Raw genomic sequence first — 55,769 nt, 5'->3', positions numbered from 1 at the left:
GACGAAGCGGTAGACGTGCTGGAAGCGCTCGTCGTCGCCGAGATAGACGACGTAGCGTCCGTCGAGCGAACGCGCGCCCGCCGCACCTTCATGCTTGAACCGGCCGAGCGCCGTGCGCTTCTTCGGCGTCGAGGCCGGATCGAACGGGTCGATCTCGACCACCCAGCCGAACCGGTTCGGCTCGTTCGGCGCCTGCGCGAGATCGAAGCGCGGATGGAAGCGGCTCCAGGCATATTGCGGGCTGCCCAGGCCGATCGCCTTCGCGTTGCCGGCCTCCGCATGTCCGGCAGGGAGAGCTCCGGAGAAGTAGTAGTTGATGTTCTCCTCGCCCGAGAGCCACGTGCCCCAGGGCGTGACACCGCCCGAGCAGTTATTGATCATGCCGAGCACGCGCCGGCCGCTCGGGTCGGCCTCGGTCATGAGGCGGGGATGACCCGCCGCCGGGCCGGTGAGGGCGATCGGCGTCTCCGCCGTGATGCGCCGCGTGTAGGGCGAGCCGATCACCGGGCGCCAGCCTTCCGTCTCGCGGACGATCTCGACCACCGAGCCGCCATGGGCGGCCATCTCGATCGCAACCTGTTCCGGGCTCAGGGCGGCGATCACGCCCTTGCGGTCGGCGGCCCCGAGGCCGGGAAACATCAGCTCGGCATTGGTGTATTCGTGATTGACCACGAGCAGGCCACGCCGGCCGTCTTTGTCGAGCGGGATGAAGCCGACGAAGTCGTTGTTGTAGCCGAACTGGCGCTCCTGAGCCCGCGCGCTCTGCTTTTGCGGATCGAAGGCCGGCGCCTCGGGAAACAGCGGGTCGCCCCAGCGCATCAAGGGTTTCGCCTCGTAGCCCTCGGCCACGTGCAGGTGCTCATCGATTCCGGCGGCGAGTTCGGGGAAGTCGAAGGCGGAGGCCTCGGCGGGAGCCGCGACGGTCTGCGGTGCGATTCCGGCGGCGAGTGCGGCGGCGAGCGAGCCACGCATCAGGTCGCGCCGGGAGAAGCGCTGCGCGATCACCGCATCGAGGGTCGGGGCGTCGGGCGTGTCGGACATCGGGCGCGTCTCATCCACCTTCGTGAGGCGGCGCGCCTACGCCCGTCCGATGTCGCTTCGATGACGGGACGGTTCGCTGCGCGGCCACGCGCTCAAGCGCTTTCCGACGAAGTGGACACCGGTTCGGCGAAAGAAAGCGTGTTGAAACAGAAACCTAGAGACGCCGGCCTGATGCAATGGGGTCGGATACGGCTCTAGGGCAGCGGCGCCGACAGGATCGCGACGAGATCCCAGGTCTCGCCCTTCAGCGAGCGAACGTTGGCGATCTTCCATGCGCCGGCCTCGCGTACGAGGTTGTAGCGCAGTTCCTGCGGCCCGCCGTTGCGGAAAGTCGCCCGCACCTCGGCCCGCTCGCCGTCGTTCGAGAGCGGGGCGAGCGCCAGCGACTTGGCGAAACCCGGCTCGGTGTCCTGGCCGTTAACGTGAAAGGCGAAACCGAGCCGCCCGACCTCGCCCTTGGCCTCGCGCTGGTCGCGCTCGTAGAGCGCGCGTAGGGATTTGGCGTAGAAGCGCACCGCGTTGATGTCGTCCGCCGCGTAGAAGACCCGCACGGTCTCCACCGGGTCGGTCGCGGATTGCGCGAAGGCGGGGCCGACGAGCAGCCCGAGGGTGAGGGCGAGGACGGCGCGGCGGCGCATCGTTCAGGCGGCTGCGGCGTGGCCGCCGGCCTCTGTCTTCAACCATGCGGCGCCGCAGGCCTTGGCCAGTTCGCGCACGCGCAGAATGTAGCTCTGACGCTCGGTGACCGAGATCACGCCGCGGGCGTCGAGCAGGTTGAAGACGTGGCTCGCCTTGATGCACTGGTCGTAGGCCGGCTGCACGATGCGGTGGCGCGCGCCCTCGCTCTCGGGGGCTCCGGCTTCGAGATAGAGGCGGCAGGTCTTCTCCGCATCGGCGAAGTGGCGGAACAGCATCGCCGTGTCCGCGGCCTCGAAGTTGTGCCGCGAATATTCCTGCTCGGCCTGGAGGAAGACGTCGCCGTAGGTGACCTTCTCGTCACCCTCGCCGCCGTTGAAATTGAGATCGTAGACGTTCTCGACGCCCTGCACGTACATCGCGAGGCGTTCCAGACCGTAGGTCAGCTCGCCGGCCACCGGGGCGCATTCGAATCCGGCGACCTGCTGGAAGTAGGTGAACTGGCTCACCTCCATCCCGTCGCACCAGCACTCCCAGCCCAGGCCCCAGGCGCCGAGCGTCGGGCTCTCCCAATCGTCCTCAACGAAGCGGATGTCGTGGAGCTTGAGATCGACGCCGATCGCCTCCAGCGAGGCGAGGTACAGCTCTTGGAGGTTCGGCGGGTTCGGCTTCAGGATCACCTGAAACTGGTAGTAGTGCTGCAGCCGGTTCGGGTTCTCGCCGTAGCGCCCGTCTTTCGGCCGCCGCGAGGGCTGCACATAGGCCGCTTTCCACGGCTTCGGGCCGAGGGCCCGCAGGGTCGTGGCCGGATGGAAGGTGCCGGCGCCGACCTCCATGTCGTAGGGCTGGAGGATCACGCAGCCCTTGGCCGCCCAGAAGCGCTGCAGGGTGAGGATCAGGCCCTGGAACGAGCGTGTGGGCGAAAGGTCGGCGTCACTCGGCATGGAAGGTCCGACAGGAGGGAAGGTGCCGGACCGTTTAAGAGCGGGGGGCGGGGTGTCAAGCAAACTCGCTGCCGGGGCCGCCCCCTGTCATCGGTCTAGGCCCGGGGCGCGGAGCGGGTGAAGTTCCGCTTGGCCGTCCGGTCCTTCGGCACCGCCTGGATTGCCGGCTTGTCCGCCAGCAACTGCTTCACGCGGTCGTTGAAGTCGGTCGCTGACACGGGGCGTGCGCCGCCCTTATCCGAAGAATAAGCCATATCGGTCTCCGCAAAAACGCCCAAAGCACGGGATTGCGCGGAGGGTCTCCTTCATATGGGGCGCCGGCGGGCATTTGCGAGGCCGAGGGCCGAACGGGGCCGGTGGCGAGGCCCCGGTGCGCCCCGGCACATCTTTTTACCGGACGCGGCCGCATCGCGGGAACGGCAAAGGTTTCTGCCAAGTTAAGACGGCAAATGAACAGCCACGCTCCGGCCCTCTCGGCGAGCGGTTAACACTTTCGGACAGATCATGCGCACGGGTTTGACTGTTTTCGCCGCCCTCGTCGCGGCCTCGCTCGCCACCACGTCGCTCATGATGGGCGCTTCGAACGCTTTCGCCACGCAGGATGGCAGCGGCATCGTCGAGAAGACGGTGGCGGTCACCCCCGTCGAGATCGCGCCGGTCGCCGCCATGCCCGCCGCCGAGACCTGCGCCCGCAAGGTCCGGGTGGTCTATTCCGGTTACAGTGCCCTGGCCGGCTGCGCGCGCTGAGCTGAAACCGCTCAGGGTCGGGCAAGGCACCGCACCCGTAATCCGGCCAGGATCCGCTCGAACACCTCCGGCCGGTCGAGGGCGCGGGTCAGCACCACCGCCCCCTGGATGCCGCCGACGACCTCTTCGGCAAGCTCGCCCGCCGACACCGAGGAATGACCCGCCCGACCCAAAGCCGCGGCGAGGGCTTCGACCCAGCGGGCGAAGTAATCCCGAAGACGGCCCGCGAAACGGTCGCGGGCATCGCTTAGGCTCAGGGCCCCGACGAGGCAGACCCGGCGGCCGGAGCGGAAATAGTCGGCGACCGTCGCAAACATCGCCGCCACGGCCGCCGCCGGGTCTTCCGCCTCCCGCAGGGGGCGGAAGACGTTGGCCTCGAACCAGCCGTCGATCTCGGCGAGCACGGCGCCTGCCATCTCCTCCTTCCCGCCGGGAAAGAAGTGGTAGAGGCTGCCCTTGCCGAGCCCCGTCGCCTTCGAGATCAGCGACAGGCTCGCGCCCTCGTAGCCGTGCTCGCGAAACACCTCCGCGAGCAGCGGCAACACGTCGGAGCGTTCGGCGACGGTACGGGCCACGCCCTACAGCCCCAGATCGCTCAAGGACGGGTGGTCGTCGGGACGGCGGCCGAGCGGCCAGTGATACTTCCGGTCGGCTTCGGCGATCGGCAGATCGTTGATGGAGGCGATCCGGTGGCGCATCAGGCCCGCCTCATCGAACTCCCAGTTCTCGTTACCGTAGGAACGGAACCACTGGCCGCTGTCGTCGCGCCACTCGTAGGCGAAGCGCACGGCGATCCGGTTGCCCTGGTGCGCCCAGACTTCCTTGATCAGCCGGTACTCCAACTCACGCGCCCACTTGCGGCGCAGGAAGGCCGCGATCTCCTCGCGTCCCCGGACGAACTCGGCGCGGTTCCGCCAGACGCTGTCCGGCGTGTAGGCAAGGGCGACGCGCTCCGGGTCGCGGCTGTTCCAGGCGTCCTCCGCCATGCGCGCCTTCTGCGCAGCGGTTTCGTCGGTGAAGGGCGGAAGCGGGGGGCGTGACATGGCGGGACCTCTCTGTACCTATCGGTCAACTGCAAACCGATCGGTACAGAAACTCGTTCAAGCCGGCAAGTGCGATTCTGCCGACAAATTTATGAAAGTCGTCCGTTCGGTGCACAACGTAGGCAAGCCGTTCAGGCTCGCGCAGGAACTTTCTAATTCTCTATACGCAAAACCCGATAAGCATACATCCAACACTAAGGTGAAAAGCAAGAAGTAAAACTAGCGATGTTGGCCCGTAGGCGACAGCAATCAATATCCTTAAGATCACGGATTTGATTGGCAGAATCAGACATCCGACCGTCCCAATGAATACTGGCGTATAAATTAAATCTAATCCGACGGCATCAATAAATCCGTAATTTATAAGAAAATATACGAAAAGTGAAACCCAGATCGGCGATAAAATGATCCCGATCACGTAGATTGATTTAAGAACGGTCCGCCTAGACCCAACGCTCATCCATTCGGCAATCCGGTCAACAGGTGATGCGGGCACTGATTTATTCCTACCCGACGTCCTTTCGGACACGTCGTCGCAATAATTCAATGCAATTCTCAATGCATACTGTCGATCTCTTCTGGAGACCTGGCTGAAACTATATGCACGAAGTGTAAGCAATTCCGAGATTGCTATAGTCCCAATCGCGCCCAGGCGGCCCGCTCCTCCACCGCCGCGATCAGCGCATCGGGGAGTCCGGCCGCAGTCTGGCCCGGACCGGCGCGGCGGAGCAGGCGGGCGAGCCAGGAGCCGCGATTCTCGGCCACGAGCCGCAGATCGACCTTCTCGCCGTAACGGGCGCGCAGGGTGCCGCGCAGGTCGCCGATTGCATCGACGAGGCCGAGCTCGAGCGCCTGCCGCCCGGTCCAGACCGCGCCGGTGAACAGGTCGCGGCTGGCATCGAGCGTCGGCCGGCGCTCGCGCACGAGGCCGGAGAACAGGGCCTGCACGTCGGCCTGGATCTCCTTCAGCCGGGCGATGTCCTGCGGGTTTTCCGGGCGGAACGGGTCGAGCATCGCCTTCGCCTCGCCCTGGGTGTGGACGCGGCGCTCGATGCCGATGCGCTCGATCAGCCGGTCGAAGCCGAAGCCGGCCGAGACCACGCCGATGGAGCCAACGAGCGAGGTGGGATCGGCGACGATCTCGTCGGCGGCGCAGGCGATCATGTAGCCGCCCGAGGCCGCGGCATCCTCGACGAAGGCGAAGACCTTGATCTTCTTTTCCTCCGCCAGCGCCCGGATGCGCTGGTAGATCAGGTGCGACTGCACCGGCGATCCGCCGGGGGAGTTGATCACGAGCGCCACCGCCGACAGGCTCGGCATGGTGAAGGCGCGCTCCAGGCTCGGCGCCACCGTGCCGATGGAAAGGCCCGCCCGGATCGGCGAGACGGCGCCGATCGCCCCGCTCAGGCGCACCACGGCGACCCGCGGCGGGGTCTCACGGAAGCGGCGGGGCAGGAGGCGGCGCATCCAGGTCGGGATGGTCAGCGGCATGGCGGCCTTTTTTTCAGAACGCGCGGGTGCGCGGCTTCCTAGATCGCATCTCGACGAAGCGGTCACCGATTCGTCGAAAGACTGCGCGTCTAAACATGGGGCGGGAGACGCCGACCTGATGCAATGGGGTCGGATACGGCTCCACGAGGCAGGTCCCCTCTCCGTTAACAGGACGCCGCCGGGCGATCCATTGCGGCGGGCGCCCGTTTCGACCGGGATCCGGCTTCACGGCGCCGGCCAGGGGTCGCCCCGATGCAGCGCCTCGGCTTCCCCGGTGAAGCGCCCGGCCTCGTCTTGGAGCACCAGCGGCGGCAGCAGGCGAAACGGCGCGCGGCTGCCCTTCACCGCCGCGACCAGCACGCGGATCGCCGGCCGATCGGCCCGCCCGTGAACCGGGCGGGCGGCGCAATCGCCGAAGCGCCCGCGCAGGGCGTCGAGGCAGGCGGGCAGGGCATCGGCCCGGTGGATCAGGCCGAGCCGGCCGCCGGGGCGCAGCAGGTCGGCGCAGGTTCTCAGCCACAGATCGAGCCCGCCGGCCGCGAATGTGTGTGCCGAAGCTTTCTGCGGAACGGGGGAGGGGCGATGTGCGCCCTCCTCGAAGAAGGGCGGGTTGGTCAGCACGATGTCGGCACTGTCCGGCTCCAGGCCCGCCGCCCGGCGCTGCGCGCCCGGTGCAAGGAGATCCGCTTCGATCACCGCGACACGCGCGTCGAGCCCGTTCGCCGCGGCATTCTCGCGGGCAAGGGCAACGAGGTCGGGGTCGCGCTCGACCAGCACCACACGGCCCACCTCGGTGAGCCGCGCCACGGCCAGCCCGACCGCGCCCGTGGCCGCGCCGAGGTCGTAAAGCGTGGCGCCCGGCTCGGGCGCCAGAAGGCGAGCGAGCAGCACCGCGTCGGTGCCGGCGCGGTGGGCGCCGCGGGGCGGCTGGCGCAGCCTCAGGCGACCGCCGAGGAAGGCATCCGGCTCGGCGCTCACGCGTGGCTCACTCAGGGCTCGTCGCGCAGTTCGGCGGACAGGCCGGCATCGATGAGGATGCGGCGGGCCTGCGGCGCATGGTCGTCGGGCACCAGCAGGCGCCGGCCGAACACACCGATCGACCCTTCCAGCGCGCTCATATGCTCGTCGGCGACGAAGAGCGGCACGCCCGCCTCTTCCAGGAGCGAGCGCGCGAAGCCGATCAGGACGATGTCGTTGCTGCGGATCAGTTCCTTCACGGCATCATCATCCTTCGCCGGCACCCCGTGGCGGGATCGCGCGGCCTCCCGGCTGGTAACATTGTCCACGCTGTTGCGCAGCCGTGCGGCACGACCGCGTGTTGCCCTGCCGCCGGCCCCGTGCGACAGGGGCAGCCGCGGGGCAGGGGTTCCGGCAGGGTGCCGGTCGAGAGTTTTTCCGGAGGCATCGCGCTTTGGGCGTCGTCGTTACCCTCGATGAAGGCCGCTCCGATCCGGAGGCCAGCCTCACCGATCTCGTGAGCCTCGTCGCGGCCGGGATGGAGCGGGTGAACGCGACCATCCTGTCGCGCACGGGCTCCGACGTGGCGATGATCCCCGAGGTCGCCAACCACCTGATCGCGTCGGGCGGCAAGCGCCTGCGCCCGATCCTGACGCTCGCCTGCGCCGATCTCTGTGATTACGGCAGCGGCGACGGCGCGGTGAAGCTCGCCGCCGCGGTCGAGTTCATGCACACCGCGACCCTCCTCCACGACGACGTGGTGGACGAGAGCGACATGCGCCGCGGGCGCGTCGCCGCCCGCATCAAGTGGGGCAACGAGGCGAGCGTGCTCGTCGGCGACTTCCTGCTCGGCCAAGCCTTCCGCATGATGGTCGAGGTCGGGAGCCTGCGCGCCCTCGACATCCTGTCCGCGGCGGCCACCGTGATCGCCGAGGGCGAGGTGATGCAGCTCACCGCCGCCAAGAACATCGAGACGAGCGAGGACGAGTATCTCGCCGTGATCCGCGGCAAGACCGCCGAGCTGTTCGCAGCGGCCTGTGAGGTCGGCCCGGTCCTAGCCGGACGGCCGGAATCCGAGCAGGCAGCCTGCCGCGCCTACGGCATGAATCTCGGCATCGCGTTCCAGCTCATCGACGACGTGCTCGATTACGGCGGCACCAGCGCGGCGCTCGGCAAGAATGTCGGCGACGATTTCCGCGAGGGCAAGATCACCCTGCCGATCGTGCTGGCGCTGCGCCGCGGCTCGGACGAGGAGCGCGCCTTCTGGCGCCGCACCCTCGAACGCGAGGATCGGGCGGAGGGCGATCTTCAGCAGGCCCTCGCCATCCTGAGCCGCCATCGCGCCCTGGACGACACGATCGAGCGGGCGCACCACTACGGCGATCAGGCCCGCGCGGCGCTTGAGCCGTTCCCGCAGGGGCCGATGAAGGCCGCCCTGCTGCAGGTGGTCGATTTCTGCATCGCCCGGGCGCACTGAGCGCCCGCAGCTGACGGGTCAGGCGAGCCGCGTCGGCTCGACCCACCAGCCCGGCTCGGCGGTGCGGATCGCTCCGGCCGCAATCTCCGCCGCCCCGTCGTCGGAAAAAATCGCGAACACGGTGGCCCCGGAGCCCGACATCCGCGCGAGCCGGCACCCGGCCTGAGCCCGCAGCAGCGCCAGCGCTTCGCCGATCACCGGGGCGACGGTGAGAGCAGGCGCCTCGAGATCGTTGCGAGCGGGTGTGATAACGCCGAGCACGGCGTCCGCATCGAGACCAGACCCGACGACCGGATGCTCGGCGCCGTCGAGCCGCTGACCGACCGCGAGACCGAGCGCCCTGAAGACCGGCGCGGTCGAGACCGGCACGCCGGGATTGACCAGCACCGCCGGCAGCGATGCGAGGCCGAGCACCGGCCCAATTTCCTCGCCCGCGCCGCGCATCATCCGCGCCTGCGGATCGAGGCAGACCGGCACGTCGGCGCCGGTCGCCCGCGCAGCGGCGATCACAGCAGGATGGTCGAGGTCGAGCCCGTTCAGCTCGGCCAGCAGCCGCAGGGCGGCGGCCGCATCCGAGGAGCCACCACCGATCCCCGCCGCGACGGGCAGTTGCTTGTGCAGGCGGAAGGCGCCGAGCCTCAGGCCGTCCACGCCTGCGGCGAGGTGGCGGGCGGCGCGCAGGACGAGGTTGTCGTCGAGCGGTCCGGCGGGCCCGGCGGTGGGTCCGGAGATGTCCAGCGTCAGATCAGGGCCCGGCACCAGTTCCAGCGTGTCCGCCACGTCGGCGAAGGCCACGAGGCTCTCCAGCGCATGGTAGCCGTCGCCGGGCCGGCGGCCGAGGATGTGCAGGGTCAGGTTGATCTTGGCCGGAGCGCGGGTGGTGAGGACGGACACGGGAGCTCTCGGCCGATGAGGCGGGGGACGGGCACTGCCATAGGGGGAGCCTTCCCGACGAGCAAGGCGGTTGGCACCGGCCCGCAGCGGCCGACGGGCCGACGATTGCGCGCGCGTCTTTCGGGGCGATGCTCTAGAAATCACACTGGATGCGCATGCGGATCTGACCCGCATCGTGGCGATTGGCCGTCACGAACGGCAGACCGTTCACCAGGATCGGGTAGGTCGCATCCGGAACGCGCCCGCTCTGGACTGCAGTACCGATATACGTACCCTCAATGCCGATATCGAGATCCCTGACCGGCGACCAGATCAGACTCACGCCGGCGATCACCTGATCCGTGTCGCGAAGCACGGGGCTGAGGCCAAAGGCAACGGGATTGGCGAAAGCATTGGGCGGGGCGGAATTGCCAACCAACCCATTCAGCATACTGAAGGTCTCGCGCGTTCCACGCTTGTAGTTGAGCGCACCGTAGCTGCCGTAGAAGGCCGAGCGCCATTCCGGCGTCCAGTAATGGAGAAAGGAGCTGACCACGGTGAAGCTCGTCGACAGTTCGAGCTTACCGGTGATCGGGTTGACCACGGCATCCGAGACGAATTGCTGGACGGAAGCCCCCTGAATCGGCGTCAGATTGCTGGCGTAGCTGCCCGTGAAAAACGTGAAGCCGGTGTAGTTCATGGCGCCCTCGGCATAGGCCGCCTGAAGGTAGATGCCATCGCCCGATGCGATCATCGGCAGGTTCAGCTTGACGCCGGCTTGCACCGCCCAGCCGTAATCCGTCTGCGCGCCGGACGTGACACCCCGCGCCGCCAGAAGTGCGGCCGCCGTGTCATTCGCGATGGTGGTGCCGGCCGGACCGAGCGCCGGGGTGGCAATGAAGCCGCCCACATTGATGTTCGCGACGGCGGAGGAGAGATGGGCGGAGCCCCAACTGTCATCGTAGTGCAGCGCTGCCACGAAGTCCGGCATGCGCGAGCGCTGCACGGCGTCGAGGAAGGCAGCGCCCGTGGCGTTGAAGCCGCCATCGGTCGCCAGGATTACAGGTGTCGGCGCCACCGTCGGCGCGACGAACTGCGAGGGCGCACCGAGCGGGGCGGCACCGGCGGCGACGGAGGCTGCGTAGACCGGTTGCTTCCGGAAGAACGGGTCTTCCATCGACAGGCTCAGGCTCAGGCCGCCGCCGATCCTCGACGTGTAGGCAAGTAGGTTGGTCGAGGAGAGATTGGATCCGGTCGTGAGGCCACTCATCTCATAATCGTGCGCGTAGAAGTCGAAGAAGGATGCGGCGCGGCCAGCGGTGATGCCGGCAAACTGGACGAAGGCCTTTTCGGCAATGAAGAAGTTCTGGACGCGGCCGAACGTATCCTGACCGAGCGCCGGGAAGGCATTGGCGATGCGCTGCTGCGTACCGGTGGACTGGAGGATGCCGGTGCGGCTCGCGGCGTCGATGCGGAGGAAAGCCCGTAAGACGCCGTAATCGGTTTGGCTGCGGGCATCGAGATTGAGACGGATCATCCCGCGCGCCTGGGATTGGTCACCCTGGCTCTGCGAGCGATTGCGGTTCGGAACGAAACCTGCCTCGTAGCGCGCCCGGCCGGAGAAGCGCACGCACGTATCCGTACCGGGAATGAAGAAGAAGCCGGCACCGTAGGCGTTGCAGGCGCGCAAGTCGTCGAACAGTCTGCTGTCCCCCCCGGGGAAATCCGCCGCGTGTCCGGCAGGGCCGGTGGCGAGACTGGCGCAGCAGGCCAGCAGGCCCGATTTCAACCGCGACATCGACACTCCTCTTCCGGCCACACGCGCCGGTTGGTTTGCGGATGCCGAAGCTACTACAAGTCCTGTGCCGCTCAGATCGGTGCCGTCTCGCAAGACTCGACCGGCCGCACAGTCCGCGCGGCGACATGTGTCAGGTGTAGGCCGCCGACCACGACCTCAATTCAGTCGAACGATGACGAGGAGTTAAAACGTATCGCCGGCCTGAACATAGATCGAGATAGGAAACAGAAAATCAAATAATAATAGTATAATTTTACCGGAGCGCTCAGCTTATATAATATTAAACTCCGCCATTAGGAATTTTACACTCGCAATAAGATCACTTCAATCGAAATTCCAGGCCACAGTTTTATCTCTATGCAAAATTAGATGAATTCATAAAGTAATTCATCCGACTTATAACAACAATGGCGGCCAGTTTAGCCGACAAATGTTCTCAGACGCGAATGAATTGCCGAGCGCCTGCTTAGAATACCCGAGTCGTCGAAATACGGCAGGATCAAACCTACACATCCGCCTCGGGCCACATGTTGCGGCGATGCAACAAATGATAAGTTACCGCTTCGGACATGGATTTCGGGCGGCGGAGGCGGGCGCAGAGGCACCCGCGGCCCGGTCGGCGATGCCGACATTTGCAGCAGAACCCGGCCACCGGTTCGGGCAGAGGCACGTCTCGGGGCACCCACCCGAGCGGTGAAGGCCGAGCCTCGAGAACAGACGATGCATCACGAAAGGCCCGCCCGACGTCCCGGACGACGCATGGACATCATGGGGGCGAAGAGCGTCAGCCGATCCGCTCTTGCGCCATCACGGACACGAACGCGCCGAACGAAGCGGCGCCCAGGATGAGCGGCGCCGAGCCTCGCAATCACCGTCAGCGGCCGCGCCACTCAGCCAATTCGAGCGCGACATCGTGCAGGGGAGGAGGGACGAGACGCCCCTCACTTCCCCGGCTTCTTGTCCGCGGCGCCCGGCGGCTCGCTCGGGGCGGGGGCGCCCTTCGGCAATTCCGGGTTCTCCGCGTTGTGCGGCGCCGCCACCGGGGCGGGCACGGTCTGCGCCGGGTCCTGCGCGGGCGGGTTCTCGGCGGTGGCGGTCGGCTTGTCCGGCTCGGGCAAGCCGTCCTTCAGCTTGGCGTTGATCTTGGCGAGTTCCTCGGGCTCGGGGTTCAGGTCCTTAGCGTGTTGCCACTGGAACTTGCCCTCGAGCCGCCGGCCGGTGCGCCAAAAGGCATCGCCGAGGTGGTCGTTGATGGTCGGGTCGCCCGGCTTCAGCTCGACCGCCTTCTCCAACTCGCGCACCGCGTCGTCCCAACGGCCAAGGCGGAAATAGGCCCAGCCGAGGCTGTCGATGATCATGCCGTCGCGGGGAGAGAGATCGACGGCCTGCTTCAGCATGGTGAAGCTGTCGTCAATGTTCATGTTCCGATCGACCCAGGAATAGGCGAGGTAGTTGAGAACCTGCGCCTTGGCGTTCGGCTGGGTCGGCGGAACGAGGTTCAGCGCCTTCTTGAGGTCAGCCTCGGCCTTCTGCCACTCGCCCGCCCGCTCGTAGGCGGTGCCGCGGAAATAGAACAGCGTCCAGTTGTTGGCCTCGCGGCCGGGCTCGATCAGGTTGATCGCGCGGGTATAGGTCTCGGTCGCCTCGGTAAACTTTTTGCGCGCGCGCTGCACGTTACCCAGGGCCGAGATGACATCGACGTTGTCAGGGTTCGCCTTGAGGACCGTGTCGAGGTGCTGGAGCGCCTCGTCACCCCGGCCCAACTGCTCGAGGTTGAGACCGATCTGGATGTCGGCGTTGAGCTTGAGCGGCGAGGAGGCCGGGATCTGCGCATAGGCCTCGTTCGAGCGCTCGACCTGCTTCATGCGGTCGAGGGCGTCGGCGAGCGTCAGCCGTCCCACGGCGTGGTCGGGGGCGAGGTAGAGCGCGAGCCGCAGATAGACCACCGCCGGAAGCTCGTCGCCCTGCGTCGAGCCAGCCGAGCCGAGACCGTACAGCACCTCTGCCGCGCCCTCCTGAGCGGAGGCGATCAAGGGGCTGAGCGGCTTGCCGGCCTTGAGCTTGTCGAGAGCGTCCACCACGAGGGGATGGCGCGGCATCACTTTCTCGAACTCGCTGTAGGCGTCGATGGCGAGATCGGTGCGGCCGATGCCGGCCTCGAAGCGGGCATAGCCGTCGACGATGCGCAGGGTGTTGTGGTCGGCGTCGTAGGCTGCCTTCAGCTTGCGCTCGGCCTCCGCCCGGTCACCGATGACCGAGGCGATCAGCCCGGCATGGTAGTCGCGGAAGACGTTGAAGTAGCGCTCGCCGCGCAGGCGGTTCAGCGTCTCGTAGGCGCGCTTGCCGTCACCCGCGCCGGCATAGGCCCAAGCGGTCAGCAGCGTCCCGGTGAGGTCGGCGGCCGCCCCCCGGCCGCTGCGGCCGAAGCTCTGGCGGGCAGGGCCGTACTGGCCGGCCTTGAGCTGGCGCACGCCGAGGGCGAGCTGGGCGAGGCCGTTCGAGCTTTCGCGGGTGGCGAGCCGCTCGGCGGCGCGGAAGGCATCGGTCATCGCGCCGTCGGCCAGCAGCGACACGAAGGCGCGCTCCAGAAGCTCGGCGTTGCGCGGATCGCCCTTCACCGCCTCGCGGTAGTAGCTCGCGGCGGCGGCCGTGTCCTTCGAGGCGCCGGCGATATAGGCGGAGAGGAAGTTGCCCTCGAGCGATTCCGCCGGCTCGTACTCGGAGAGCGGTGAGGATTCCCGCGGCTGCATGGCCGCCGCCGGCAGGGAGCCGAGACCGGTCGAAGCAAGCAGCAGGGTGAGCGCGGTGGCGCTCCGGCGGGCGGCGTATCCGAACATAGGCACCAGTCACGGCTCCTTCGCGGGCCCGACGGACGGAGCTTCCTCCGGCCGGTTCCGGTTTGGCGGGGGACACTGTACTCTTCCCGCCATGTCCGCAAGGCGAAAGGATGGCGCGGGGGAGGGCGCCGTTCAGGTGCCGTCGGTGCCGTCGCCGAGCTCGGCGCGGGCATCCTCCACGAGCTGCGCGAGGCCGGCATCGACCTCTTCGCCGAGGAGCGCACGCTCCGCCGCCGTCAGATCCTTGGCCCAGGCGCCGCTGCCGAAACCCTCGCGGCATCGCACGCGCTCGGCCTCGATGAAGGCTTGAGTTTCCTCGGGCCGCTCGCGCATGGCGTGCATGAAACCGAACCATGCCGTGCGCTCGACCACCGCGAGGCGCGCCCGCAGGCCCACCGCGACGGCGCGCTCCGGATCGACCGTTTCATCCTCTGTCATCGGTGCCTCCCAAAGCCTTGCCCACAGGGTCGTTGCCATCCTTCGGAAGAAGCCGGCGCGACACCGAAACCTATCGCGGCTTCCGCTGTTCGCAGCGCGTCTTCACGTAGGTGTCGGCGCCCGAGCCATGGCCCGCGCTCGCGGCCAGGACCGGACCCTGGATCAGGCATTCCTGAAGTGTGTGGGCCGGACCGATGATCACGTCCAGAGCGGTTTCCCGCGAGCAATCGGGCATCTGAACGTTGGACGCACAGATCAAGGCGACGACGAGGATGGAATTCATAGGGCCGGCCTCCCTGCCGGGGATGTTCTTCGCGTGGTCGGAACGCGCGACGCTCCGGCGGACCCTTGGGCGGCCCCTTGGGCGGACCTTTGAGACCGGCGGGCCAGCGTCGAACGCGGGGCCCGTTGGTCGAAACCGGAGAACACCTCGAAAAGCTGCGCCGAGCCGATGCGTCACAGCAGCCCGGCCGGGTTCGGCCAGGCGCGATGTCCGCGCTCCGATCCGGCCGGCGGCCCGTCCCAGGTCGTTCCGGGCGATAGGCCGCGATCGGCTGCGCGAATGCAGGTCTCTGCCAAGCCGTTGATCGCGCTCGCGTTTCCCGCGCCGTAAAAAGGCTGCCCCAAAAAAGTCGCAAGAGGGGCCTGTCTTCGCGGGGATCGAACAAGTCGTAACCGGCGTCGTAACAGGGAGGCGGCAATGTCTTTCGATATCGTTTTGACGCAATCCGCGCAGGAAATCGCTGAGAGAAGTGGTGTTCTTCCCGCTCTCGAAGAACGGACGCGGGGCGAAATCGCAGAACTACCCGGCGAAGGGCTCGAAGAACTCGAGCGCCGCCTGTTCCATGCTTTCGCGCTCGACGATGGAACGGAGGTGATCTGTTCGCTGACGGCCGACGGCGCCGTGCGGATCGATGCCTGCGAGGCCGAGGCGGCGTGAGCCTTCTCGCGGAACCGTGAAGGCCAGGCCCGGATTGCTCCTCCCGCTTGGAGTGCCGCACGAAACGCATGCCACCGGCCGTCTTGCGACGGTCCGCGGCGAACGGATCGCGCGCGGCACATCCCCACATTTGTCGAGGAGGAGACATGTCCCAGGAGACCGTCAGCGTCGAAGCCGACTTCACGAGCCGTGAAGCGGCCCACGCCGCCAAGGACCGCCTCGTGCGGGCGGGGTTCGCCCGCAACAGCATCGATATCGACCGTGAGGGCGACACCTACATCGTCCATCTGCCGACGCGGGAGGCGAACCGGCAGCGGGCCGCGCGCATCCTGCGGGGCCGCGCCGTGATCGAGAGCGCCAAGAGCACCGGCTGGGCCGCCGCCGACACGCTCGGCAGCAATCGCCTGCTCACCCTCGGCCTCGCGGCGCTCGTAGGCTTCGCGATCTACGGGATGACGAACCGGCGCTGACCTGCGCTGAAAGACTCCCCGCGGGACCGTCGATGGGTTCGGCGGGGAGCCTATCGCGTCTCGAAGAAGCGGTTGCCCGGCCGCTCCAAGCCGAGATGGTCGCGCAGGGTCGCGCCCTCGTATTCCGTCCGGAACAGGCCGCGCCGCTGGAGTTCGGGCACCACGCCGGCGCAGAAGTCGTCGAGCCCTTCCGGCACGAACGGGAACATCACGTTGAAGCCGTCGCAGGCTTCCCCCTCCAGCCATTCCCCCATCCGATCGGCGATCTGCTCCGGCGTGCCGACAAAGCTGAGCCCGCCATAGCCGCCGACGCGGCGGGCGAGGTCGCGCACTGTTGCCCCCGTGCGTCGGGCATAGTCGACGATCTGCGCCTGCCCGCTCTTGCTAGCATTCGATTCCGGGATTTCGGGGAGCGGCGCGTCGAGGTCGAAGCCGCTGGCATCCGTGCCGAGACGGACCGAGAGGTTGGCGAGCCCGCTCTCGACCGGCACCAGCGCATCGAGCCGCGCCTTCTTCGCCTTTGCCTCCTCCTCCGTGCCGCCGACCACGACGAAGGCGCCGGGCAGGATCTTGAGGGCGTCGCGGGACCGGCCGGCCGCCGCCATCCGGCACTTCACGTCGGCGTAGAATGCCTGGCCCGCCTCCAGCGACGAGGCCGAGCCGAACACCATCTCGGCGGTCTCCGCCGCGATCTGGCGCCCGGCCTCGGAGGCGCCGGCCTGCACGATCACCGGCCAGCCCTGCACCGGCCGCGCGACGTTGAGCGGCCCCTTCACCTTCAGGAATTCGCCCTGGTGGTTCAGGGTGCGGAGTTTTTCGGGGTCGAAGAACAGCCCCTGCTCGACATCGCGGAGGAAGGCGTCGTCGGCCCAGGAATCCCACAGCCCGGTGACGACCTCGAAAAACTCGCGGGCGCGGGCGTAGCGGGTGGCGTGGTCGAGATGCGCGTCGCGGCCGAAGTTCAGCGCCTCGTCCGGGTTGCCGGAGGTGACGAGGTTCCAGCCGGCGCGCCCCTTCGAGATATGATCGAGCGAGGCGAATTTGCGGGCCACATGGTAGGGCTCGTTGTAGGTGGTGGAGGCAGTGGCGATCAGCCCGATCCGCTCCGTCACCATGGCCAGCGCCGGCAGCAGCGTCAGCGGATCGAACGAGGTGACGGTGGCCGAGCGCTTCAGCGCCTCCATCGGCATGTTCATCACCGCCAGATGGTCGGCCATGAAGAAGGCGTCGAACTTGGCGGCCTCCAGGGTGCGGGCGAAGCGCACGAGGTGGTCGAGGTTGAAGTTCGCGTCCGGAAAGCCGCCGGGATAGCGCCACCACGCGGTGTGAATGCCGATCGGGCGCATGAAGGCGCCGAGATGGAGTTGTTTTCGAGGTTCGCTCAACGGGGTCCTCCGTCCGCATCAACCCATCGGTGCCGCCGGATATGGTGCGCCGCCTCGGTCCGGCATCATCGCTCATGAACGCCGGCCGTGAGGAGGCCACCGCCCTAGGATTGCACGCACCGCCTTCGTAAGGTTCGGGTCGCACGGCGATACGAGGGAAGCGAGCATGGCTGGAGCGAGCGTCACGCAGGATGTGCCCTATCGCGCCCTGAACGGCTGGCTGGCGCTCTTCATCGCTATCCCCTGCCTCGTGCTGGCAGCCCTGACCTTCCTCGGTGGCGGCGTGCTGGTGCTCGGCCGCGGCAGCGTCGGCCCCGCCTTCCTGCTGGTCTCGGTGGTGGCGCTGGTCGCCGGGATCGTGCTGCTGGCCGGGCTCATCACCCTCAAGCCGCGGCAGGCCGCGGTGCTGACCCTGTTCGGGCGCTATCACGGCACCATCGCCCGCGACGGCTTCTGGTGGCGCAACCCGCTGACGGCGGTGGCCAAGGTCTCGCTCGCGACCGAGGCGCAGGAGACCAAGATCATCACGGTCAACGACCTGATGGGCAACCCGATCACCATCGCGGCGGCGGCGATCTGGCAGGTACAGGATGCCGCGCGCGCCACCTTCGATGTCGGCAGCTACCACGACTTCGTCTCGCTCCAGGCGGAAGCGGCCCTGCGCAACATCGCCTCGACCCGGCCCTACGACCACGAGGAGGCGGAAAACGTCGGCGACGAGGCGGGCGACGCCAAGCGCCGGCTCGCGGAGAAGGCCACCCGCGTCGCCTCGCTCCGGGCCGACCGCGACGCGATCCATGCCGACCTGATCACCGAACTGGGCCAGCGCGTCGCCGTGGCGGGCGTGGTGGTGGAGGACGTGCGGATCACCCATCTCGCTTACGCGCCGGAAATCGCGGGTGCGATGCTCAAGCGCCAGCAGGCCGGCGCCATCATCGCGGCCCGCCGCCAGATCGTGGAGGGCGCGGTCGCCATCGTGCGCGACACGATCCGCCGCCTGGAACAGCCGGAGGACGGCCATGCCGGCATCCTCTTCGACGATCAGGGCCGCGCCAGCATGGCCCAGAACATGCTCATCATGATCGTGGGCGATCGCGAGGCGACCCCGGTGGTGAGCGTGGGGACGAAGCCGTAGGCCGCCGCAGATCGATTCGGCGTCTGAGACTGAGCGCATCGGCGAATCGGGCCTGCTCTTCAAGTATCTCCGAAGTGAGGATTTGTAAAACCTATTCGCGCGAGGGGTGAGCCGCGCCGGATCGGCATTTCACCTTCACCAGACCTGTCGTTAGTGCAGATGCCCCGGTCGCCGTAGCGGGTGGCGACCTTGCTCGGAGGAATCGGCAGGATGGGGCAGGACGGTGCAATCCTTCGTCATTTCAGGCACGACGCGATTCGGCTGCTCCGGCCGGTCTGGCCGCTGGTGAGCGTCGCCACAGCGCTCGGGGCGGTCGGCGGTCTCGCCACCGCCGCGGCTCTGGCCAAGATCAACGAGGCCTTCTACGGCGAGGGCGCGCTTGCCGACGGCGTGTTGCTGGCGTTTGCCGGGTTCGCCACCTTGAGCGTACTCGGCACGTTTGCGGCCAGTTTCGGCAATAGCTACGCGGGCGGACGCATCCAGGCGGCGCTCAGCCGCGACCTCACCGATAAGATCCTGACCGCTCCGATCGAACGGATCGAGCGCCTCGGCAAGCACAAGCTGCTCGCCTCGCTCCAGGGCGACGTCACCACCATCTTCACGGCCATCGCGTTCCTCTCGCCGATGGTGGTCGCGGGCGGGACGCTCATCGGCTGCGCGGCCTACATGATCCTCCTGTCACCCTCCCTCTCGGCGGTGACGGCGGTGGTCCTGATCCTCGAGAGCCTCGGCGCGAACGCCCTGCGCCGGAACATGCTCCGGTCCTTCGAGGAGGTCCGCAAGAACCGCGAGGCGACCCAGAAGCACTACCTCACCCTGACCGAGGCGGCGAAGGAGCTGCGCATCGGTCGCGAACGCCGGCTCCACCTCCGCGACGTCGCCCTCAGTGCCTGCATCGAGCAGGGGCGCCATCTGATGACGCGGATCGCCGTCATCCAGCAATCGCTGTCGATGCTGAGCCAATCGACCAACTTTCTGCTGTTCGCCGGTCTCATCGCCTACAAGGTCCTGGCCGGCATCAGCGGCGCCGAACTTTCCGGCTTCGTCCTCGTGCTGCTCTACATCCAGGCACCCATCGGCCAGCTCATCCACTTCGTGCCGATGATCGGGCAGGCCCAGGTGGCCTACCGGCGCATCGCCGAGTTCTCGGAAGAGGGAGCGGAGGCGGAAGCCGGCCTGCTCGCCGCCACGCCGTCGGAGGCGGGCCGCCGCATCCGTGAGATCACCCTGCGCGGCGTCAGCCACGGCTTCCCGGCGGCCGGCGACAAGGCCCCTTTCACCCTCGGCCCGCTCGACCTGACGATCCGGGCCGGCCAGATCCTGTTCATCGTCGGCGAGAACGGCTCGGGCAAGACGACGCTGATCAAGCTCCTGCTCGGTCTCTATCCGCCGCAATCGGGTGAGATCCTGCTCGACGGCGTGCCGGTAACGGCAGGGAGCCGCGACGCCTACCGCCAGCACTTCTCGGCGATCTTCTTCGACTACCACCTGTTCGACGAGCTGATCCCCGCCGACGGTGCCGGCCCTGATGCCGCCCGGCCCCTGCTGGAACGGCTCGATCTGGCCCACAAGGTCGGCATCAGCGAGGGCCGCTTCTCCACCACCGATCTCTCGACCGGCCAGCGCAAGCGCCTCGCCCTGGTCCAGGCTGTTCTCGAAGGACGCCCGGTCCTCGTGCTGGACGAGTGGGCCGCGGAACAGGATCCGACCTTCCGGCGCCGCTTCTACGAGGAGCTTCTGCCGGACCTGCGAAGTGGCGGCCGGACGCTCATCGTCATCAGCCACGACGACCGCTACTTCGACGCCGCCGACCGGGTGTTGCACTTGGCGGAAGGGCGGATCGTGGAGATCACGGAGAGGGCGATGGCTGAGCCGGCCTGATGGATCGCTGCGGCGCGAGCATCAGCGACACGACTCGGCACTACAGCGATTCATTGCCCCAGACGGCTTCCGTCGAGGGAAAAGCGGAGCGGATTAGATATCCAGCTCCGTCCCATCCGCGAACGATGCCCGCTCGGTGATGAAGGCGAAGCGCGCCTCGGGCTTGTTGCCCATCAAGCGCTCCACCGTATCGCCGGTCGATTCCCGCGCCTCGTCGAGGATCGCGACCCGCAGCAGCGTGCGCTTCTTCGGGTCCATCGTCGTCTCCTTCAACTGCGCCGGCATCATCTCGCCGAGGCCCTTGAAGCGGCCGATCTCGACCTTGCCGTTCTTGAACACGGTCTTGATGATCCGCTCCTTGTCCGCATCGTCGCGGGCATAGGCCGATTTCGCGCCCTGGCTGATCCGGTAGAGCGGCGGGATCGCGAGGTAGAGATGCCCCTTGTCGATGAGCTTGGGCATCTGCCGGTAGAAGAAGGTGATGAGGAGCGAGGCGATGTGGGCGCCGTCCACATCCGCGTCGGTCATGATGATGACCCGGTCGTAGCGAAGGTCCGCCTCGCGGAAGTTCGCGCCGGTGCCGCAGCCGAGCGCCAGCGTCAGATCCGAGATGAGTTGGTTGGCGCCGAGCTTGTCGCGGCTCGCCGAGGCCACGTTCAGGATCTTTCCGCGTAACGGCAGCACGGCTTGCGTGGCGCGGTCACGGGCCTGCTTGGCGGAGCCGCCGGCCGAGTCGCCCTCGACGATGAAGATCTCCGAGCCCACCGTGCCGGCGGCCGAGCAATCGGCGAGCTTGCCGGGCAGGCGCAGCTTGCGGGTGGCGCTCTTGCGGGCGACCTCCTTTTCCTGGCGGCGGCGCAGGCGCTCCTCCGCCCGGTCGATCACCCAATCGAGCAGCTTGTTGGCCTGGGCGGGCGAGGCCGCGAGCCAGTGGTCGAAAGCATCGCGAATCGCCGTCTCGACGATGCGGGAGGCCTCCACCGTCGCGAGCTTGTCCTTGGTCTGGCCCTGGAATTCCGGCTCGCGGATGAAGACCGAGAGCATCGAGGCGCAGGTCGCCATCACGTCGTCGGTGGTCACCGCCGTCATGCGCTTGGCTTGGTTCACGCGCTCGGCATGCTCGCGGAGCGCCCGCAGCAGCGCGACGCGCAGGCCCGCCTCGTGGGTGCCGCCCTCCGGCGTCGGGATCGTGTTGCAGTACGAGTGCGAGACGCCGTCATCGGCGACCGTCCAGGCGACCGCCCATTCGAGCGAGCCGTGCGAGCCGGGCTTGGTGATCTTGCCTGAGAAGATGGAGTCGAGGACGAGCTCCTTCCCCTCGATGTCGCGGGCGAGATAGTCCGAGAGCCCGCCGGGGAAGCGGTGCACGGCCTCCGCCGGCACATCCTCCAGCCCTTCGAGCAGGGCCGGGGCGCAGCGCCAGCGGATCTCGACGCCGCCGAACAGATAGGCCTTGGAGCGGGCCATCTTGAACAGGCGGCGCGGGTCGAACTTGAGCGAGCCGAAGATCTGCGCGTCGGGATGGAAACGCACCCGCGTGCCGCGCCGGTTCTGCACCCGCCCGATCGTCTCCAGGCTTCCCTGCGCATGACCGCGGGAAAAGCACTGCCGGTAGAGGGTCTGATTGCGCGCGACCTCGACCTCGAGCACGTCCGAGAGCGCGTTGACGACGGAAATGCCGACGCCGTGCAAGCCGCCGGAGGTCTCGTAGACCTTCGAGTCGAACTTACCGCCCGCGTGCAGCGTGGTCATGATGACCTCGAGCGCGGATTTGCCCGGGAATTTCGGGTGCGGATCGACCGGGATGCCACGGCCGTTATCGGTGACGACGAGAGAGCCCGATTCTTCCAGCTCCACCTCGATGAAGCTCGCGTGGCCCGCGACCGCCTCGTCCATGGAGTTGTCAATCACCTCGGCGAAGAGGTGGTGCAACGCCCGCTCGTCGGTGCCGCCGATATACATGCCCGGCCGGCGCCGCACAGGCTCCAGCCCCTCCAGCACCTCGATCGCCGAGGCGTCGTAACCCGCCTCCGCCGTTTCCGGCGCGGGTGCCGGAGACGGTGCTACGGGGGTGAGGCGGCGGCGGCGCTCGGCCTCCGCGGGGGGAGGCTTGGCACCAGGCCCAAACAGGTCGCGTGCCGGATCGCTCACGCGACGGCTCCTCGAATCGGGTCGGAGACGGGCTGCATGGCTCTTCATACCCTCACTGTAGCGGAACAAACAGGAAACAAAAAGTCTCCTGTCCGCTTCCGCCGGTCGCAGTACCACGACGGCCGGCCGCGTTCGAAACCCGACGATCCTGCCGAGCCCGGCGCGTTGTCATCACAGTGATGCTGGCGGATGGTTAAGACGGCCTCACGAAGCCTGTGGTGGGCGGCAATCCTGCGGCTGAAACAAGGCAGCGGAACGTTAAGGCGGCGCGGCCCAGGATGGCGATGGGAACAGAAGATGGTTTCCGGACGTTAACTCAGCACGGTCAGCTTGACCGTAAGGGAGCCACGCCGATGACCCCCGCTGCCGCTCAAGCGCGTCACCTCTCCCTCATGCGCCTGGAACAGGCCGCGGGCCAGGCCTTCGGCTATGCCGACGAGCCCGAGCCGACCGCGCCCCGTTCCGCGATGCTGCTCTCGTCATCCGGTTTCGCCATCGCCACCGTGGCGACGGCTCTGGCAGCCACCATCACCTATCTCGTCTGATCCTGCTGCGAACGAAGCAGCGATTACGCCGCCGCGGGCAGGGCGCAGAGGCGGATGTCCTGCGCCAGCGCATCGACCCGCGCCGGCTCTGAATCCCAGGCGAACATGAAGCGGGACGCCCCGCCGATGAAGCCGTAGAACTGCCAGCCGCGGGCGCGCAGCCCCTCTTGGACCGGCGCGGGCAGGTTCAGGAACACGCCGTTGGCTTCCACCGGTGCCGCGAGCGAGATGCCCGGCACGTCGGCGATCCCCCGCACCAGCCGACGGGCGCATTCATTGGCGTGGCGGGCGTTGTCGAGCCACGCCCCGTTCTCCAGCATGCCGACCCAGGGCGCCGAGAGGTAGCGCATCTTCGAGGCGAGCTGGCCCGCCTGCTTGCAGCGATAGTCGAAATCCTCCGCGAGTTTTCGGTCGAAGAAGATCACCGCCTCGCCTACCGCCATGCCGTTCTTGGTGCCGCCGAAGCAGAGCACGTCGACGCCGGCCTTCCAGGTCAGTTCGGCCGGGGAGGCGTCGAGCGAGGCGCAGGCATTGGCAAAGCGCGCGCCGTCCATGTGCAGGCGCAGGCCCGATGCGCGGCAAACGGCCGAGATGGCCGCGATCTCGTCGAGGCTGTAGACCCGCCCCGTCTCCGTCGCCTGGGTCAGCGTCACCGCCCGCGGTTTCGGGAAATGGATGTCGGAGCGCTTGCCGGCGATCGTCCGCACGACCTCGGGTGTGAGCTTCCCATCATCGGTCGCGGCGGTCAGCAGCTTCGAGCCGTTTGAGAAGAATTCCGGCGCACCGCATTCGTCGGTCTCGATATGCGCCGAGTCCGCACAGATCACGCTGTGATAGGATTGGCAGAGCGAGGCCAGCGCCAGCGAGTTGGCGGCGGTGCCGTTGAAGACGAAGAACACCTCGCAATCGGTTTCGAACAGCCGCCGGAAGCCGTCGGCCGCGGCCTGCGTCCAGGTATCGGCCCCGTAGGCGGGGGCGTGGCCGGCATTGGCCGCCTGCATCGCGGTGAGGGCTTCCGGGCAGATCCCGGCATAGTTGTCGCTGGCGAATTGCTGTTCGGCCACGGCACGCTCCCGCTTCGTATCGGCGTCAAAAAGAAGGCCGGGCGGTGAGGGACCCGCCCGGCCTCATGACACCCATGTCGATCCAAGGGCCGATTTTTGCACCCCTCCCAGCCGATGGGCAGAGATGCAGCCGCTCGAATGTCAGGCCGCGGCGAGCGACATCGACATCGATTCCTTCTTCATCAGCTCGCGGTAGAAGCCGTCGAGATGGGTCAGCTTCTCCGGCGAGCCGTCCTGCACGATGCGCCCGCCCTCCAGCACGACGATCCGGTCGAAGTCCTTCAGCGTCGAGAGGCGGTGCGCGATGGCGATCACCGTGCGGCCCTTCATCAGGTTGGCGAGCGCGGCGCGGATCGCCTCCTCGGACTCGGCGTCGAGCGCCGAGGTCGCCTCGTCGAGAAGCAGGATCGGCGAATCCTTCAGGATGGCGCGGGCAATGGCGATGCGCTGGCGCTGGCCACCGGAGAGCTTCACGCCGCGGTCGCCGACGATGGTGTCGAAGCCTTCCGGCAGCGACTGGATGAAGTCGGTGCAGTGGGCCGCTTCCGCCGCCTTCCAGACCTCCTCGTCGGTCGCGTCGGGCCGGCCGTAGCGAATGTTCTCGCGTAGGGAGCGATGGAACATCGACACGTCCTGCGGCACCACCGTGATCGCCTCGCGCAAGCTATCCTGCGTGACGCGGTTGATGTCCTGTCCATTGATGAGGATGCGCCCGCCCTGCACCTCGTAGAAGCGCTGGATCAGCGAGAACAGGGTCGACTTGCCGCCGCCCGACTTGCCGACCAGCCCCACCGTCTGACCGGCCGGAATCAGCAGGTCGAAATCGGAGAAGACGGTGCGCCCGTCGGGATAGCTGAAGGCGACGTGGTCGAAATGCATCTCGGCGCCGGTCTGGCCGATGAGCTTCTCTGCCTCCGGATGATCGACCAGTTCGTGCGGCTGCAGCAGCGTGTGCAGCGCCTCCGACAGGCGGGCGGTGTGCTGGGTCGCGTCCACCAGCGCGACGGCGAGGTCGCGGGTGGCGGCGAGGATGCGGATGCCCAGCGTGCAGACGAGGACGACCTGACCGGTGGTGGCCTGACCGGCCTCCCACATCTTGATCGACCAGTAGAGCAGGCCGAGGATCGAGATCACGGTGAGGATGGCGTGGGTGATGCGCAGCTTCTCGAGGTAGAGGAGCGAGGAGCGGCGCGCCCGCATCTCGGAGCCGATGGTGCCGTCGAAGCGCACGAACTCGCGGTTGAACGCGGAGAAGGCGCGCACCAGCGGCATGTTGCCGACGAGATCGACCATCTCGCCATCGACGCTCGCGGCCTTCGCGGCGAAGTCATGGTGCAGCGGCTTGCCGGCGGAGGCCATCTTGAACATCAGCAGCACGACCGCGGCGAAGATGCCGGCGAGCACGAGCGCCATCGTGAGGTTCACGGTGCCGATATAGATGATCGAGAGCACGGCCGCGACGCAGGGCGGCATCACGTTGAACGTGAACATGTTCTCGACGGTGAAGATCGCGTTCGACGTCGCGGTGATGCGCGAGGCCAACGTACCGGGCTGGCGATCCGCGAAGAAGGACGGGGCATGGCCCGTCATGTGGCGGAAGAGATCCCGGCGGATGTCGCCGGTCACGCCGACGAAGGTGAAGGCCCCGACCAGAGCCGCGACGCGCCAGAGCAGGTTGTCGGCGGCGATGAAGCCGATCAGCACCGCCAAGGCCGTCCAGACCTGCCCCGCGCTCGGCCCCTTGCCGAGGGCATCGACCACGCCTCCTTCAGCGCGTAGTCGGTCGAGACCGAGAAGGACACCGCACCGAGCACGGAGAAGAGAATCACGAGATGCGGGACGATCCGGCGCCTGAGATAGCGCCCGACAAAGGCCCCCGGTCTGTTGGCGTATTGGCAGAGATCTTCCATCGCGATCGTCAGTCCCGATTCGATCAGACCCGCTGGGCGCCGATTGTGGCTGGAGGGCGCACAGGGCACCCGTTAACCGCAACGCGAAGCGTCGCCTTATGTTTCAAGCGCGCGGGGCTTTCCGCCGGATAGCTCGGCGAAGATGAACCGCGCTTAAGCGGATGTGCGGCGCAAAAACGATTCCAACCCCGTCGGCCGGCGCAGGTCAAGACGGGTCGTGCGCCTCATCCCCGTTCCTGCGCCGGGTCTCCGGCATGATCAGGAGGACGAGGGCGAGGCCGGCGGCGCCGACGATGGCGAGTCCCAGGAACGCGGTCCGGCTGCCGAGTTCGTCGGCCATGAAGCCGGCGAGTGCCGTGGAGAGGGCGGCGCCGATGCCCATGCCGGTCCCGACCGCCCCAAGTGCGGTGTTGAACCGGCCGGTGCCGCGGGTGACGTCGGAGACGATCAGCGGGACCATGACGCCGAGGACGGAGGCCGAGATGCCGTCGAAGACCTGAATCGCCACCATCCAGTAGGGGTCGCTGACGAAGGCGAAGAGCAGGCCGCGGACGGGCAGGGCCGCAAAACCGATCACCAGGAGCGGTTTTCGTCCCCAGCGTTCGGCGAGGCGGCCGACGAAGGGGGCAGTGAGCGCGAGCACCGCCTGCGGGACCATGATGCAGGCAGCCACGAGAGCCGTGGCGGTCTCGCTGGCGCGCAGGGTCATGACGCTGCCGACCAAAGGCAGCATCGCGGCATTGGCCAGAAAGAACAGCACCATGCAGGCGGCAAAGCACAGGAGCGCCCGGTTCTTCAGGAGCGCCGAGATGCCGCCGGCCTCTCGCGGTTCCGGTTCCTGGGCGGCGGGCCGGGGCCTGCCCGCTTCCACGGCGCGCCCCGACGGGATGAACGAGAGGGACACCAGGGCCGGGATCACCAGCACGCCCGCAAGATAGAACACCGCATTGTTCGAGAGATAATAGCCGATCGCGCCCATGCCGGCGGCGCCGAGCGCGTTGCCGACGGCCGAGAAGCTGGCATTGCGCCCCAGCCGCTCGCCGGCCCGGGCATGGCCGACGAGGCCAATGGAGATCGCGGCGATGGCTGGCGTCAGCACGCAGCTCGCCGCCGAGTGGATCGCCATGGCGAGCATCACGACGAGATAGGTCGGAAGTGCAGCCAGCATCACGGCGCTCGCGCCGACCCAGAACGCCGAGAAACCGGCGGCGAAGCGCTTCGAGCGGGAGGCATCGACGAAGGCGCCGCCCGGCATCTGCCCGAGCAGGCTGACGAGGCTGCCCACGGTGAGCGCGAGGCCGATATCCGACTGCGTCCACTTCTGCTGGGTGAAGTAGACGGCGAGGAAGGGCCCGAACCCAGTCTGCAGGTTGGCGATGAAGAACGTGAACGCGTCGAGGCCGTAGGTCGCCCGTCGCGACGGACCGGCGGGGCCGGGCGTGCTCGGTCGGCCCGCGCGCCGCACCGGGCGGGAGCCGCCGCGCTCGCGAAGGTCGGTTCGATGGCTGTCGCGTTCGCGCGCTGGATAGGCGCGCCGTTCCGTCACCGGGCTTGCCGTCATTTGTCCGGCGTCTTCTCCGGTGGCCGGTCCGGGGCCTTGTCGGACGGGGCGGCAGGCTTCTCGGCGGCGGCGGAGGCGTCGCCTTCCGGCGGGACGGCGGCACCGGTGTTCGCGGCGCCCGGGCTGGCGGCACTTGGGCTGGCGGCACTTGGGCTGGAGGGAGCACCCGGGCTCGTGGCCCCGAGCACGACGATCGGGTCGCCGGACTTGTATTCGGGCGAGACGCGGACCTGATTGCGGTTGAGCTGGAGCGTGAGGCGCCCGACCTTGCCCTCGGTGGTGAACTTCAGGACACGCCAATCCACCGCGATCTTGCGGGAGCCGACGCCGAGAAAGCCGCCGAAATCGATCACCGCGGCACGGGGACGTCCGTCGCGGTCAATGATGACGTCAATGATCCGGCCGAGATCGTCGCCGTTCATCGCGCGCACGCTCTTGCCGAGCAGGCTCTCGTAATCCTGGGTATCGAGCACCACCGCCGGGGTGCCGCCCTCCTGGGACGGCGTCACGGCACCGTTCGCGGGTGCAGCCGGCGCCGGCGCTGCGGCCGGAGGCGGAGCGGTCGCGGCGGGAGGCGGAGCGGTCACGACAGGAGGCGAAGCGCCGCCGGGGGCGCCTGACGAGCCGTCGGCGGCCATGGCCGCCGTAGCGAGGAGGGCGATCGCCGGTGTCACGATCGGCCGGATCAGTCTGAGCACCCCTACTACCTCTCGACAGTCGAAAAAGATGAGCGAGCCGGCCTCTGCGAGCCGGCGCTCCCCGGACATCATGGGGCGGGCGGACGCATCGTCCATGCCCGGCAACCACGGCGAAGTTGTGGATGGGCCGGAAACGCCGCTCCAACCGTCCCGCCGGAACCGGGTGGACACGGGCGACGGCCGTCTGGTTTTCGCCCAAACCCTGCCTTAGACGGATGCAGGAAATCTTAATGTTCCCGACCCTTGGCCGTCCCCCGGCCGAGCCGTGGCCGGGAACGGCCGGTACGAGGACAAGACTGCATGTTCGACCCGTCGAGACTCTGCGCCGCGGCGCTTCTTGCGGCGAGCCTTGGCGGCTGCCAGGCGCTCGGTGGCGGCGGCGGCGTGATGCCGGAAACCGATCTCGGCCCGCCGCCCTCCGCCCGCGGCACGCTGCCCGGCCGCCCCCTGCGCAGCGCCCAGACCGACGATGACGGCCGTCCGCTCGCCGCCGCCCCGACCCGCGCCCTGGAGCTGCCGAAGAACTTCCGCGGCGATACCCGCACCGCCGATGACGGCCCGCGCCGCATCCGCCGGGAGGAGATTGACGGCGAGACGACGTCGCGGTCCAGCTCCGGTGGCCTCGCCCCCCAGATGGGCGCGGGCGGCAGTGTCGGCCTCGGCGGCAAGTTCTGAGCCGCGCCTGACTTCGGATTACAGGCGCCGCCGCCTCAGGCGGTCGGCGCCTTGCGGCCGCCCCAGTGATCGTTGAGGCGCCCGCCGAAACCGGGATCGTCGAACGGATTTTCGCCGGGCCCCTGGGTCGGCGCGCCTTCGAGATCGGCAGGGTCGATATCGACCACGTATCCGCCGAGTTCGACCGAGTAGGTCAGCGCGTTCCAGGGCAGGGGATGGTGGTTCTCGCCAAAGCCGAGGAAGCCACCGAAGGACAGCACGGCGTAGGCGACCTGTCCCGACACCTTGTCGACCATGAAATTGTAAACGCTGCCGAGGTGGCGCCCGGTGCTGTCATAGACCGGGGTGCCCTCGACCTTGTCGGAAGCGATCAACCGGGGCGTCTCGTCGGTCGCGACCCCCTCGCCGGAGGTCGGGTCCAGTTCCAGCGTTCCCGGCTTACGATAGGCCCGCTCTTCGGGCAGATCCGTCGGCATCCACGTCTCCAGCATATCCCTGACAGGCCCGCGATCCGGGTGTCTTGGTTGAATGCAAGGCGGCAAACACGGTTCCCGCCTCGACCGGGACGGGCGGCCGGATCGCCTGTGCTCGTCCCGCTCGGCGCGAAAAAATCCCTTGGGCAGTGGATTGAGCTGCGGAAAGGTCCGCTGATCTGTGGATGGACACCGCAGCGGCGCTGTTCTCCACTTGGAACGGGCGCGGCACCGCTTAGTTGTTGCTCCTCAGTGCCCCGATGCCGCTCGGCCTCGTGTCACGAATCGCCGGTCCGCAGGACGGAGGGAAACCATGGCTACCAAGACGACGGAGAAGAAGGCGGCTGCGCCCAAGAGTGCCCCGAAGAAGGAGACCGCCACGAAGGCCGCCTCCGGCACCAAGCCCAACGCGCTTCAGCAGCCCCTGAAGCCGTCTCCCGAACTCGCCGCCATCGTCGGCGACAACCCCCTGCCGCGCGGCGAAGTCGTCAGCAAGGTGTGGGAGCACATCAAGAAGCACAATCTCCAGAACCCGGAGAACAAGCGCGAGATTCTCGCCGACGACAAGCTCAAGAAGATCTTCGGCAAGGACAAGTGCTCGATGTTCGAGATGAACAAGCACCTCGCCGCGCACCTCAAGTCCTGATTTGAAGGAACCGTTCGCGGGCCGTCCCTCGGAGTACGGTGCCGGTCAAGCCGGCCCCGTACGTCCGGTGGGCTCGGGAGCGGTGAGCCTCAGGTGATGCCGCGCAGCACGCCGCCATCGACCCGCAGGGCCGCCCCCGTGGTGGCGCTCGCGGCGGGCGTGCAGAGGTAGGCGACCATGTTGGCCACTTCCTCCGGCTGCGCGAGGCGCTTCAGGAGCGAGGTCGGCCGGTTCTCGGCGATGAAGGCGCGGCCCTTGGCCTCCAGATCGCCTTCGCCCCCGCCCATCGATTCGAGAAAATCCGCGACGCCCTCGGTCATGGTCGGGCCGGGGAGCACGCTGTTGACGGTGACGCCGCTGCCCCCCACCGTCTCGGCGAGACCGCGGGAGACGGCAAGCTGCGCCGTCTTCGTCACGCCGTAATGGACCATCTCGGGCGGGATGTTGACGCCCGACTCGCTGGCGATGAAGACGATCCGTCCCCAGCCGCGCTCGACCATGCCGGGACCGTAGGCCCGCGCCAGACGAATGCCGCTCATGACGTTCATCTCGAAGAAGCGGCGCCACTCGGCATCGGCGATCTCGAAGAAAGGCTTCGGCTCGAAGATGCCGGCATTGTTGATCAGGATGTCGACCCTCGGCAGGGCGGCGAGGAGTTCGGCCGCCCCCTCCTCGGTGCCGACATCGCCGATGCCGGCGATGAACTCGGCGCCCGGCACCTCGCCGCGCAGGCGCGCGATGGCCGCCTCCACCCGCTCACCGGTGCGGCCGTTGACGGCAACGTAGGCGCCGAGCCGGGCGAGTTCGCGGGCCACCGCGTAGCCGATGCCGCCGGTGGAACCGGTGACGAGGGCACTGCGCCCCTTCAGGTCGATATCCATCATCCGCCTCCGTTGGCCGCGGCCATCCCTGTCCCGGCGTCAACGCACGAGCCGGGCCATGGTGCTGAGCGAAGATGCGCGGTCAGGGTCCCGTCCGCCGCAGGCCGCTCGCCAGGGCACCCGCCAGCGCCAGGGCGACGGCGCACCAGAGCGTGACGGCGAAGGCGCCCGCCGGACCACCGGGGACGAGGCCGAACAACACGGCGACCCAAGCCGCACCGAGGGACTGGCCGACGAGCCGGGCGCTTGCCTGCATGCCGCTGGCGCCGCCGCTGCGCTCCCGCGGCGCGCTGGTGATGATGACCTTGTTGTTGGGCGACTGGAACAACCCGAAACCGATCCCCGACAGCGTCAGCCGCCAGACGATGTCGAAGGTCGCCGGCGCCTCCGGCAGGAGCGCCAGCGCCGCCATGCCGACGGCGAGCAGGACGAGGCCGAGGCTGCCGAGCAGCCCCGGCGGGACGCGGTCGGCGAGCCGGCCGGCAAAGGGCGACATCGCCGCGATGGCGAGCGGCCACGGCGTCATCAGGAAGCCGGTTCGGGTCTCCGAGAAGCCGAGGGCATCGTGGAAGTAGAAGGGTAGGGCGACGTAGGCGATCATCTGCGCCGCGAAGGAGCAGATCGAGGCCACCATCGACAGGGCGAAGGCCGGAATCCGCAGAAGGTCTAGCGGCAGCAGCGGCGCCGCGAGCCGGATTTGGGTCCGTACGAAGACGATGCCGACCGCGACCGCGGCGGCGATCGCGGCCACGGCGAGCCCGCGGGTGTCCGGATCCGCAAACGCGTCGAGACCGACGATCAGCAGCCCGACGGTGAGGGCGTTGAGGCTTGCGCTCCGCAGGTCGAAGCGCCGGGCGGAGCGGGGCGTTCGCGGCAGCGTGCGCGCGCCGACCGCCAGCGCGACGAGCCCGACCGGCAGGTTGACGAGGAACAGCCAGGGCCAGGCGGCGACCGAGAGGATCGCGGCGGCGACCGTCGGACCGGCGGCGGAGGCCACCGCCACGATGAGCGCGACGTTGCCGACGCCGCGCCCGATCAACCGGCTCGGATAGATGAAGCGCACCAGAGCGATGTTGACGCTCATGATCCCGGCCGCACCCAGCCCCTGGGCGACCCGCGCGGCGGTGAGGCTTGCAAGGTTCGGCGAGACCGCGCAGGCGAGCGAGGCGACGGTGAAGACGGCAAGCCCCGCGAGATAGACCCGGCGGTAGCCCCAGATCTCGCCCAGCGTGGCGAGCGGCAGCAGGGCGGCGGTGACTGCGATCTGGTAGGCGCTGACGACGAAGATCGCCTCGGAGGCCGGCACGTCGAGGTCGCGGGCGATCACCGGCAGGGCGACGTTGACGATCGCTCCGTCGAGCACCGCCATGGAGATGGCGAGCGCCATGGCGCAGAGCGCCAGGAGCCGCTCGCGCAGCGGCAGCCCGTCGCCGCTCCCGACTCCGGCCTTTTGAGCCGTCACCGTCCATTTTCCGGTGCTTGCAGGCGAGCGATCCGCCCTATCTGTCTCTCACCGGAGGCCGCGCCACGCGTTGTCGGCGCGCCGCCGGGGCAGAGCCCGCGCCGTTCGCGCAACGCCCCTGGAACCCGCGCCGGGGACGATGCACAGGCGTCTTGTATCTGCATCGTCTGTTTTCGAAAGCCGGCCACCACCTTTCGGGACGATGCTCGAGCCGGAGACGAAGTGTCCATGCGTGCCCACCCGATTTTCGCGCCGATCCTGGCGCCTTGCCTCGCGCTTTGTCTCGCGCTCGCGCCGGTGCTGGCGCCCGCCGCCGCCCATGCCGAGGAGCCGTCGCCGCTCGGCATCGGCCTCGAAGGCTTCGCTTATCCGTTTCCGGTGCGCTTCCTGCCGCTGAGCCGCGACGGCGAGGCGCAGCGCCTCGCCTACATGGATGTGCCGGCCGCCGACAACGCCAACGGACGCACGGTGCTGCTGCTGCACGGACGCAATTTCCCGTCGAGCTACTGGGAGCCGGTGATCCGCACCCTGTCGAACGCGGGCTACCGCGTCGTGGTCCCCGATCAGCTCGGCTTCGGCAAGTCCTCGAAACCGATCGGCTCCTACACCTTCGACCGGATGGCCGCCGACACCCTGGCGCTCGCCGACAGCCTCAAGATCCAGCGGTTCGACATCGTCGCGCATTCCATGGGCGGCATGCTCGCGGTGCGGATGGCCCGCAACTATCCGCAGCGGGTCAACAGCCTCGTGCTGGAAGCGCCGATCGGGCTGGAGGATTACCGCTTCACCGTCCCGCCGGTCTCCGACGAGGCCCTGATCGCCCGCGAGGCGGATCTGACCGCGGACGCCTACCGCAAGCAGCTGATGACGAGCTACGCGCTGTCGATCCCCGCCTCGGCCATCGAGCCGTTCGTGTCGATCCGCGAGCGGGTGAAGGGTTCGGGCGAATATCCGCGCTGGCTCAAGTCGTTCGTGAACTCCTACCAGATGATCTGGGGCCAGCCGATCGTCCACGAGATCCCGCTCGTGAAGGCGCCAACCCTGTTCATCATGGGCGCGAACGACCACAACGCCCCCGGCAAGGGTTTTGCGCCGACGGAGATGCGCTCCAGCATGGGCGACAACACGGGCCATGCCCGTGCGCTCGCCGGCCGGATGCCGAACGGAAAGGCCGATGTCCTCAACAATGTCGGCCACCTCGTCCACATGGAGGCGACCGAGATGTTCAACACTCTGACGCTGGAATTCCTCAACACGCACTGATCGCTCGGCCGTTCGCGACCCATGGCCGGCCGGGGCGTTGCACCCGGACGGCGACGTGACAGCAAATCCGGAGTTTCAAACATGGATGTCGGTTTCATCGGGCTCGGCCGCATGGGCCGGGTCATGGCGGCGCGGCTCGTCGCGGCGGGCCACCGGGTGCGGGTGTGGAACCGGTCGCCGGAGGCGGCGAGGGAGATCGAGGGCGCCGAGCCCGTGGCCAACGCCGCGGAGGCCTTTGCGGGCGACGCCGCGATCACCATGCTCGCCGACGACGTGGCCCTGCGCGCCGTCACCATCGAGGGCGGGCTGCTCGATTCCGGGCAGCGGCCCGGCGTCCATGTCGGCATGTCCACGATCTCGGTGGCGCTTGCCAGAGAACTGGCGGCGGTCCACGGCCGCGCGGGCGTGCCTTACGTCTCCGCGCCGGTCTTCGGTCGGCCGGACGCGGCGGAAAAGGGCGCGCTGAACATCATCGCCGCGGGTGACGACGCGGCGATCGCGCGGGTGCAGCCGTTGTTCGACGCCATGGGCAGCAAGACCTGGCGCTTCGGCGCGGAGCCGGAGAAGGCCAACGCCGTCAAGCTCGCGGGCAACTTCATGCTGGTCTCGGCCATCGAGGCGATGGGCGAGGCGGCCGCCTTCGCCGAGGGACACGGCATTGCCGGGGCCGACGTGCTGGAGATGCTCACCAGCACGCTGTTCGCCTCGCCGGTCTACAAGAATTACGGCGCGATGATCATGGAGGGGCGCTACGAGCCGCCGGGCTTTACGATGCGGCTCGGCCTCAAGGATGTCCGCCTCGCTCTGGCCGCGGGCGAGGCGGTCAACGTGCCGATGCCGTTCGCCAGCGTGCTGCGCGACAACCTCCTCGACGCCATCGCCCACGGCGACGGCGACAAGGATTTTGCCGCGCTCGCCACGGTGGCCGCGCGGCGCAGCGGGCGGTAAGCCTCAGCGCTTGGTGTTCGTCGCGGTCTGGCCGAACATCACTTTCTTCGCGTCCTCGCTCATCGGCTGGCCGTGGTTCGGGTTGGCTTCCACCGCCCGCGCATAGGCGGCTTTGGTGGCGGGGCGCTCGGCGATCGCCTCGAACCAGCGCTTCAGGTTGGGGTGGTCGTCGAGGCGCTGGCCCTGCTTCTCCCACGGCACGATCCAGGGATAGGAAGCCATGTCGGCGATGGTGTAATCGGCGCCCGCGACGAAGGCCCGGTCGGCGAGCCGCCGGTCGAGCACGCCGTAGAGCCTGTTCGTCTCCTTGACGTAGCGGTCGATGGCGTAGGGGATCTTCTCCGGCGCGTATTGCGAGAAGTGGTGGTTCTGGCCGAGCATCGGCCCGAGGCCGCCCATCTGCCAGAACAGCCATTGCAGGGTCTCGGCCCGGCCGCGCAGGTCGGCGGGCAGGAAGCGCCCGGTCTTCTCCGCGAGGTAGAGCAGGATCGCGCCCGACTCGAACAGCGAGACCGGCGCACCGCCATCGGCCGGCCCGTGATCGACGATGGCCGGCATCCGGTTGTTCGGGGCGATCTTCAGGAAGGCCGGCTCGAACTGCGCGCCCTTGCCGATATCCACCGGGTGGATCGTGTAGGGGAGGCCGGCCTCCTCCAGAAACATCGTCACCTTGTGACCGTTCGGGGTCGGCCAGTAATGCAGGTCGATCATCGCGACACCTTGTCTTCGCGCCCATGAGGGCGATGCCTCAGGCCTGCGGCGAAGTGGGAATGTGGAGCGATCCGATCAAGCCGCGGCCGATCCCCTTCGACCCATATCCGACCCCATTGCATCGAGCCGGCGTCTCTCGGTCTTTGTTGTGACGCGCCTTCTTTCGACGAGCGGGGGCCACTTCGTCGGAATGCGCTCGCCTTGCGCCAATCCGCTGAGGACGTCCTTTACCTTTCTCGTGCTGAGCTGCCGGGGCGCAGGGAGGGCGGTTCATGGTCTCGGCAGTGTCCACGAGTTCGGCGGGCCTGAGCGCGGCCATGCAGCGCTTCGACGGGGCAGCGTCGCGCGTCGCCTCACCGCAATCCGCCGCCGAGCCGGTCACCTCCGTCACGGAGCTGGCCTCGGCCTCGCTCGGTGTTTCCATCAACACCGCCGTGCTGAAATCCTCGATCGAGAGCGAGAAACGCGTCCTCGACATTCTCGTGTGACGAGCAGCGCCTTGCCGGCCGGGACCCGAGGGGGTATCTCCCTCACAGCGTCGGGGTGTAGCGCAGTCTGGTAGCGCATCTGCTTTGGGAGCAGAGGGTCGTAGGTTCGAATCCTATCGCCCCGACCATACCTTCCCCGGAGACGTCAGCCGTCCGATGCCGAGCGCCCGCATCTACCGTCCCGCCAAGGATCCCACGCAGTCCGGGCTCGCCCGCACGAAGCAATGGGTTCTGGAGTTCGACCAGACCGAACCGCGCGAGACCGACCCGCTGATGGGCTGGACCGGCTCCTCCGACATGCTGCAGCAGGTGCGGCTCGAATTCGACACCTCGGACGAGGCGGTGGCCTACGCCAAGGCCTCGGGCATCGCCTATCGCGTCGAGGAGACGCCGCCGCCGATCGCGCGCAAGGGCCTCTCCTACTCCGACAATTTCAAGTTCAACCGCACGGCGCCCTGGACGCACTGAGTGTCTCTGACGAAGCGCCCGCCGCGCCGGAAGCAGCAGGCGTTTCGTGAGGCTGAATCTCGCGTTCAGCGCCCTTTTCGCTCCGCCCAGGCGCGGTAGGGGCTCGGCTCGTCGGCAAGCGGGAGGTGGCGCACCTGCATCGGCTGCTCTTCAAGCGGCCGGCACAGCTCGGCATAGATCCCGGCACTGAGCAGACCCTCGGCCGCCGCCTCCTCGGCGGTGAAGGCGAAGTAGCCCTGCTTGACCCCGGCCAGCCGCATCGCCGCGTGGCACATCGGGCAGGGCCGCCCGCTGGCGTAGACGATGCAATCGTCGAGCTTGGGCCGGCCGAGCTGCTGGCTCGCCGCGCGGATCGCCACCATCTCGGCGTGGTCGCTCGGATCGTTGGTCGCATGGATGCGGTTGGCCGCCCGCGCGACCACCTCCCCATCCCGCACGATCACCGCGCCGTAGGGTCGGCCGCCCTCGGCGACGTTGGCGAGGGCGAGTTCGGTCGCCTCGCGCAGATAGCTCTCGTGATCCGGCATCGGTTTTCTCCTGAGGACATCGTCCCGAAAGGTGGTCACCGGCTTTCGGAAAAAGAGGATGTCAAAACAAAGATCTAGAGCCGTATCCAACCTGATGCAGTCAGGTCGGATACGGCTCTAGAATGCGTAGCGCACCCGGCAATAGGGCATCCGCTCGGCGAGCAGCGCCTTGAAGCGGGTGAGCCATTTCCCTTTCCAGCCGGTGCGGTAGCGCAGATTTTCGCCGCCGCCTTCCGAGCGCTTGGTCTCCTGAATGTCCGGCCGCCAGAGCAGATCCTCGGCCTTGGGGTGCCAGCCGAGGTTCACCGCGTGCAGCCCGGCATTGTGGGTCAGCATGATGATCTCGCAGGCGAGCTGATTCTTGGCGGCATTCGAGATCGTCCCGTCGATCTCGTCGAACAGGGCCGCCCAATCCGCCTCCCAGCCCTCGTAGAGGATCACGGGCGAGAAATTGACGTGGACCTCGTAGCCGGCCCGCAGGAAGTCGTCGATCGCGGCGATCCGCTCGGGGATCGGCGCGGTGCGCACATCGACAACCCGCGCGATCCGCGCCGGCATCAGCGAGAAGCGGATGCGGGTGCGGCCTTGCGGATCGTAGGCGAGGAGATCGCGATTCACGGCTTTGGTCGCGAACGAGCCCTTGGCGTTGGGAATCCCGCGGAATTGCGTGACGAGATCGCGGACGTTGTCGCAGATCATCGCATCGATCGAGAGGTCGCCGTTCTCGCCGAGATCATAGACCCAGGCTTGCGGGTCGATCTGATCGGGCTCCGGCAGCGGGCCTTGCTTGGCCGCATGGCGCGTGATCGCCGCGCAGACCGCGTCGACATTCACGAACAGCGAGATCGGATTGGAAAAGCCCTTGCGGCGCGGCACGTAGCAATAGGCGCAGGCCATCGCGCAGCCGTTCGAGGTCGAGGGCGCGATGAAGTGGGCGGAACGGCCGTTGGGCCGCATCGCGAGCCCCTTCTTCACGCCGAGCACCAGGGTCGATCGCTTGATCCGCACCCAGTCCTCGACCGAGCCGGCATTGCCGTGCAGCTCCGGGATGTTCCAGTGCGACGGGACCGCGATCCGCTCGGCGTTCGGATAGCGGGCCAGGATCTCGCGTCCGCGCGGGTAATCGGCGACCGCCGGCTCGTGGAAGATGCGGTCGATGTCGATGAGGTCGCGCGGGGCCATGGTCTGGATCTAGGGCGAGCGCGGCCTTCCGGCGGGGCCTGCGGCGACAGGCCGTCCTGTCAGAGCCGCGCCAGCAGCTCCGCCTTCTTGGCGGAGAACTCCCCCTCGGTCAGCACGCCTTTCTTGTGCAGGTCGGCCAGCCGTTCGAGGATCGAGAGGATGTCGGTCGGGCCCGCACTCGAGGGTGCACCGGAGGGGGCCGCTTGCTGCCGGCTGGCGGCAGGCGCGACCGATGACGACGCGAACGCGGCGACACTCGTGTCCGCCGGCGGTTTGGGCGGCGGCGGCGCCACCTCCGCATCCCGCTCGACCGGCGTCAGATCCTCCAGCGAGAAGCTCCCCTGCGGTCCGCTGAAGCGCAGCGACAAGCTGCCGCCCTGCTGCTGGCTCACGCCGGTGACGAGGCGGTCCCCGGTGTCGTAGAGGGCGAGCCGCCCGTCGGTCTCGATGGCGAGGCGCCGGCGCTCGGCGAAGAAGGCGTAGCGCGTCGCGTTCTGCGCACCCGCGCTTGCGGGCAGCCCCAGTTCGTCCGGCCACCAGTTGCCCGAGGCGGCTTCTTCGCGAAAACCGGAGAGCGGCAGAGCCGTGGCGAGTTCGGTGCAAAGGGCATCGACCTGCGCCTTCAGCGCATGGTCGTTCATGCGCCCGACCATCACCATGCCGCCGCGCGACCACTGCCCGAAGCCGCCGAGATCGGGGTGGTCGAACTGGGCCATGTTGCCCTGGCCCGCCTGGAGCGCGCGCAGCAGATGGCGCACCGCCTCCAGGCTGACGCCGTGCCGCTCGGCCAAGGCCTGAAGCCCGGCGGGCCGATGCTCGGGGTCTTCGATCATGGGTGATGGTCCCCCTCGAACCTGTCCGTGTCGATCGATGAGGAGCCTTGCAACGCGAACCCTCACCGTGAGTTTCGTCCAAGGCCTACCACATCCGCGGCGGCGCGCAGCGGATCGACAAAAATTTGCTGCGTCGCGTCAGACGACACGGAGCTTCGCCGTTCCGTGCACGTTCAGAGTCCGGCTGGACCCGCGGGGGCCGCTATAAGTGAGAATGGGACGATCGATGGCCGATACCGACAGGACTGCGACGCCGAGGCCGCGCACATCGCGCACGCGTATCCGCGAAGGCTCGCCGCATCCCCGCGGTGCGACCTGGGACGGCCGCGGCGTAAACTTCGCGCTGTTCTCGGCCCATGCCACGAAGGTCGAGCTGTGCCTGTTCGACGATGCCGGCGAGAACGAAATCGAGCGCATCGAGCTGCCCGAGTACACCGACGAGGTCTGGCACGGCTATCTGCCGGACGCGCGCCCCGGCACGATCTACGGCTACCGCGTCCACGGCCCCTACGAGCCCGAGGCCGGCCACCGCTTCAACCCGAACAAGCTCCTCATCGACCCCTACGCCAAGGGTCTGGTCGGCACGATCCAGTGGAACCCCGCCCTGTTCGGCTACAAGATGGAGACGGGCGACGACCTCACCTTCGATGAGCGCGATTCCGCGCCCTACACCCGCCGCTCGCGTGTGATCGACCCGGCCTTCACCTGGGGCCGGGATGTGAAGCCGCGCGTGCCGTGGGAGCGCACGATCATCTACGAGACCCACGTCAAGGGTTTCACCAAGCTGCACCCGGCGGTGCCGGAGAAGCTGCGCGGCACCTATGCCGGCCTCGGCAACCCGGCGGTGCTCGACTACATCAAGAGCCTCGGCGTCACCTCGGTCGAGCTGCTGCCGGTCCATTCCTTCGTGCAGGACGACTACCTGCAGCAGAAGGATCTCATCAATTACTGGGGCTACAACACCATCTCGTTTTTCACGCCCGCCCGGCGCTACGCGGCGGTGCCGGACTTCGCCTTCTCCGAGTTCAAGGAGATGGTCGCGCGCATGCACGGCGCCGGCCTCGAGGTGATCCTTGACGTGGTCTACAACCACACGGCCGAGGGCAACGAGAAGGGCCCGACCCTCTCGTTCAAGGGCGTCGACAACGCCTCCTACTACCGCCTGCTGCCGAACCAGCCGCGCTACTACATCAACGACACCGGCACTGGGAACACCTTCAACCTCTCGCATCCCCGCGTGCTGCAGCTCGTGACGGACTCGCTCCGTTACTGGGCGACCGAGATGCGGGTGGACGGCTTCCGCTTCGATCTGGCCACCATTCTCGGCCGCGAGCCCTACGGCTTCGACGAGGGCGGCGGCTTCCTCGACACCTGCCGTCAGGATCCCGTCCTCAACGACGTGAAGCTCATCGCCGAGCCGTGGGATTGCGGCCCCGGCGGCTATCAGGTCGGCGGCTTCCCGCCGGGCTGGGCCGAGTGGAACGACCGGTTCCGCGACGACGTGCGCGGCTACTGGAAGGGCGATGCCGGGCTGCTGCCGGGGCTCGCCTCGCGCATCACCGCCTCGGCCGACAAGTTCAACAAGCGCGGGCGCCGCCCCTGGGCCTCGGTGAACTTCATCACCGCACATGACGGCTTCACGCTGAACGACACGGTTTCGTACAACGAGAAGCACAACGAGGCGAACGAGGAGGGCAACCGCGACGGGCACGGTCACAACCTCTCCTACAATTACGGCGTCGAGGGCCCGACCGACGATCCCGAGATCCGCTCGGTTCGTTTGCGCCAGATGCGCAACATGCTGGCGACCCTGTTCCTGTCGAAGGGCACGCCCATGCTGCTCGCCGGCGACGAGTTCGCCCGCACGCAGAAGGGCAACAACAACGCCTATTGCCAGGACAACGAGGTCAGTTGGGTCGATTGGGGCGCCATCGGCGAGGAGGAGCGGGATCTGGCCGAGTTCACGCAGCGCCTGATCCTGCTGCGCAACGCCCTGCCGATGCTCTCGCGCGGACGGTTCGTCACGGGAGCCTACGACGAGGAGTTCGGCGTCAAGGACGTGACCTGGCTCACGCCCACCGGCACCGAGATGAGCCCGGAGAACTGGAACGACGGCAACTCGCGCACCCTCGCCGTGCTGCTCGACGGGCGCGCCCAGGCGAGCGGCATCCACAAGCGCGGCGGCGATGCCACCCTGCTGTTGTTCTACAACGCCTATCACGACGTGGTGGACTTCACCCTCCCCGAGGCGCCGGGCGGCACCTCTTGGACGCGGCTGCTCGATACCAACCTGCCCGACAGCCAGGAGGTGGAGAGCTTCGCCGTCGGCGAAAGCTACTCGGTCACGGGGCGCTCGATGCTGATGTTCGTCCTCAAGCCCGTCGAGAACGAGGACGAGGACGAGGAGCACAGCGACATGGAGCGCTCCTACCAGTACGTGATGCAGGCCTTCGAGCGGGCGAATGTCGAGAGCGTGAGCTTCGGCATCGACGAGGAGGCCTGATGGCACGGGCGAGGGGCCGCTCGCCGCAAGCGGCCCCTGCCGATTTCGATGGGTTCCGGAGCCTCGACGCTCCGGACCCTATGTTCTTCCCGCAGCCCTATCTTACGCTCTGCATCGGGGGTGCGCCGGCCGTGCCGGCAGCCTCACAAGATTTGTCACGCCGCGGGTTCGCATGACCGACATCCCCGAGAAGAGACCCCACGGCGTCCATCCCAGCGTCGAGGCGGGTGCGAAGGGCCACGAATTCGAATCCGGCAGCGGCATCTTCTTCGCCGCCGTCGAGATGACGCGCATGCCGATGGTCGTGGTCGATCCGAACCAGGACGACCACCCGATCGTGTTCGTGAACCAAGCCTTCCTGGAAATGACCGGCTACGCTCGGGACGAGGTGATCGGCCACAACTGCCGCTTTCTCCAGGGCCCCGAGACCGATCCGGCGACGCGGGCGCTGGTGCGCGACGCCGTCGCGGCGCGGCGCGACGTCGCCACCGAGATCCTCAACTACCGCAAGGACGGCTCGTCGTTCTGGAACGCGCTGTTCGTGAGCCCGGTCTACAACGCCGCCGGGGACCTCCTGTACTTCTTCGGCTCGCAGCTCGACATCACCCGCCGCCGGCTGGCGGAAGACTCGCTGCATCAGGCGCAGAAGATGGAGGCGATCGGCCGGCTCACCGGCGGCATCGCCCACGACTTCAACAACCTGCTCCAGGTGATCCTGGGCTATGCCGACTCGCTGGCGACCAACCTGGACCGGCCGGACGCCGACCGGGGCCGCATGGGCCGCGCCGTCGGCAACATCCGCGAGGCGGCCGAGCGGGCCTCGACGCTGACGCAGCAACTGCTCTCGTTTGCCCGCAAGCAGCGCCTCGACGGCCGCACCCTCAACCTCAACGACCTCGTCTCCGAGACGAAGGAGTTGGCCGGGCGCACGCTGGGCGACGCGGTGACGATCGAGACCGATCTCGCCCCCGACCTCTGGCCCTGCCGGATCGACCGGACCCAGGCCGAGGTCGCCCTGCTCAACGTGCTCATCAACGCGCGCGACGCGATGCCGGAGGGCGGGCGCGTCACGATCACGACCCGCAACGAGGAATCCGGCCGGCCCGACGGTTCGGGTCGGCACGTGAGCGTCGCGGTGACCGATACGGGCGCGGGCATCCCCTCGGACATGCTGGCGCGGGTGATGGACCCGTTCTTCACCACCAAGGAGGAGGGGAAGGGCACCGGGCTCGGCCTGTCGATGGTCTACGGCTTCGCCAAGCAGTCCGGCGGCTTCGCGCAGATCGAGTCGGTGATGGGGGAGGGGACGACGGTGCGTCTCTCCTTCCCCGCGAGCGACGAGGCCGGTGCGCCGGAGAGCGCAGAACCGGCCGCCACCGTCGAGGAGCGGCCGGGCACGGAAACGATCCTGATCGTGGACGACCGCGCCGACGTCGCCGAACTCGCCCGGGCGATCCTCCGCGATTACGGCTACGGCACCCTGATGGCCCGCCACGGCCGCGAGGCCCTGGAGATCCTGAACGACCATCCGGAGATCGACCTGCTCTTCTCCGACCTGATCATGCCCGGCGGCATGGACGGCCTGACGCTCGCCCGCGAAGCGCGCCGCCGCCATCCCGATCTCAAGATCCTGCTCACCACCGGCTATGCCGAGGCCAGCCTGGAGCGAACCGGAATCGAGCGTCCGGAGTTCGATATCCTGAACAAGCCGTACCGCCGTGCCGAGCTGATCCGGCGGGTGCGGGCGGCCATCGATGCGCCGAGCCGGAGCTGACCGGCGCGACAGATCGGGAGAGCACCATGGCTCAGGGTGACAAGTCGAAATACACCGACAAGCAGGTCCGCAAGGCGGAGCACATCGCCGAATCCTACGAGTCCCGCGGCGTGCCGGAGAAGGAAGCGGAGGCCCGCGCCTGGGCGACCGTCAACAAGGACGATGGCGGCGGCAAGAAGCCCGGCGGCTCGGGCCGCGGCAAGACGACGGACCATCCCGCCGCGCATAAAGGCGGTCGCACCGGCGGCACCGCCTCGGCTTCGCGCACGAAGGAGCAGCGCTCCGCCTCGGCCAAGAAGGCGGCCGAGACGCGCAAGCGGAATGCGGCGAAGAAAACGGGCTGACGAACGCTGATCCCTCTCCCCTCTGCGGGAGAGGGTGGCCCCCGAAGGGGGTCGGGTGAGGGGAGCGACCTTTCCGGAGAGACCTGAGCCGGCCCCTCTCCCGTCCGCTCCGCGGACACCCTCCCCCGCAGAGGGGGGAGGGTGATTGCTCCCTTATCTCAGACGGCCATCGCCGTTTTCAGGTTCTCATCGACCTTGTCGAGGAAGCCGTTGGTGGTGAGCCACTTCTGGTCCGGTCCGACGAGGAGGGCGAGATCCTTCGTCATGTGGCCGGCCTCGACCGTGTCGACGCAGACCTTCTCCAGGGTCGCGGCGAACTTCGCGAGATCGGCATTGCCGTCGAGCTTGGCCCGGTGCGACAGGCCGCGGGTCCAGGCGAAGATCGAGGCGATCGAGTTGGTCGAGGTCGCCTTGCCCTTCTGGTGCTCGCGGTAGTGGCGCGTCACGGTGCCGTGGGCGGCCTCGGCCTCCACGGTCTGGCCGTCCGGCGTCATCAGCACCGAGGTCATCAGGCCGAGCGAGCCGAAGCCCTGCGCCGCCGTGTCCGACTGCACGTCGCCATCGTAGTTCTTGCAGGCCCAGACATAGCCGCCCGACCACTTGAGGCACGAGGCCACCATGTCGTCGATCAGGCGGTGCTCATAGGTCAAGCCGAGCGACAGGAACTTCGACTTGAACTCCTCGTCGAACACCTTCTGGAACAGGTCCTTGAAGCGGCCGTCATAGGTCTTGAGGATGGTGTTCTTGGTCGAGAGATAGACCGGGTATTTGCGGGCGAGGCCGTAGTTGAACGAGGCCCGGGCGAAGTCGATGATCGACTGGTCGAGGTTGTACATCGACATCGCGACGCCGGCGTCCGGGAACTTGAACACCTCCTTCTCGATGACGGTGCCGTCGTCACCCTCGAACTTGATGGTGAGGCGGCCCTTGCCGGGCACCTTGAAGTCGGTGGCGCGGTACTGGTCGCCGTAGGCGTGGCGGCCGATCACGAAGGGCTGGGTCCAGCCGGGCACGAGGCGCGGCACGTTCTTGCAGATGATCGGCTCGCGGAAGATGACGCCGCCGAGGATGTTGCGGATCGTGCCGTTGGGCGAGCGCCACATCTCCTTGAGCTTGAATTCCTCGACGCGGGCCTCGTCCGGCGTGATCGTGGCGCATTTCACGCCGACGCCGTGGCGCTTGATCGCCTCGGCCGCATCGATCGTCACCTGGTCGTTCGTCGCGTCGCGGTGTTCGACACCGAGATCGTAATAGTCGAGATCGAGATCGAGGTAGGGGTGGATGAGCTTGTTCTTGATCTCCGCCCAGATGATCCGGGTCATCTCGTCGCCGTCGAGCTCGACGACCGGATTGGCCACCTTGATCTTCGCCATGTCGGTCCCTCAGTTGCCCGGTGCCGCGCGCCCGGCCGGCTGCCCTTCGCGCGTCTCTCCGGAACCCTGTCGCCGCCCCTATAACGCAGCGCAGCAAGGCGACAAAGCCGGCCTCGGGCAGCCTGTTTCGGATGCGCGAAACTGTTACCCGCCCCTGCGGAACGGCAGGAGGCCACGCAGGCGAAATCCGAGCCAGATCAGGATGGCGAGGGCGATCAGGTTCAGCGCAACGGTAAAATCCTCGCGCGGGGCCAGCGAGAGGGCGTAGCCGCCCTTGCGCGCCGCATCGAACTGCCAGCCCAGCACGAGCCCACCTTCCGCAGGGGATCGGAGAAACACGTCGGCCAGCAGCCAGCCGCTGGCCGAGATGCGGACGGTGAGGCCCGCGCTCACGAACCAGATCACCTGGGCGAGCTGCACCGGAACGGAGAGGGTGTAGCCCAGGCGCCGGTCCTGCCAGAGCGCGACACCCGCGACGACGCTCGCCGCCAGCACCAGCCCGATGAACAGCACGCCGGGCAGCAAGGTCAGCGGCACCGCGGCACCGGTCTGCATCAGGTCGTGCAAGAAGCCCCATAGGCCCACCAGCCCGCCCTGGATCTCGATCAGCGCCACGGTGTAGCGCAGGCCGTCGCGGTCGTTTCCGGTCTCCGTCATGGGAGGCGGGCATAAACGAGGCCGCACGCCACGGCCACCCGGCGCGGCCACCGGCCAAAGCGAGTGTCGCTCCCGCACAAGAGCGCACGCCACGGCCGCGCTATGTGGCCTGGACAAACCCGGCTGCCGCTGCGACGACCCGCGCGTCAAGAAAAACGGCCGATCACGAGGAAGGACACACCATGAGCGACCGCATCATCCTGCGCGCCGGCGAGGCCCTCGTTGCGGGCGGCCCGCCCAACACGGCCTCCGAGCCCGAGGTCATCATCGGCGAGCTCGACGGGCCGGTCGGCACCGCGCTCGCCACCCTCACCGGCGATCAGGTTGTCGGCCATAGCCGCGTCTTCGCGCTCCTGAACACCGACATCATGGTCCGCCCGGTGACGCTGTGCGTCTCCAAGGTGAGCGTGACCGAGAACAAGTACACCTCGATCCTGATGGGCACGGTGCAGTACGCCATCGCCAACGGCGTGCTCGACGCGGTGCGGGCCGGCTACATCCCCAAGGAGAAGGCCAACGACCTCGGCATCATCTGCTCGGTCTGGCTCAGCCCCGGCGTGATCCAGGCCGAGAGCGTCGATCACAAGGCGCTGTTCGAGATCCAGCGCAAGGGCATGACCGAGGCGATCCGCAAGGCCATGACCAACGAGCCCTCGATCGACTGGCTCCTCGAGAACCAGGACAAGATCGTCCACAAATACTACCAGATGGGTCTCGACGGTAAGATCTGATCTTTTTGGAGGATCGCGTCGTCGGCATTGCCGGCGGCGCGCTTCGATGCGTTTGAGTGTCGAAAAGAATGAGCGCCCCCGTCGTCATCCTGGTCGAGCCGCAACTTGCCGAGAATATCGGCATGACCGCCCGCGCCATGGCGAATTTCGGCCTGTCCGAGTTGCGCCTGGTGGCGCCCAAGAACGGTTGGCCGAAGAAGGGTGTGCGCGAGGCGGCCTCCGGCGCGACTTACGTGCTCGACGGGGCCAAGGTCTACGCCACGCTGCCGGAGGCCATCGCCGACCTGCATTTCCTCCTCGCCACCACCGCCCGCGAGCGCGGGCAGATGAAGCGCGTCTTCGCGCCCGAAGACGCCCTGACGGCCACCGCCGAGCGGATCGGCCGCGGTGAGCGGATCGGGCTGATGTTCGGGCGCGAGCGGGTGGGCTTGAGCAACGACGAGGTGTCGCTGGCCGACGCCATCGTCACCTTCCCGGTGACGGACGAGTTCCCCTCGCTCAACCTCGCTCAGGCGGTGCTGCTGATGGGCTATGAGTGGCGCCGCGCCGCCGGCCTCGCCACCCTGCGCTTCTCCGGCGAAATGCTCTCGCCGCCCGCCACCCGCGAAGCAATGCTCTCGCTGTTCGCGAGTCTGGAGGAGACGTTGGCGGGGGGCCGGCTTCTACCCGCCGGAGAAGCAGGAGATCATCGCCCGCAACATGCGCGACATGCTCCACCGCATGGCGATGACCGAGCAGGACGTGCGCACCTTCCGCGGGGCGCTGCGGGCATTGAACCGGAAGGCTCGCAAGACCGACGAGGCGTAGGGCCTACCGCTGCACCAACCCGAACCGCGTCAGGCAGACATGCTTGGCGAGCGAGGCGGGCGCGATCGGCACCGCAGGCGTGGTCCCGTAGGGATCTCCGGTGGCGGTGTCCTCGGGCGCGCGAAAGGCACCGGGGACGTAGCTGGTCTCGCACTGGTCGAACTTGTTGCACACGGCGAGCTTGGTGCAGATCGTCTGGCCCGCCCGCTCGTAGACGTAATAGGTCGCCCCGGAATAGGGCGGCCGGGGGAAGGACTCGGTCCGCACTGTCGTGACGTCCGTAGCGCTCGCCGCCACCGGCGACACGAGCGCTGCGACAAGTCCCCATCCGACCCCTGCGCGCATCACCCGCCTCTTCGCCCGACGCCCGAGCATCAATCGATCCGGATCACGATCTTGCCGACATGCCCGGCCTCGGCCAGGGCTTTGAGAGCCGCCGGCGCTTCGTCGAAACCATAGACCCGGTCGATCACCGGCTTGATCCCGTGCAGGGCGATCGAGCGGTTCATGTCCTCGAACATCTCCCGCGGGCCGACGGCGACGCCGCGCACGATGCAGCTCGCGCCGAGGATCGCCAGCGGGTCGAACGCCTCGCCCTGAGCCAGCAAGCCGATCAAACCGATATGCCCGCCGGGCCGGGTGGAGGCGATGGAGCGCGGGAGCGTCCCGGTGCCGCCGACCTCGACGACGTGATCGACGCCGGTTCCGCCGGTCAGCCGACGCACCTCGCCCTCCCAATCGGGATGGGTACGGTAGTTGATGGTGTCGTGCGCGCCGAGCGCGCGGGCCTTCTCCAGCTTGGCATCGCTCGACGAGGTGGCGATGACCCGCGCCCCGGCCGCGTGGGCGAGCTGGATCGCGAAGATCGAGACGCCGCCGGTGCCGAGCGTCAGCACCGTCTCGCCGGCCCGCAGGGGCTTGAGTCCGTAGAGCGCGTTCCAGGCGGTCACCGCTGCGCAGGGGAGCGTCGCCCCTTCCTCGAAGCTGAGATGATCGGGCAGCGTGACGAGCCCGTCCTCGTCGAACACCTGATACTCGGTCAGCACCCCGTCGATGGCGCCGCCGAGCGCGGTCTGCCACGTATCGGCCACCTGCGCGCCGCCGAGCCAGCTCTGCGAGAAAATCCCGGCGACCCGCTCACCGCCGGTGAAGCGGCGCACGCCTTCGCCGATCGCTACGATTTCACCCGCCCCGTCCGAGAGCGGGATCAGCCGGTCGAGATTGACCGCGAACGGGTAGTGGCCCTGGCAGATCAGCAGATCGCGGTAGTTGAGGGAGGCGGCGCGCATCCGCACCAGAACCTGCCCGCGGCCCGGTTCGGGCGTCGGGCGCTCGGCACTCTTCCAACTGTCGAGGCCGGCGGCAGCGGACATCTCGTAGGCGCGCATGGCGGTCTCCCGTGGGGTTTCGCGTCTTGGGTTCGACGCGGGCACTCATGGCAGGCGCATATGGGAAGAGGCCGCCCGAAGGCGACCTCTTCCTAACGAATCCCCAATCGGTGTGCTGGTTCGGGCTTCGCTACGCCGCCCGCACGGTCGCGAGGAAGCGGCTCACCTCCGCCGAGAGCTGCTCGGACTGGCGCGACAATTCGGACGCCGCGCCGAGCACTTGGCTCGCCGCCGCGCCGGTCTCTTCGGAGGCGCGGGCGACGCCGGCGATGTTGCTCGTCACCTCGGCCGTGCCGGTCGAGGCCTGGGCGACGTTGCGCACGATCTCCTGCGTCGCTGCGCCCTGCTGCTCGACCGCCGCCGCGATGCCGGCGGCAACGCCGTTGATCTCGCGGATGCGGCCGGAAATGCCGCCGATGGCCGAGACCGCCTGATCGGTCGCGCTCTGGATCGTGCCGATCTGCTGCGCGATTTCACTGGTCGCCCGGGCGGTCTGGTTGGCCAGTTCCTTCACCTCCGCCGCGACCACCGCGAAGCCGCGCCCAGCTTCGCCGGCCCGCGCCGCCTCGATGGTGGCGTTGAGCGCGAGCAGGTTGGTCTGGCCGGCGATCGTCGAGATCATCGACACCACGTCGCCGATCTTGGCGGCCGCGCTCGACAGGTTCTGGACCAAACCGGCGGTCTGGTCGGCTTCACCGACCGCGGCTTGGGCGAGTTCGGACGAAGTGGCCACCTGCCGGCCGATCTCGTGCACGGAGGTGCCGAGTTCTTCCGCCGCGGCCGCAACGGTCCCCACATTGGTCGCCGCCTCCTCGGCGGCGGACGCCACGGTGATCGATTGGGAGGCCGTTTCGGTCGCGGTCCCCGACATGCTCTGGGCCGTGGCCTGCAACTCGGTCGCCGCCGAGGTCACGGTGCCGATGATCCCGCCGATGGCGGCCTCGAAGCTGTCGGCCATCGACCGCATCGCTGCCTTCCGCTGCTCCTCGGCCGAAGCGCGGGCGAGCGCCGTCTCGGCTTCCAGGGCGCGGGTGCGGATCAGGTTATCCTTGAACACCTGGACGGCGGCCGCCATCGCGCCGATTTCGTCCCGGCGCTGACGGTACGGCACCGGCGTCTCGACGTCGCCGGCGGCGAGCGCCCCCATCATGCCGGTGATGCCGGTGATCGGCCGCGAGATCCGCACGAAGCCGAACGCCATCGCAAACAGGGCGACGAGCACGGCGACCGCCATCGTGACACTCGCAACGATCGAAGCGGTCTCGACATTGCCGACCGCGGTCGACGCGTCGCGCGTGGAGCCGTCGCGATTGAGGGTGATCGCGCGGGCGATCAGGTCGCTCGATTGGCTGTACAAGGAGAGCAGGCCGGGCCCGACCAGTTCCGCCATGGCTTCCCGCTGCTCGCCCCGCTCCATCATCGCGATGATACGGCGGCTCGCCTCATCGTAGCGGGACCACAGCTCCGAAAACTGCGTGTAGAGCGCACGTTCTTCCGGGGACGAGATCAGGGGCTCGTAGCGCTTGCGCGCCGCCGCCATGTCGCTCAGCGCCCGTTCGTAGTTGCTCCGGTTCGCCGCCAACGTCTCGGGATCGGTGGAGGTCGTGACGGTCCGATACTGCCGCAGGCGCATCTGGCTTGCAGCCGTCCCCATTTCGTTGACCGCGAGGACGGACGGAAGCCAGTTGGTGGCGACCGCATCGACACCGCGGCGGATCGACGACAGCTCCATCAGGGAGACCACCCCCTGGCCGATCGTAATGAGCGTGAGCCCACCGAACAGGGCGATGAGAGCAGCTTTGAGAGAGAAGCGCATCGGACGGGTAAGGCGCGTAAAATGCTGAAATGTCCGCCGCGCACGGATCACCCAGGTCTGCTGACAAAAAATTGATAAATGAAATGTCTTAACGAGAGGATTAAGAGATCCGCCCCATGATTTGTCGTAATCTGCTTTCAGCCGATCGGAACGGCCACTCGCCAAAACTTCTTCAGCCGGAGGTTGCGATTGGCATTATCCAGTTTTGGAAATCGACCTATAGTGATCTTCGGATTCACATAACTGATTTATTGATTTTGTTATCACGTCGAACTAGCCCATGCACTCTCGCTGTTCGTCTGACTTGAAATCAAGGGATATGGCGATTTTTTCGAAATCAACCGGCCTTACAATGCTTGTCGAGACGGCGCATGTGCGCCGATTAGTGTCAAGCCAAGAATTTTCGAGCGCCGAAACCGGTTCGAATGGGCTCGCTCGACAGACGATCCCCTGCACCGAGCGTCGATCCGTCGTGCCGGCAGCGGACGCGACGACGTTCAAGGCCTGATCTCGATGGGCGTGCCCAGATCGACGCGGGCGTAGATCGCGCGCATCTCGGCGTTGGTGACGCCGACGCAGCCCTGGGTCCAATCCTTCGGCCGGTGCAGACGGCCGAGCCAGGAGAAGCCGTTCATCAGTCCGTGGATCATGATGTCGCCACCGGGCGAATAGCCACCGGCCTGCGCCGCGGCCGCGTCGGCCAGGGAGGGGTAGGACACCTTGAGCGAGAGATGGGCGACGCTGCGCGGATTGCGGAACGCGACTGTGTAGACGCCCTCGGGCGTACGCCCGTCGCCTTCGCGCGCCTTATGGCCCTCCGGCGCGAAGCCGAGGGAGATGGGGTAGATCGCGAGCACACGGCCCTCGCGCAGCAGGGTCAGGCGGCGCGCCGCCTTCTCCACGAGGACGCGGTCGGCGCGCTCGGCCTCGGCCACCAGCGGCGGCTCGGTGCGGCCGACTTGCGAGAAGTCGGCGAGGACGACGGCACCGGCGCCGAGGACGGCGAGGCCGAAGATCACCGCAGCGATGCGCCCGCGCCGTCCCATCGCGGCCTCAGCCGATCTGTGCGCCGACCTTGGCCAGGGCCTGCTCGATATCGGCGATGAGATCCTCGGGATCCTCCAGGCCGATCGAGAGACGCACGGTCTCGGGGCCGACGCAGGCCGCCGCGCGCTCCTCGGGGCGGAGCTGGCGATGGGTCGTGGTGGCCGGGTGGATCACGAGCGACTTGATCTCGCCGATGTTCACGAGGTGCGAGACCAGTTCGAGGTTCGCGATGAACGCCAGGGCCGCCGGCTCGCCGCCCTTCAGGGCGAAGGTGAAGATCGAGCCCGGACCCTGCGGCACGTAGCGGTTGGCCAAAGCCTCACCCTTCTGGCCGGGAAGCGCGGGGTAGCTCACCCAATCCACCGCCGGATGGTCCTTGAGATAGGCCGCAACCGCCTTGGCGTTGGCGCAGTGGCGCTCCATCCGCAGCGGCAGCGTCTCGATGCCGGTGAGCGTCAGGAAGGCGTTCATCGGCGAGAGGCCGGGGCCGAGGTCGCGCAGGCCAAACAGGCGGCAGGCCACGGCGAAGCTGATCTCGGGGAAGCGATCGCTGACGATCAGGCCGTCATAGTCCGGCCAGGGATCGTTGATGAGATTGTAACGCGAGCCCTGCGCCTTCCAATCGAAGGTGCCGGCATCGCAGATCATGCCGCCGATCACCTGGCCCGAGCCGCCGAGGAACTTCGACGTCGAGTGGACGATGATGTCGGCGCCGTACTCGATCGGGCGGATCAGCGCGGGCGAGGCCAGGGTGTTGTCGATGACGAGCGGCAGGCCGTGGCGCTTGGCGACCGCGGCGATGCCCTCGATATCCATCACCGTGGCGCAGGGATTAACGATCGACTCGCAGATGATCGCCTTGGTCTGCGGCGTGATCGCTGCTTCGAAGGCCTCCGGCGTCAGGTCCGCGGCGAATTGCGGAGTCAGGTCGTAGCGCCCTTCGAGGCGGCGCATCAGGCCGAGCGAGCCGCCGAACAGGCGCGGCGAGGCGACGTAGGCGTCGCCCGTCTGCATCAGCGTCATCATCACCAGCAGAACCGCCGACTGCCCGGACGAGACGGCGACCGCCGCCTTGGCGCCCTCCAATGCGGCGACCCGACGCTCCAGCGCGGCGACCGTCGGGTTCGAGCCGCGCGAGTAGGAGAAGCCGGTCTTGCGCATGGCGAAGATGTCGGCGGCCTGCTCCGTCGAGTCGAAGACGAAGCCGTTGGTAAAGTAGATCGGCTGCACCCGCGCACCGGTGGCGGGATCGGGCGCGGCACCCGCATGGACCGCCTGCGTGGCGAAGCGGAGGGTTTTTGGCTCGGCGGTCATGGCGGGACCTGAACTGATCGGTCTGTCGGCGCGCGGGGCAGCGCGCCACTCTCACCCGCCTTCTGCCGCGAAACGGACTGCAGCGAAACCCGCGATTGGCCCTCGCGCGCATCGGCCATGCGCGCAACGTCTGCGGGCGGCCGTCAGGCGGCGCGCTTGAGGCAGGCCTTGAGGGTGCGCACCAGCATGGTCGGCGCGTAGGGCTTCGGAATGAAGCGGGCACCATCAGGCATGTCACCGGGGCCGGGCGTGCCCATGCCGGAGACGATCAGCACCGGGATTTTCCGGCCAGCGGTGGGCGACGAGGCGGGCCAGGGCGAAGCCGTCCATCGAGCCCATCGGCATGTCGACATCGGTCATCACGATCCCGACATCGGGCCGGCCTTCCAGCACGTCGAGCGCCTTGTCGGCATGGTGCGCTTCGAGGACGTTGAACCCGGCCTCGGCCAGGGTATCGGACGCTTCCATCAGCAGCAGACCGTCATCTTCGACGAGGAGGACGACGGGCGACTCTGTCGGGTTCTCTGTCATAAGCCTGCAAACGATCTCGGGCCGACACTGGTTGCGGGCCTAATTCGCACCTGCAGCGAGGTCAAGGAAGAGACGACCCGCAATTGTGCAGAGCGGGAAATTCAATCTTGACCTTAAACGTGCGCCGGAACCGGCGCCGGACGCGCCTTCACATGCGCCAACGCTTCCGGCCGCGGCCCGCCGGTGGCCCAGTCGAGCAGCTCGACCGTGTGCAGGATCGGGATGTCGGTGCCCTTCCCGATCTGGGTGGCGCAGCCGATATTTCCGGTGGCGATGATGTCGGGCCGGACGCGCTCGATATTGGCGACCTTGCGATCCCGCAGGCGGGCGGCGATCTCCGGCTGAAGGATGTTGTAGGTTCCGGCCGAGCCGCAGCAGATATGGCCCTCCGGCACGTCCTTGACCGTGAAGCCGGCCTTCTTGAGCAGGGTTTTGGGCTCGGTGCGGATGGCCTGCCCGTGCTGCATCGAGCAGGCGGAATGGTAGGCGACCACGAGGTCGGTATCCTCGACCGGGGGCAGCAGGCCGATCTCGGCCATGTACTCGGTCACGTCCTTGGCGATGCCTGAGACCCGCGCGGCCTTCTCGGCATAGGCCGGGTCGTCGCGGAACATGAAGCCGTAATCCTTGATCGTCGTGCCGCAGCCCGAGGCGGTGACGACGATGGCATCGAGGCCGGGCCCGTCCATCTCGGCGATCCAAGCGTCGATGGTGCGCTTGGCGTGACCGTGGGCGTTCGCCTCCTTGCCCATGGTGGTGGGTCAGTGCGCCGCAGCAGCCCTCGCCCTTGGGCAGGACCACCTCGACCCCGTGGCGGTTGAGCAGGCGGATCGCCGCCTCGTTGAAGTCCGGCCGCAGCACGCTCTGGGCACAGCCGCGCAGCAGCGCGACCCGGCCGCGGCGCTTGGCCGGTGCCTTGTCCTCACCGGTCTGGAAGAGGTCGCTGATCTCCTGCGCCGAGGGATCGGCGGGGAAGGTGCCCGGCCGGTCGGTGCGGTTGCGGTTCGGCAGTTGCGCCGGGGCGAGGTCGAGCATCGCTGCGAGCCGGTTGCCGACCCGCGGCAGCCGGGCGACCAGCGGCCGGAACGGCGCCCCGATCTTGGCCGCCAGCAGCGCCACCCGGAACCGGTTCGGATAGGGCAGCACCAGGGCCAGCACCGCGCGCAGGAGCCGGTCAGAGAGCGGGCGCGCGTAGGTCTTCTCGATATGGGTGCGGGCATGATCGACGAGGTGCATGTAGTGCACGCCCGACGGACAGGTCGTCATGCAGGACAGGCAGGAGAGGCAGCGGTCGATGTGCTTGACCACTTCGCGGCTCGCCGGCTTGCCGCCCTCCAGCATGTCCTTGATGAGGTAGATGCGTCCGCGCGGTGAATCGAGCTCGTCACCGAGCAGGAGGTAGGTCGGGCAGGTCGCGGTACAGAATCCGCAATGCACGCAGGTGCGCAGGATCTTCTCGGAGGCCGCCATGGCGGGGTCGGCGAGCTGCTCGGGGGCGAAATTGGTCTGCACGACACGCCTCGATGCGGTTTCTTACTTCTCGTGCGAGTCTTAGAACCGTTCGCGCGGGCGAACAATCGGAACAGTTCTAAGCTGTTGCTGTGTCGCACGCCCTCACGACGACGGCCGACGCGTCGGTCCGGAGGGATCGACGCAGCGGTCCGGCGTCACCGCTCCCGCGAAACGGTGAGCAGGCGGGCGATCAGCCAGATCGGCACAACCACCACCGCGCCCGCGAGGATCCAGCGGCCGAAATCGTGGAAGGTGTCGAGGCCGAGATCGATCAGCGAACGGGTGAAGTCGTAGAGCTGCCAGAACAGCAGGCCCGGCGTTAGGCCGAACATCGCCATCACCGCGCCGACGAGCACGGACAGGAACAGCAGCTTCACGAACACCGCTGCGGGCGAGCCGCCGAGGAAGCGGTTGAGGCCGGAGCGGCGGCGGGGCGCACCATGACGCGGATCGGCCGGATAAGCGCCCGAGTCGAGCGGGGCGCGGCGCCGCGAGTCGTGATCGCCGATCATTCTGCCGGTATCCTTGGTGTTCCGTGGCACCCTCGCAACGGCGTTGCAGCCTCGCCACACTCCTGCGAAACCGGGACGCCGCAGCATCATTCGACGCATTCGGGGTAGCAGCCAGATGGCATCCTCGAACGTTCCGCTCAAGATGGCAGGCTGCATCCGGCCCTGCCGGCTCCCGTTGACCCCATAAAGCGCGACCTGATTCAGGCCATGATCGACCACGCTCTGTTCGACCCGGCGACCATTGATGCCGAGACGAAGGCGCTCAATGCCGAGATCGTGGCAGCCCACGCCGCGCAGGCCGACCCATGGTCGCTGCCGATCGAAGAGGTGCGCGCGCGCCGCCGGGCGGGCACGCAGGCATCGCCCGCCATGCCGCGCAGCCCGCGCGCCGAGACCGTGACCATCGAGGGACCCGCCGGACCGCTGGCGCTGCGGGTGATCCGACCGCAGGGCAAGGCACGGGGCGCCTACCTGCACATCCACCGCGGCGGCTGGGTCTGGGGCGCGGCCGACGAGCAGGACCCCTGGCTCGAGCGCATCGCCGACACCTGCGGCTTCGTCTGCCTCTCGGTCGAGTACCGGCTGGCGCCGGAGCATCCCTATCCCGCCGCGCTCGAGGATTGCGAGGCGGCCGCCCTGTGGCTCGCCGGCCCCGGCAAGGCGGAACTCGGCATTCACGCGCTGACCATCGGCGGCGAATCCGTCGGCGCGCATCTCGCGGTGATGACGCTGCTGCGCCTGCGCGACCGGCACAACCTGCCCCGCGCCTTCCGCGGCGCCAACCTCAATGCCGGCTTCTACGATCTCGGCCTGACCCCGAGCGTGCGGCTGTGGGGCGAGGAGCGCCTCGTCATCAACACCACCGACCTCAAGCGCTTCGC

52 protein-coding genes, 1 tRNA gene and 4 pseudogenes (2 of these 57 cut by a window edge) are annotated in these 55,769 nt (G+C 67.9%); 20 read left to right on the top strand and 37 right to left on the bottom strand.

The genetic code is table 11. From position 1 onward, the window contains the following. The 4 genes from M2437_RS17875 to M2437_RS17860 form a co-directional block, all read right to left on the bottom strand. Window positions 1-1,041 carry the 5' portion of a PhoX family protein gene (locus tag M2437_RS17875; RefSeq protein ID WP_253388239.1) on the bottom strand. The gene continues 846 nt to the left of window position 1, outside the view, so the window shows 1,041 of its 1,887 coding nt (coding positions 1-1,041); its start codon is at window positions 1,039-1,041; the stop codon falls past the left edge of the window. A gap of 194 nt (window positions 1,042-1,235) precedes the next feature. After that, window positions 1,236-1,679, bottom strand: coding sequence for a DUF3828 domain-containing protein (locus M2437_RS17870; RefSeq protein ID WP_253388238.1), 444 nt, complete (start codon window positions 1,677-1,679; stop codon window positions 1,236-1,238). 3 nt (window positions 1,680-1,682) lie between these two features. Continuing rightward, window positions 1,683-2,621, bottom strand: coding sequence for a glycine--tRNA ligase subunit alpha (locus M2437_RS17865; RefSeq protein WP_253388237.1), 939 nt, complete (start codon window positions 2,619-2,621; stop codon window positions 1,683-1,685). A gap of 95 nt (window positions 2,622-2,716) precedes the next feature. Next, complete coding sequence (locus M2437_RS17860; protein WP_256371246.1) at window positions 2,717-2,839, bottom strand: hypothetical protein; 123 nt, start codon at window positions 2,837-2,839, stop codon at window positions 2,717-2,719. A 286-nt stretch (window positions 2,840-3,125) separates the two neighbouring features. On the opposite strand from M2437_RS17860, the gene M2437_RS17855 reads away from it, so the two are divergent. Next, a complete protein-coding gene (locus M2437_RS17855) occupies window positions 3,126-3,368 on the top strand; it encodes a hypothetical protein (RefSeq protein ID WP_253388236.1) in 243 nt (80 codons plus the stop codon). An 11-nt stretch (window positions 3,369-3,379) separates the two neighbouring features. On the opposite strand, the gene M2437_RS17850 is transcribed toward M2437_RS17855, so the two are convergent. From M2437_RS17850 to M2437_RS17830, 5 genes are all read right to left on the bottom strand, one after another. Then, the gene (locus M2437_RS17850) at window positions 3,380-3,943 is read right to left on the bottom strand and encodes a TetR/AcrR family transcriptional regulator (protein WP_253388235.1); all 564 of its coding nucleotides are present in this window, start codon (window positions 3,941-3,943) and stop codon (window positions 3,380-3,382) included. Between the two features lie 3 nt (window positions 3,944-3,946). Further along, window positions 3,947-4,411, bottom strand: a complete 465-nt coding sequence (locus tag M2437_RS17845; protein WP_056456082.1) for a nuclear transport factor 2 family protein — start codon at window positions 4,409-4,411, stop codon at window positions 3,947-3,949. Between the two features lie 630 nt (window positions 4,412-5,041). Beyond that, window positions 5,042-5,902: a S49 family peptidase gene (locus M2437_RS17840; protein WP_253388234.1), complete on the bottom strand. Its 861-nt coding sequence runs from the start codon at window positions 5,900-5,902 to the stop codon at window positions 5,042-5,044. Window positions 5,903-6,127: 225 nt separating this feature from the next. Continuing rightward, window positions 6,128-6,880 (bottom strand): tRNA1(Val) (adenine(37)-N6)-methyltransferase, encoded by a 753-nt coding sequence (locus M2437_RS17835; protein ID WP_253388233.1) that lies wholly within the window; start codon window positions 6,878-6,880, stop codon window positions 6,128-6,130. Between the two features lie 11 nt (window positions 6,881-6,891). Continuing rightward, the gene (locus tag M2437_RS17830) at window positions 6,892-7,119 is read right to left on the bottom strand and encodes a putative signal transducing protein (RefSeq protein ID WP_012753244.1); all 228 of its coding nucleotides are present in this window, start codon (window positions 7,117-7,119) and stop codon (window positions 6,892-6,894) included. Window positions 7,120-7,313: 194 nt separating this feature from the next. On the opposite strand from M2437_RS17830, the gene M2437_RS17825 reads away from it, so the two are divergent. Next, the gene (locus M2437_RS17825; protein WP_015823345.1) at window positions 7,314-8,336 is read left to right on the top strand and encodes a polyprenyl synthetase family protein; all 1,023 of its coding nucleotides are present in this window, start codon (window positions 7,314-7,316) and stop codon (window positions 8,334-8,336) included. Window positions 8,337-8,354: 18 nt separating this feature from the next. Here the strand turns inward: M2437_RS17825 and M2437_RS17820 are convergent, their stop codons facing one another. The 5 genes from M2437_RS17820 to M2437_RS17800 form a co-directional block, all read right to left on the bottom strand. Next, entirely contained in the window at window positions 8,355-9,230 is an 876-nt protein-coding gene (locus M2437_RS17820; RefSeq protein WP_253388232.1) for a 4-(cytidine 5'-diphospho)-2-C-methyl-D-erythritol kinase, read from the bottom strand. 133 nt (window positions 9,231-9,363) lie between these two features. After that, on the bottom strand, window positions 9,364-11,007 hold the full coding sequence (locus M2437_RS17815; RefSeq protein ID WP_253389642.1) for a porin: 1,644 nt from the start codon (window positions 11,005-11,007) through the stop codon (window positions 9,364-9,366). 941 nt (window positions 11,008-11,948) lie between these two features. Continuing rightward, window positions 11,949-13,844 carry a tetratricopeptide repeat protein gene (locus M2437_RS17810; protein WP_253389641.1) on the bottom strand — a complete coding sequence of 632 codons (1,896 nt, stop codon included), beginning with the start codon at window positions 13,842-13,844 and terminating at the stop codon, window positions 11,949-11,951. Window positions 13,845-13,976: 132 nt separating this feature from the next. Then, on the bottom strand, window positions 13,977-14,282 hold the full coding sequence (locus M2437_RS17805; protein ID WP_012254421.1) for a hypothetical protein: 306 nt from the start codon (window positions 14,280-14,282) through the stop codon (window positions 13,977-13,979). A 70-nt stretch (window positions 14,283-14,352) separates the two neighbouring features. Then, entirely contained in the window at window positions 14,353-14,565 is a 213-nt protein-coding gene (locus M2437_RS17800) for a hypothetical protein (protein ID WP_253388231.1), read from the bottom strand. Window positions 14,566-14,982: 417 nt separating this feature from the next. Here M2437_RS17800 and M2437_RS17795 point away from each other — a divergent pair, with 417 nt between their 5' ends. Together M2437_RS17795 and M2437_RS17790 are read left to right on the top strand one after the other, a co-directional pair. Continuing rightward, window positions 14,983-15,222 carry a hypothetical protein gene (locus M2437_RS17795; protein WP_012254422.1) on the top strand — a complete coding sequence of 80 codons (240 nt, stop codon included), beginning with the start codon at window positions 14,983-14,985 and terminating at the stop codon, window positions 15,220-15,222. A 146-nt stretch (window positions 15,223-15,368) separates the two neighbouring features. Further along, complete coding sequence (locus M2437_RS17790; RefSeq protein ID WP_003597981.1) at window positions 15,369-15,692, top strand: hypothetical protein; 324 nt, start codon at window positions 15,369-15,371, stop codon at window positions 15,690-15,692. Window positions 15,693-15,742: 50 nt separating this feature from the next. Here M2437_RS17790 and M2437_RS17785 read toward each other — a convergent pair whose 3' ends face one another. Further along, window positions 15,743-17,077, bottom strand: coding sequence for an LLM class flavin-dependent oxidoreductase (locus tag M2437_RS17785; protein ID WP_253388230.1), 1,335 nt, complete (start codon window positions 17,075-17,077; stop codon window positions 15,743-15,745). Between the two features lie 166 nt (window positions 17,078-17,243). Here M2437_RS17785 and M2437_RS17780 point away from each other — a divergent pair, with 166 nt between their 5' ends. Together M2437_RS17780 and M2437_RS17775 are read left to right on the top strand one after the other, a co-directional pair. Next, the gene (locus M2437_RS17780) at window positions 17,244-18,212 is read left to right on the top strand and encodes an SPFH domain-containing protein (protein ID WP_253388229.1); all 969 of its coding nucleotides are present in this window, start codon (window positions 17,244-17,246) and stop codon (window positions 18,210-18,212) included. A 210-nt stretch (window positions 18,213-18,422) separates the two neighbouring features. Continuing rightward, window positions 18,423-20,093 carry a cyclic peptide export ABC transporter gene (locus M2437_RS17775; RefSeq protein WP_277570360.1) on the top strand — a complete coding sequence of 557 codons (1,671 nt, stop codon included), beginning with the start codon at window positions 18,423-18,425 and terminating at the stop codon, window positions 20,091-20,093. Between the two features lie 93 nt (window positions 20,094-20,186). On the opposite strand, the gene parE is transcribed toward M2437_RS17775, so the two are convergent. Next, window positions 20,187-22,244, bottom strand: a complete 2,058-nt coding sequence (gene parE, locus M2437_RS17770; protein ID WP_015823353.1) for a DNA topoisomerase IV subunit B — start codon at window positions 22,242-22,244, stop codon at window positions 20,187-20,189. 353 nt (window positions 22,245-22,597) lie between these two features. Between parE and M2437_RS17765 the strand changes: the two genes are divergently transcribed. Then, complete coding sequence (locus M2437_RS17765) at window positions 22,598-22,789, top strand: hypothetical protein (RefSeq protein ID WP_253388227.1); 192 nt, start codon at window positions 22,598-22,600, stop codon at window positions 22,787-22,789. 23 nt (window positions 22,790-22,812) lie between these two features. On the opposite strand, the gene M2437_RS17760 is transcribed toward M2437_RS17765, so the two are convergent. The 4 genes and pseudogenes from M2437_RS17760 to M2437_RS17745 all read right to left on the bottom strand — a co-directional run bounded on the left by M2437_RS17760 (window position 22,813) and on the right by M2437_RS17745 (window position 28,022). Then, the gene (locus tag M2437_RS17760; protein ID WP_253388226.1) at window positions 22,813-23,853 is read right to left on the bottom strand and encodes a threonine aldolase family protein; all 1,041 of its coding nucleotides are present in this window, start codon (window positions 23,851-23,853) and stop codon (window positions 22,813-22,815) included. 141 nt (window positions 23,854-23,994) lie between these two features. Further along, window positions 23,995-25,763 (bottom strand): annotated as a pseudogene (locus M2437_RS17755) (ABC transporter ATP-binding protein). 205 nt (window positions 25,764-25,968) lie between these two features. Continuing rightward, window positions 25,969-27,324 carry an MFS transporter gene (locus M2437_RS17750; RefSeq protein ID WP_056499138.1) on the bottom strand — a complete coding sequence of 452 codons (1,356 nt, stop codon included), beginning with the start codon at window positions 27,322-27,324 and terminating at the stop codon, window positions 25,969-25,971. Next, window positions 27,321-28,022, bottom strand: a complete 702-nt coding sequence (locus M2437_RS17745; protein ID WP_253388225.1) for a PRC-barrel domain-containing protein — start codon at window positions 28,020-28,022, stop codon at window positions 27,321-27,323. Before M2437_RS17745 ends, M2437_RS17750 begins: the two co-directional genes overlap by 4 nt. A 300-nt stretch (window positions 28,023-28,322) precedes the next feature. Here M2437_RS17745 and M2437_RS17740 point away from each other — a divergent pair, with 300 nt between their 5' ends. Continuing rightward, a complete protein-coding gene (locus M2437_RS17740; protein WP_003597964.1) occupies window positions 28,323-28,697 on the top strand; it encodes a hypothetical protein in 375 nt (124 codons plus the stop codon). Window positions 28,698-28,732: 35 nt separating this feature from the next. Here the strand turns inward: M2437_RS17740 and M2437_RS17735 are convergent, their stop codons facing one another. Beyond that, a complete protein-coding gene (locus M2437_RS17735) occupies window positions 28,733-29,173 on the bottom strand; it encodes a PRC-barrel domain-containing protein (protein WP_003597962.1) in 441 nt (146 codons plus the stop codon). A 310-nt stretch (window positions 29,174-29,483) separates the two neighbouring features. Between M2437_RS17735 and M2437_RS17730 the strand changes: the two genes are divergently transcribed. Next, window positions 29,484-29,816 carry an SWIB/MDM2 domain-containing protein gene (locus M2437_RS17730; RefSeq protein WP_003597961.1) on the top strand — a complete coding sequence of 111 codons (333 nt, stop codon included), beginning with the start codon at window positions 29,484-29,486 and terminating at the stop codon, window positions 29,814-29,816. 89 nt (window positions 29,817-29,905) lie between these two features. Here the strand turns inward: M2437_RS17730 and M2437_RS17725 are convergent, their stop codons facing one another. Next, entirely contained in the window at window positions 29,906-30,697 is a 792-nt protein-coding gene (locus tag M2437_RS17725; RefSeq protein ID WP_012254431.1) for an SDR family NAD(P)-dependent oxidoreductase, read from the bottom strand. 82 nt (window positions 30,698-30,779) lie between these two features. Then, entirely contained in the window at window positions 30,780-32,159 is a 1,380-nt protein-coding gene (locus M2437_RS17720) for an MFS transporter (RefSeq protein WP_253388224.1), read from the bottom strand. 228 nt (window positions 32,160-32,387) lie between these two features. On the opposite strand from M2437_RS17720, the gene M2437_RS17715 reads away from it, so the two are divergent. After that, window positions 32,388-33,422 (top strand): alpha/beta fold hydrolase, encoded by a 1,035-nt coding sequence (locus tag M2437_RS17715; RefSeq protein WP_277570359.1) that lies wholly within the window; start codon window positions 32,388-32,390, stop codon window positions 33,420-33,422. 21 nt (window positions 33,423-33,443) lie between these two features. Beyond that, window positions 33,444-34,370, top strand: a complete 927-nt coding sequence (locus M2437_RS17710; RefSeq protein WP_373691148.1) for an NAD(P)-dependent oxidoreductase — start codon at window positions 33,444-33,446, stop codon at window positions 34,368-34,370. Between the two features lie 3 nt (window positions 34,371-34,373). On the opposite strand, the gene M2437_RS17705 is transcribed toward M2437_RS17710, so the two are convergent. Beyond that, window positions 34,374-35,081, bottom strand: coding sequence for a glutathione S-transferase N-terminal domain-containing protein (locus tag M2437_RS17705; RefSeq protein ID WP_253388222.1), 708 nt, complete (start codon window positions 35,079-35,081; stop codon window positions 34,374-34,376). 272 nt (window positions 35,082-35,353) lie between these two features. On the opposite strand from M2437_RS17705, the gene M2437_RS17700 reads away from it, so the two are divergent. The 3 genes from M2437_RS17700 (at window position 35,354) to M2437_RS17690 (ending at window position 36,037) form a co-directional block, all read left to right on the top strand. Continuing rightward, window positions 35,354-35,569, top strand: coding sequence for a hypothetical protein (locus M2437_RS17700; protein WP_253388221.1), 216 nt, complete (start codon window positions 35,354-35,356; stop codon window positions 35,567-35,569). Window positions 35,570-35,620: 51 nt separating this feature from the next. After that, window positions 35,621-35,697 (top strand) — tRNA-Pro (locus tag M2437_RS17695). Window positions 35,698-35,725: 28 nt separating this feature from the next. Beyond that, the gene (locus M2437_RS17690) at window positions 35,726-36,037 is read left to right on the top strand and encodes an ETC complex I subunit (RefSeq protein WP_003597950.1); all 312 of its coding nucleotides are present in this window, start codon (window positions 35,726-35,728) and stop codon (window positions 36,035-36,037) included. A 65-nt stretch (window positions 36,038-36,102) separates the two neighbouring features. On the opposite strand, the gene M2437_RS17685 is transcribed toward M2437_RS17690, so the two are convergent. From M2437_RS17685 to M2437_RS17675, 3 genes are all read right to left on the bottom strand, one after another. Then, the gene (locus M2437_RS17685; protein ID WP_082289439.1) at window positions 36,103-36,564 is read right to left on the bottom strand and encodes a nucleoside deaminase; all 462 of its coding nucleotides are present in this window, start codon (window positions 36,562-36,564) and stop codon (window positions 36,103-36,105) included. A 117-nt stretch (window positions 36,565-36,681) separates the two neighbouring features. After that, a complete protein-coding gene (locus tag M2437_RS17680) occupies window positions 36,682-37,746 on the bottom strand; it encodes a spore photoproduct lyase family protein (RefSeq protein WP_253388220.1) in 1,065 nt (354 codons plus the stop codon). Between the two features lie 59 nt (window positions 37,747-37,805). After that, window positions 37,806-38,579, bottom strand: a complete 774-nt coding sequence (locus tag M2437_RS17675; protein ID WP_253388219.1) for an SHOCT domain-containing protein — start codon at window positions 38,577-38,579, stop codon at window positions 37,806-37,808. Between the two features lie 226 nt (window positions 38,580-38,805). Between M2437_RS17675 and glgX the strand changes: the two genes are divergently transcribed. The 3 genes from glgX to M2437_RS17660 all read left to right on the top strand — a co-directional run bounded on the left by glgX (window position 38,806) and on the right by M2437_RS17660 (window position 43,200). Continuing rightward, the gene (glgX, locus tag M2437_RS17670; protein ID WP_003597946.1) at window positions 38,806-41,082 is read left to right on the top strand and encodes a glycogen debranching protein GlgX; all 2,277 of its coding nucleotides are present in this window, start codon (window positions 38,806-38,808) and stop codon (window positions 41,080-41,082) included. A gap of 172 nt (window positions 41,083-41,254) precedes the next feature. Further along, window positions 41,255-42,856 (top strand): hybrid sensor histidine kinase/response regulator, encoded by a 1,602-nt coding sequence (locus M2437_RS17665; protein WP_253388218.1) that lies wholly within the window; start codon window positions 41,255-41,257, stop codon window positions 42,854-42,856. Between the two features lie 26 nt (window positions 42,857-42,882). After that, on the top strand, window positions 42,883-43,200 hold the full coding sequence (locus M2437_RS17660; protein ID WP_012254441.1) for a hypothetical protein: 318 nt from the start codon (window positions 42,883-42,885) through the stop codon (window positions 43,198-43,200). A gap of 158 nt (window positions 43,201-43,358) precedes the next feature. Here the strand turns inward: M2437_RS17660 and M2437_RS17655 are convergent, their stop codons facing one another. Continuing rightward, on the bottom strand, window positions 43,359-44,573 hold the full coding sequence (locus M2437_RS17655) for an NADP-dependent isocitrate dehydrogenase (RefSeq protein ID WP_015951578.1): 1,215 nt from the start codon (window positions 44,571-44,573) through the stop codon (window positions 43,359-43,361). 144 nt (window positions 44,574-44,717) lie between these two features. Further along, a complete protein-coding gene (locus M2437_RS17650; RefSeq protein ID WP_253388217.1) occupies window positions 44,718-45,230 on the bottom strand; it encodes a hypothetical protein in 513 nt (170 codons plus the stop codon). A 182-nt stretch (window positions 45,231-45,412) separates the two neighbouring features. On the opposite strand from M2437_RS17650, the gene M2437_RS17645 reads away from it, so the two are divergent. Next, entirely contained in the window at window positions 45,413-45,961 is a 549-nt protein-coding gene (locus M2437_RS17645; RefSeq protein ID WP_003597938.1) for a formaldehyde-activating enzyme, read from the top strand. 68 nt (window positions 45,962-46,029) lie between these two features. Beyond that, window positions 46,030-46,768: pseudogene (locus M2437_RS17640) on the top strand (RNA methyltransferase). Window positions 46,769-46,771: 3 nt separating this feature from the next. On the opposite strand, the gene M2437_RS17635 reads toward M2437_RS17640, so the two are convergent. From M2437_RS17635 to M2437_RS17600, 8 genes and pseudogenes are all read right to left on the bottom strand, one after another. Continuing rightward, entirely contained in the window at window positions 46,772-47,113 is a 342-nt protein-coding gene (locus M2437_RS17635; RefSeq protein ID WP_253388215.1) for a hypothetical protein, read from the bottom strand. Window positions 47,114-47,142: 29 nt separating this feature from the next. Next, entirely contained in the window at window positions 47,143-48,156 is a 1,014-nt protein-coding gene (locus M2437_RS17630; protein ID WP_253388214.1) for a zinc-dependent alcohol dehydrogenase family protein, read from the bottom strand. 130 nt (window positions 48,157-48,286) lie between these two features. Beyond that, the gene (locus M2437_RS17625; RefSeq protein ID WP_253388213.1) at window positions 48,287-49,972 is read right to left on the bottom strand and encodes a methyl-accepting chemotaxis protein; all 1,686 of its coding nucleotides are present in this window, start codon (window positions 49,970-49,972) and stop codon (window positions 48,287-48,289) included. A gap of 497 nt (window positions 49,973-50,469) precedes the next feature. Continuing rightward, complete coding sequence (locus tag M2437_RS17620; RefSeq protein WP_253388212.1) at window positions 50,470-51,018, bottom strand: L,D-transpeptidase family protein; 549 nt, start codon at window positions 51,016-51,018, stop codon at window positions 50,470-50,472. A gap of 7 nt (window positions 51,019-51,025) precedes the next feature. After that, complete coding sequence (locus tag M2437_RS17615; RefSeq protein ID WP_003597927.1) at window positions 51,026-52,333, bottom strand: O-acetylhomoserine aminocarboxypropyltransferase/cysteine synthase family protein; 1,308 nt, start codon at window positions 52,331-52,333, stop codon at window positions 51,026-51,028. Window positions 52,334-52,476: 143 nt separating this feature from the next. Then, window positions 52,477-52,864, bottom strand: a pseudogene (locus M2437_RS17610) (response regulator). Window positions 52,865-52,977: 113 nt separating this feature from the next. Continuing rightward, a pseudogene (locus M2437_RS17605) lies at window positions 52,978-54,376 on the bottom strand (heterodisulfide reductase-related iron-sulfur binding cluster). 155 nt (window positions 54,377-54,531) lie between these two features. Next, entirely contained in the window at window positions 54,532-54,888 is a 357-nt protein-coding gene (locus tag M2437_RS17600) for a DUF6460 domain-containing protein (RefSeq protein ID WP_082289451.1), read from the bottom strand. A gap of 207 nt (window positions 54,889-55,095) precedes the next feature. Here M2437_RS17600 and M2437_RS17595 point away from each other — a divergent pair, with 207 nt between their 5' ends. Next, a protein-coding gene (locus M2437_RS17595; protein WP_003597918.1) for an alpha/beta hydrolase crosses the window boundary here: on the top strand, window positions 55,096-55,769 show its 5' portion. The gene runs 277 nt beyond the window's last position; only the first 674 of its 951 coding nucleotides appear in the window; it begins with the start codon at window positions 55,096-55,098; its stop codon lies beyond the right edge, outside the window.

Origin of the sequence: Methylorubrum pseudosasae (genome assembly GCF_029504475.1) — a bacterium.
GTDB lineage: Bacteria > Pseudomonadota > Alphaproteobacteria > Rhizobiales > Beijerinckiaceae > Methylobacterium > Methylobacterium extorquens.
The sequence above is the reverse complement of the archived record's forward strand: the minus strand, read 5'-3'. Positions and strand labels throughout refer to the sequence as shown.

Bases quoted from the DNA above. Each gene is read 5' to 3' on its own strand.
- M2437_RS17795 (WP_012254422.1), top strand. From the start codon at position 14,983: ATGTCTTTCGATATCGTTTTGACGCAATCCGCGCAGGAAATCGCTGAG.
- M2437_RS17665 (WP_253388218.1), top strand. From the start codon at position 41,255: ATGACCGACATCCCCGAGAAGAGACCCCACGGCGTCCATCCCAGCGTC.
- M2437_RS17765 (WP_253388227.1), top strand. From the start codon at position 22,598: ATGACCCCCGCTGCCGCTCAAGCGCGTCACCTCTCCCTCATGCGCCTG.
- M2437_RS17800 (WP_253388231.1), bottom strand. From the start codon at position 14,565: ATGAATTCCATCCTCGTCGTCGCCTTGATCTGTGCGTCCAACGTTCAG.
- M2437_RS17630 (WP_253388214.1), bottom strand. From the start codon at position 48,156: ATGCGCGCCTACGAGATGTCCGCTGCCGCCGGCCTCGACAGTTGGAAG.
- M2437_RS17645 (WP_003597938.1), top strand. From the start codon at position 45,413: ATGAGCGACCGCATCATCCTGCGCGCCGGCGAGGCCCTCGTTGCGGGC.
- M2437_RS17870 (WP_253388238.1), bottom strand. From the start codon at position 1,679: ATGCGCCGCCGCGCCGTCCTCGCCCTCACCCTCGGGCTGCTCGTCGGC.
- M2437_RS17810 (WP_253389641.1), bottom strand. From the start codon at position 13,844: ATGTTCGGATACGCCGCCCGCCGGAGCGCCACCGCGCTCACCCTGCTG.
- M2437_RS17730 (WP_003597961.1), top strand. From the start codon at position 29,484: ATGGCTACCAAGACGACGGAGAAGAAGGCGGCTGCGCCCAAGAGTGCC.
- M2437_RS17725 (WP_012254431.1), bottom strand. From the start codon at position 30,697: ATGGATATCGACCTGAAGGGGCGCAGTGCCCTCGTCACCGGTTCCACC.
- M2437_RS17790 (WP_003597981.1), top strand. From the start codon at position 15,369: ATGTCCCAGGAGACCGTCAGCGTCGAAGCCGACTTCACGAGCCGTGAA.
- M2437_RS17815 (WP_253389642.1), bottom strand. From the start codon at position 11,007: ATGTCGCGGTTGAAATCGGGCCTGCTGGCCTGCTGCGCCAGTCTCGCC.
- M2437_RS17750 (WP_056499138.1), bottom strand. From the start codon at position 27,324: ATGACGGCAAGCCCGGTGACGGAACGGCGCGCCTATCCAGCGCGCGAA.
- M2437_RS17690 (WP_003597950.1), top strand. From the start codon at position 35,726: ATGCCGAGCGCCCGCATCTACCGTCCCGCCAAGGATCCCACGCAGTCC.
- M2437_RS17700 (WP_253388221.1), top strand. From the start codon at position 35,354: ATGGTCTCGGCAGTGTCCACGAGTTCGGCGGGCCTGAGCGCGGCCATG.
- M2437_RS17625 (WP_253388213.1), bottom strand. From the start codon at position 49,972: ATGCGCTTCTCTCTCAAAGCTGCTCTCATCGCCCTGTTCGGTGGGCTC.
- M2437_RS17600 (WP_082289451.1), bottom strand. From the start codon at position 54,888: ATGATCGGCGATCACGACTCGCGGCGCCGCGCCCCGCTCGACTCGGGC.
- M2437_RS17655 (WP_015951578.1), bottom strand. From the start codon at position 44,573: ATGGCGAAGATCAAGGTGGCCAATCCGGTCGTCGAGCTCGACGGCGAC.
- M2437_RS17680 (WP_253388220.1), bottom strand. From the start codon at position 37,746: ATGGCCCCGCGCGACCTCATCGACATCGACCGCATCTTCCACGAGCCG.
- M2437_RS17685 (WP_082289439.1), bottom strand. From the start codon at position 36,564: ATGCCGGATCACGAGAGCTATCTGCGCGAGGCGACCGAACTCGCCCTC.
- M2437_RS17715 (WP_277570359.1), top strand. From the start codon at position 32,388: ATGCGTGCCCACCCGATTTTCGCGCCGATCCTGGCGCCTTGCCTCGCG.
- M2437_RS17855 (WP_253388236.1), top strand. From the start codon at position 3,126: ATGCGCACGGGTTTGACTGTTTTCGCCGCCCTCGTCGCGGCCTCGCTC.
- M2437_RS17845 (WP_056456082.1), bottom strand. From the start codon at position 4,411: ATGTCACGCCCCCCGCTTCCGCCCTTCACCGACGAAACCGCTGCGCAG.
- M2437_RS17840 (WP_253388234.1), bottom strand. From the start codon at position 5,902: ATGCCGCTGACCATCCCGACCTGGATGCGCCGCCTCCTGCCCCGCCGC.
- M2437_RS17740 (WP_003597964.1), top strand. From the start codon at position 28,323: ATGTTCGACCCGTCGAGACTCTGCGCCGCGGCGCTTCTTGCGGCGAGC.
- M2437_RS17615 (WP_003597927.1), bottom strand. From the start codon at position 52,333: ATGACCGCCGAGCCAAAAACCCTCCGCTTCGCCACGCAGGCGGTCCAT.
- M2437_RS17780 (WP_253388229.1), top strand. From the start codon at position 17,244: ATGGCTGGAGCGAGCGTCACGCAGGATGTGCCCTATCGCGCCCTGAAC.
- M2437_RS17660 (WP_012254441.1), top strand. From the start codon at position 42,883: ATGGCTCAGGGTGACAAGTCGAAATACACCGACAAGCAGGTCCGCAAG.
- M2437_RS17620 (WP_253388212.1), bottom strand. From the start codon at position 51,018: ATGGGACGGCGCGGGCGCATCGCTGCGGTGATCTTCGGCCTCGCCGTC.
- M2437_RS17705 (WP_253388222.1), bottom strand. From the start codon at position 35,081: ATGATCGACCTGCATTACTGGCCGACCCCGAACGGTCACAAGGTGACG.
- M2437_RS17675 (WP_253388219.1), bottom strand. From the start codon at position 38,579: ATGATCGAAGACCCCGAGCATCGGCCCGCCGGGCTTCAGGCCTTGGCC.
- M2437_RS17635 (WP_253388215.1), bottom strand. From the start codon at position 47,113: ATGCGCGCAGGGGTCGGATGGGGACTTGTCGCAGCGCTCGTGTCGCCG.
- glgX (WP_003597946.1), top strand. From the start codon at position 38,806: ATGGCCGATACCGACAGGACTGCGACGCCGAGGCCGCGCACATCGCGC.
- M2437_RS17735 (WP_003597962.1), bottom strand. From the start codon at position 29,173: ATGCCGACGGATCTGCCCGAAGAGCGGGCCTATCGTAAGCCGGGAACG.
- M2437_RS17865 (WP_253388237.1), bottom strand. From the start codon at position 2,621: ATGCCGAGTGACGCCGACCTTTCGCCCACACGCTCGTTCCAGGGCCTG.
- M2437_RS17710 (WP_373691148.1), top strand. From the start codon at position 33,444: ATGGCCGGCCGGGGCGTTGCACCCGGACGGCGACGTGACAGCAAATCC.
- M2437_RS17650 (WP_253388217.1), bottom strand. From the start codon at position 45,230: ATGACGGAGACCGGAAACGACCGCGACGGCCTGCGCTACACCGTGGCG.
- M2437_RS17805 (WP_012254421.1), bottom strand. From the start codon at position 14,282: ATGACAGAGGATGAAACGGTCGATCCGGAGCGCGCCGTCGCGGTGGGC.
- M2437_RS17775 (WP_277570360.1), top strand. From the start codon at position 18,423: ATGGGGCAGGACGGTGCAATCCTTCGTCATTTCAGGCACGACGCGATT.